Below are 55,821 nucleotides of genomic sequence, written 5' to 3' on the forward strand. Positions count from 1 at the left end.
CGCATCACGTGCGCGTCGAGAACGGCGAGGGATCCTTCCACTCGATCCCCTTCCGGTACGTCTGGCCCGCGGAACTGGATCTCATGGCCCGGCTGGCCGGGATGCGGCTGCGGGACCGCTGGGCGAACTGGGACCGGTCGCCCTTCACGGCCGACAGCGAGTCCCATGTCTCGGTGTGGGAGAAGACCGACGGCTGACCGGGCGACCGCTCAGTCGCCCAGGGCCGCTTTCCCCCGCCCCACCTGCGTGCGGACCGCGCCCATGCTCGCCGCGATCACCAGCGCGATGGCGAGCGCCTGGAGCACGGACAGGGCCTGGCCGAGGATCAGGAAGCCCGCGAGGGCCGCGATGCCGGGCTCCAGGCTCATGAGGATCGCGAAGGTGGAGGCGGGCAGGCGGCGCAGGGCGAGGAGTTCCAGGGTGTAGGGCAGCACGGAGGACATCACGGCGACCGCCGCGCCCAGACCCACGGTCACCGGGTCGAGAAGCCGGGTGCCCGACTCCACGGCGCCGAACGGCAGGAAGGCCAGCGCGCCCACCGCCATCGCCAGGGCGAGCCCGTCGGCCTGCGGGAAACGGCGGCCGGTGCGCGCACTGAAGACGATGTACGCCGCCCACATGGCCCCCGCCGCCAGCGCGAAGGCCACGCCCAGCGGGTCGAGGCCGCCGAAGTTCCCGCCGCCGAGCAGGAAGACACCGGCGAGCGCGAGGCCCGCCCAGACGGCGTTGACCGCGCGGCGGGAGGCGAGCACCGAGAGGGTGAGCGGGCCGAGGACCTCCAGGGTGACCGCGGGGCCGAGGGGGATGCGGTCGACGGCCTGGTAGAAGAGGCCGTTCATCGCGGCCATGGTGAGGCCGAAGACGACGACCGTGCCCCAGTCGGTGCGGGAGTGGCCGCGCAGCCGGGGCCGGCACACCAGGAGCAGCACGATCGCGGCGGCCAGCAGCCGCAGGGTCACCACCCCGAGCGCGCCCGCCCGCGGCATCAGGGTCACGGCCAGCGCCGCCCCGAACTGCACGGACACACCACCGGCGAGGACCAGGCCGACGGGCCCGAGGGAGCCGAGACGACGGGGACCGCCGACGGGCGCCGCGGCGACCGGGGGCGAGGACGGCAGGTCGGTGCTGGGGGTGGTCACGGGCGCTTCCAGGAGGTCGATTCGCGGTTGTCGTTCATCGTGATGCACTACTGAGTCCAGGGTAGTGGACTCAGTCAGGTGCGTAAACCCGCTATACGACTGTCTCGGAGGATGGAATCAGCGCCGCACCATGAACACGTCGACCGGGTCCTCGGACTCCGCCGTGAAGCCGTGCCGTTCGTAGAGGCGGCGGGCCTGGCTGCCCTGGAGGACGTCGAGGCGTACGGTCACGCCGTCCGCGTCGGCGCGGGCGAGCAGGGTGCGCAGGACGGCGGAGCCGAGGCCGCGGCCCTGGAGTGCCGGGTCGACGAAGAAGTGCTCCAGCCAGTGGCCGTCCTCGGCCGGGCGCAGCGCTACACAGCCCGCGAGGCGGCCCTCGACCACGATCACCGACAGATGCTCGGCGACGAAGGCGTCCCGGAACCGCTGCCGCACCCGCTGCTCGTCGAACCGCCCCAGCCGCTCCAGGTCGGGGCGCATCACCACGGCCCGCAGCTCGGCTATCGGCTCGACGTCGTCCGGGGTCGCGGGACGCAGGGTCCAGGTCAGCGTGTCCATGATCGGAGTCTCTCAGGCGGGGCGGTTCCTGCCGTCCCGTGGCCCGAAGGCCGCCAGCGCCTCCGCGTCCGTGGCCCTCGCGCCCAGGTAGTAGTCCGCCCACTCCGCGATCCCGGGCCAGTCGCACTCCGCGACCAGCCGCCGGGCTGCCGCCGGGATGTCGTACGGCGTCACCCGCAGGTCCGTCCCCGGGCCCAGCAGGCACCAGTGGGCGCCGGGGCGGCCGTACGGCATGCCGACGCTGCCGGGGTTGACGACCAGGCGGCCGTGGGCGAGCCGGACGTACGGCATGTGGGTGTGGCCGCAGACGATCGTGCGGACGCTCTCGGGCACGCCCGCGAGGACCTCCGTCCAGCGGTCGGGGCGCGAGTCGACCAGGACGACCTCCTCGTCGTCGCGAGGTGTGGCGTGGCAGAAGAGGACCTCGCCGAGGCCGCGGACGGTGAGGGTGAGTGTGGTGGGGAGCGAGGCGAGGAACTCGACGTCGGCTTCGGCGAGCCGGGCGGCCGCGTAGGGGCCGATCGGGTCGGGGATGTCCGCCCGCTCGCCCCTGCGGTACTCGACGAGTTCGCGGTCCGCGTTGCCGGAGATCCACGCCACGCGCTCGCCCAGCTCCCTCAACAGGGCGAGCACTTGGGTGGGTTGGGGGCCCGCCGTGATGTCCCCGGTGAGCACGATCCGGTCGGCGGCGGCCACGGCCGGTTCGGCGAGGACGGCTTCCAGGGCGGGCAGGACTCCGTGGATGTCGGAGAGGACGGCGACGCGGTCGTAGGCGGGCATGGGGCCGAGTCTGCACCGGGGGCGGCAACACCGGGCCGGTTCAGGGCTGTTGGTCCAGCCCTTCCGCCAGCACCTCCGCCAGGTGCCGGCCCCGCACCCCCGCGAGCTGCTCCAGCTGGGTGCGGCAGGAGAAGCCGTCGGCGAGCACCACCGCGTCCTCGGGCGCCCGGCGCACCGACGGCAGCAGCTGCTCCTCCGCGCAGGCCCGGGACACCTCGAAGTGGCCTTTCTCGAAACCGAAGTTGCCCGCCAGGCCACAGCACCCGCCGGTCAGTTCGCCGGTGAGCCCGGCGGCCTCGCGCAGCCGTCGGTCGGCCGTGTCGCCCAGGACCGCGTGCTGATGGCAGTGGGTCTGGCCGACGACCGGGCGGTTCAGGGCCGGTGGCCGCCAGTCGGGGGCGAGCCGCTCCAGGGCCTCCGCGAAGGTGAGGACACGCGAGGCGAGCCGGGCGGCCCGCGGGTCGTCGTGCAGCAGCTCGGGCAGGTCGGTGCGGAGGGCGGCGGCGCAGCTGGGCTCCAGGACGACGAAGGCGGGCAGCTCCGTCACGTCGTCCCCTTCCGCCGGCAGGAACGGCTCCACCAGGTCCAGCGTGCGGTGCAACACCGCGCGGGCCCGGTCGAGTTGGCCCGTGGAGAGATACGTCAGGCCGCAGCAGGCGCGGACACGGGGGCGGCCCCAGGACGCCGACGCGCCGACGCCCTCGACCTCGCCGCCCTCGGACCGCCGCACCTTCCACGGCCGCCCCGGCAGCTCGACGGCCCCGATCCCGGCCGCCTCCAGGACCCGCACCGCCGCCCGGCCGACGTCCGGCGCAAGGTGCTCGGTGAAGGTGTCCGGCCACAGGAAGACCATGTGCTCCGGCATCCCAGGCACCCCGGTCGTCCATCCCCGCATCCGCTCCCGGTTCCACCTCCGCTGCCACCGGCCGAACGTCTCCGGAGCCAGCCGCGGGATCCGCCGCTCGGCCGCGATCCCGCCGAGCCGTTTCGCGACCGCCGCCAACGGCCGTACGGCGGCGAGGGCGTTGACCACCGGAGCCAGCCGCAGCCGGTCCACCAGACGCAGCCACACCGGCAGCCGGCCCATGCTGTAGTGAGCGGCCGGCCGGCGGCGCCCGGCGTAGTGGTGGTGCAGGAACTCCGCCTTGTACGTGGCCATGTCGACCCCGACCGGGCAGTCGGACCGGCAGCCCTTGCAGGACAGGCACAGGTCGAGGGCGTCCCGCACCTCCGTCGACCGCCAGCCGCCGGTCACCAGGCCGCCCGCCTCGCCGGCCAGCATCTCGTGCAGCAGCCTGGCCCGCCCGCGCGTGGAGTGGGCCTCCTCGCCGGTGGCCCGGAAGGACGGGCACATGACGGCGGGCCCGGACACCGCTGTCGTACGGCATTTCGCGACCCCGACGCAGCGCCGTACGGCCGCCGGGAAGTCACCGCCGTCGGCCGGGTAGCCGAAGGCGACGTCGACCGGCTTCCGGGGCAGGACGGCGAAGCGGAGGTTCGTGTCGAGGGGGGCCGGGCGGACCAGCATGCCGGGGTTGAGGAGGTCGTCCGGATCCCAGACGCCCTTGGTCCGCTCGAAGAGGGCGACCAGCTCGTCGCCGTACATCCTGGGGAGCAGTTCGGCGCGTGCCTGTCCGTCGCCGTGCTCGCCGGACAGCGAGCCGCCGTGGGCGACGACCAGGTCGGCGAGTTCCTCGGAGAAGCGCCGGAAGCGTGCCACCCCGGGCTCGGTCAGCAGGTCGAAGTCGATGCGGACGTGGATGCAGCCGTCGCCGAAGTGGCCGTAGGGGGTGCCGCGCAGGCCGTGCTCGGTGAGCAGCCCCCGGAAGTCCCGCAGATAGGCCCCCAGCCGCCGCGGCGGCACCGCGCAGTCCTCCCAGCCGGGCCAGGCTTCGGAACCGTCGGGCATGCGGGTCGCCGTACCGCTGGCGTCCTCGCGGATGCGCCACAGGGCCCGCTGCCCGGCCGGGTCGGTCACCACCAGCGCGTCCAGGACGTCGGCGGCGCGCACGATCTCCTCCGCACGCGCGCGTGCCCCGGCCGCGCTGTCCGCGCCGGTCTCCACGAACAGCCAGGCACCGCCCCTGGGCAGCGCGGCCGCCGAGGGCACCAGGTCGGCTGCCATGCCCTCCACCGTCAGGGGGCGGTGCGACAGCAGCCCGGCGGCGGCCTCGGCGGCCGCGCCCTCGTCCGCGTACCCGAGCACCGCGAGCGCACGCGCGCGGGGCGTCTCCACCAGCCGTACGACCGCTTCGGTGAGGACGCCGAGCGTGCCCTCGCTGCCGCAGAACGACCGGGCGACGTCGGCCCGGTGCTCCGGCAGCAGGGCGTCCAGCGCGTACCCGGAGATCCGCCGGGGCAGCTCGGGGAACCCGGTCCGCAGCCGCGCGAGGTCGCCGTCGACGAGCTCCCGCAGGCCCGCGGGCGCCCCGGCCCACTCCTGCCCGAGCCGCAGCCGCTGCCCGCGCGCGGTGATCACGTCCAGCTCGCGCACGCTGTCGGCGGTGGTGCCCCAGGCCACCGAGTGCGACCCGCAGGAGTTGTTGCCGATCATTCCGCCGAGCGTGCAGCGGCTGTGGGTGGAGGGGTCCGGTCCGAACCGCAGTCCGTGCGGGGCGGCGGCGTCCTGGAGGCGGTCGAGGACCAGGCCCGGCTGCACGACGGCGGTGCACGCCCCGGGGTCGAGGGACACGAGCTGGTTCATGTGCCGGGTGAAGTCGAGGACGACTCCGGTGCCGGTGGCCTGCCCGGCGATGGACGTGCCGCCGCCGCGGGGCACGACGGGTACTCCGTGCGAGCGACAGACCTCCAGTACGGCGGCCACGTCGTCGGCGTCCCGGGGTGCGACGACCCCGAGCGGGACGCGCCGGTAATTGGAGGCGTCCATCGTGGTCAGCGCCCGGGAGGTGACGTCGAAGCCGACGTCCCCCCGCACGGCTTTGCGCAGCTCCGCTTCCAGACCCGTCATGGGTCCACCCTCCCAGCCCGTGCGGGCATCGACGTCTCAGCCGACGGACGAGGTTTCCACCAGGTTTCCCGCAGCGGCTAACCTCGGTCCGTGGCTGAGATCCAGATTCCCGCTGACATCAAGCCCGCCGACGGACGTTTCGGCGCGGGCCCCTCCAAGGTGCGGGTCGAGGCGCTCGACGCCCTCGCCGCGACCGGTACGTCCCTGCTCGGGACCTCCCACCGCCAGGCCCCGGTGAAGAACCTGGTCGGCCAGGTGCGTGAGGGCATCTCCGAGCTGTTCTCGCTGCCCGAGGGCTACGAGGTCGTCCTCGGCAACGGCGGTTCCACCGCGTTCTGGGACGTGGCGACGCACGGCCTGATCGAGAACAAGTCGCAGCACCTGAACTTCGGCGAGTTCTCGTCGAAGTTCGCGAAGGCGTCCAAGCTCGCGCCCTGGCTGGCCGAGCCCACCGTCATCGCCTCCGACCCCGGCACGCACCCCGAGCCGCGGGCCGAGGCGGGCGTCGACGTGTACGCCTTCACCCACAACGAGACGTCGACGGGTGTCGCCGCCCCGATCCGGCGGGTCGCGGGCGCGGACTCCGGCGCCCTGGTCCTGGTCGACGCGACGAGCGGCGCCGGCGGCCTCCCGGTGGACGTGTCGGAGACGGACGTCTACTACTTCGCCCCGCAGAAGTCCTTCGCCTCCGACGGCGGCCTGTGGATCGGCGTGTTCTCCCCGGCGGCGATCGAGCGCGCCGAGCGGATCCACGCGTCCGGCCGCCACGTCCCGGAGTTCTTCTCGCTGCCCACGGCGATCGACAACTCCCGCAAGAACCAGACGTACAACACCCCGGCCCTCGCGACCCTCTTCCTGCTGAACCAGCAGCTGGAGTGGATCAACGGCCAGGGCGGCCTCGCCTGGTCGACGGCCCGCACGAAGGACTCCTCGACCCGCCTGTACAGCTGGGCGGAGGAGTCCAAGCACGCGACCCCGTTCGTCACCGACCCGGCCAAGCGCTCCCAGGTCATCGGCACGATCGACTTCTCCGACGACATCGACGCCGCCGCCATCGCCAAGGTCCTGCGGGCCAACGGCATCGTCGACACCGAGCCCTACCGCAAGCTCGGCCGCAACCAGCTGCGCGTCGCGATGTTCCCGGCCATCGACCCGGCGGACGTCGAGGCCCTGACGAAGTGCATCGACTACGTCATCGAGAAGCTGTAGCCGTTCCAGGCGTTACGACGACGAGGGGCGCCCGGTGTTCGCCGGGCGCCCCTCGTCGTCTGTCGGCTCGCGGTCAGCCGCGGAAACCGAGCAGCTGGTGCAGCTCGTCGCCGCCCTGGGTCGCCGTGGCCGGCGTGGAGGCGCCGGTCAGGGCCGACGCCGTGGCCGGCTGGGCCGCCGCCGGCTTCGGGTCGGGGAGCTTCTTGCAGACCGCGTCGGCCGTGCCGTGGCCGCGCGGGACCGTACCGTCGGTCAGGTACTTGGCGAGGTACTTGTCGAGGCAGGCGTTGCCGCTCAGGGTGATGCCGTGGTTGCCGCCGCCCTGCTCGACGACCAGGCTGGAGTGCTTGAGCAGACGGTGGACGGTGACGCCGCCCTGGTACGGGGTGGCCGCGTCGTTCGTCGCCTGGAACAGGAGCACCGGCGGGAGCTTGGAGTTGGCGACGTTCACCGGCTTCAGGGTCTTCGTGGGCCAGAACGCGCACGGCGCGTTGTACCAGGCGTTGCTCCAGGCCATGAAGGGAGCCTTCTTGTACACGGCCCAGTTGTCCTTCTGCCACTGCTTCCAGTCGCGCGGCCAGGAGGCGTCACGGCACTGCACGGCGGTGTAGATGCTGTAGCCGTTGTCACCGGAGGCGTCGATCGCGGCGAGGTTCTCGTACGCCTCGACCAGCGGGGCGGCGTTCTTGTCGTTCACGTACGCGGCGAACGCCTTGGCCAGGTCGGGCCAGTAGCCGTTGTAGTAGCCGCCCGGGATGAAGGTGTCCTCCAGCTCGGCTGCGCCCACCTTGCCGCCGGCCGGCGTCTTCGCCAACTGGGCCTGCATGGCGTACCACTTGGCCTCGATCCTGGCCGGGTTCGTGCCGAGCTCGTACGTGGAGTTGTACTTCGCGATCCACGCCATCAGGGCCTTCTGGCGGGCGTCGAAGGCGTAGTCCTGCGAGATGTTGGCGTCGTACCAGACGCCGTCGGGGTCGACGATCGAGTCCAGCACCAGGCGGCGCACGTTGCCCGGGAAGAGCTTCGCGTAGACCTGGCCCAGGTAGGTGCCGTACGAGTAGCCGAAGTAGTTGATCCTCCGTGCGCCGAGGGACTTGCGGATCGAGTCCATATCCTTCACGGCGTTGATCGTGTTGATGTACGGCAGCACGTCGGCGTACTTGCGCCCGCACGCGGCGGCGAAGGACTTGGCGCGCTCCAGGTTGGCCTTCTCGATCGCGGGCGTGCTCGGGACGCTCGGGGGGCGCACCGGGTTGAAGTAGCCAGGCACGCAGTCGAGGGCGGGCTTGCTCCGGCCGACGCCGCGCGGGTCGAAGCCGATGACGTCGTACTGGGCCGCGACCGCCTTGGGCAGGCTCGAGGCGACGAACCCGGCGAGGGTGAGACCGCTGCCGCCGGGCCCGCCCGGGTTGACCAGGAGCGGCCCCTGGTACTTCTTCGCGGTGTGCGGCACCCGGGACAGGGCCAGGGTTATCTGGCGCCCCTTGGGGTGGGCGTAGTCGAGCGGCACCTTCACCGACCCGCACTGGAGCGTCGGGTAGTCGTCGGTACCGCACTTCTTCCAGCTGACCTTCGCCGCGGCCTGGGCGGGCGAGACGGTGCGGGACGTACCGGCCTCGGCGGGAACGGCCGTGACGGCCCCCGCGAGAACGACGGTCGCACCGCACAGCACAACTGCGCTTCTTCTCATGGAGCCGCATCATGTCGAAGAAATCTTCGGATGAGAAACACCTGAACGAAAGATTTGAAACTCCTTTGGTCCGGAGGCGCTTGGGGTTCAGCTACGGCAAGTACCTGATACCTGCGGCATGGGCGGTCGGGGATCCAGGCAAGCACCGTACGAGGAAGGCAGAGCGCCCGAGGGTGGCCGGGCGCCCCTCCGTTCACGCAGCCGTGCAGCTCACGCTCGGCGCGCCCCCGCCTCCCGGCGTGCCCCCGAAGCCGAAGGTCGCCGAACCGCCCGCCGGGAGGGACCCGTTGTGCGAGGCGTTCGTGGCGGTCACGGTCGAGCCGGTCTGGGTGTACGACGCGTTCCACATGGAGCCGACCTTCTGGGCGCCCGGCCAGGTCCAGGTGACCTTCCAGGAACTCAGCGCCGTCGAGCCGGAGTTGGTCACCTTCACCTCGGCGTTGAAGCCGCTCCCCCAGTCGCTGCTGACCGAGTAGGTGGCGGTGCAGGCCGCCGTGCCGCCGCCCGGGTCGCCCGGACCGCCGGGGTCGCCGCCGCCCGAGCCCGGGAAGCCCGGCGCCTTCACGCTCGCCAGGTACCCGTCCTTGACCGTGTCCACGGTCTGCCAGTCGTCCTTCAGGATCCCGCCCGTGTCACCGGAGTTGGGGTTCCACGACCAGAAGGTCCAGTGGAAGGAGTCGGCGCCGTACGTCGAGGTCGGGCGCAGGTACGACACCAGCGCTGCCAGCCACTTCTGGTCCACGGTCGACTGGAGGGTGGTCCCGAACTCGCCCACCCACACCGGCGCGATGTTCTGCTTGAAGAGGTAGCCCCAGTACTTGTCCCAGATCCCCGGCATGTTGGCGGGGAACGACGGATCGCTGAACCAGCTCTGCTGGGCCACGCTCGTCGCGTAGTCGTGGGCCGAGTACACGACCCGGTTCGCCACGCTCAGCTGCACCGGGTACTGCGCGACCCCCATCAGGTTGCCGCCCCACCAGCCCGAGACACCGTTGACGGTCTGCACGCCCTCGACGAAGATCAGCAGGTCCGGGTTGACCCCGAGCACCGCGTTCCCGGCCCGCTGGGCGGCCAGACGCCAGTCCGTGGCGGTGTCCCCGCAGCCCCAACACGCCGGGTCGTGCGGCTCGTTGTGCAGATCGATGCCCACGACCGTGTCCTGGCCCTTGTAACGCGTGGCCAGCGCCTTGAGGTTGGCGATCCACGTCGACTCCGGCACCGCGGCCGTGTACCAGAGCGCCGACTGGCCGCCGGAGTCCGGGCGGTGCCGGTCGAGGATGACCTTGAGGCCGTCCTGACCGGCGTACGACACGATCCTGTCCAGTACGCCGAGGGAGCTGAGTCCCTGGAGGTCGGCGTTCTTGCCGCTGGAGAAGTCGATGCTGTTCGGGACGGTCCCCGCCTTGAAGATGTCGTCGCTGAACGGGATCCGGATCGTGTTGTAGCCCAGCGACTTCATCTGGTCGATCATGGACTTGTAGTCGCGGGACCAGAGGCCGTGGACGACGTGGTTGGAGGTCTCGAAGCCGAACCAGTTGATCCCGGCGACCCGGACCGGCTGCCCGGACGCGTCGAGGATCTGGCGGCCGCTGGTGTGCCAGTAACCGGCCCCGGCGTCGGCCTTCGTCTCGGCCGCGTGTGCCGTCTGCGCTCCGACCAGGAGCGGTAACAGAAGCGCCGCCGCGCACAGCGCTCTTCGCAAGCTGCGGAACATGTTCGCTGCTTCCTCTCGAAGGGGGAGCAGGCCCGGAACCCGATGGGAGCGCTCCCACCATCCTGCTCCTCCCATGGAAGTCAGGTCACATGAACACGTCAAGACGCAGGACGCTACCTACTGAGCTTCTGGAACCTCCGCACCGCCAACGGCAGGAAGATCGCCGTGAGCACCACCGGCCACACCCCGGCCATCAGCAGCGCGTGCTGCTCGACCCAGGAGTCCCCGCCGCCGACCGGCGTCCCGAACAGGTCGCGGGTGGCCGCCGCCGTGGAGGAGATCGGGTTCCACGCGGCCACCGCGCCCAGCCAGTCGGGCATCAGCTGCGGCGCGACGAAGATGCTGGAGATCATCGTGAGGGGGAACGCGACCGCGAACAGCCCGCCAGCCGCCTCCGGGTTGGGGACCATCAGGCCCAGCCACACCCCGATCCAGATCAGCGCGAACCGCAGCCACAGCAGCAGTCCGAAGGCGGCCAGGAAGCCCAGCCCGCCGTCGGGACGCCAGCCCATCGCCACCGCGGTCAGCATCATGATCGCCAACTCGGCGCAGGCGACGAGCAGATCGGTCACCCCGCGCCCCGCGACCACCGCGGAGGAGGCCATCGGCATCGAGCGGAACCGGTCGATCACGCCCTTCGTGGCGTCGTACACCACCAGGGTCGCGGTGTTGATGAAGCCGAAGGCCATCGTCATCACGAACATGCCGGGCATCAGGAAGTCCTTGTAGTCCCCGCCGCCGGGCACCTGCATGGCGCTGCCGAATACATAGCCGTAGAGCAGGACGGAGAGGATCGGGAAGCCCAACTGCCAGGCGATGTTGACGGGTTGGCGCTGGTAGTGGGTGAGGCCGCGGCGGACGATGTTCCAGACGTCGGCGAGGATCCAGTAGGTGCGGCCGCGGGTGGCCTCCATGGTGCTCATGCCGCTGTCTCCTTCTCCGTGCGGTGTCCGGTCAGGCGCAGGAACACGTCGTCGAGGCTCGGCCTGCGCAGTCCGATGTCCTCGACCCGCACGCCCTCGTCCTGGAGGGCGCGGGCGACCTCGGTGAGTGCGGAGACCCGGTCGACGACGGGGGCGTGCACCCGCAACTCCCCTTCCTCCGCCTCTGGTTCGCCGTCGGAGACCCGGGCCACGACCTTCACCACGCGCGGGATGTCGGTCCGCTCGGCGACCACGACCTCGATACGGTCGCCGCCGACCCGGTCCTTGAGTCCGTCCGGGGTGTCGTCGGCGATGGCCCGGCCCTGGTCGATGACGGTGATGCGGGAGGCGAGCTTGTCGGCCTCCTCCAGGTACTGGGTGGTCAGCAGGACCGTGGTGCCGCTCGCCACCAACGCCCGCACGGATTCCCACACTTCGCCCCGGCTACGGGGGTCGAGTCCCGTCGTCGGCTCGTCGAGGAAGAGCACGGCGGGCGCGAGGATCATGGAGGCGGCGAGGTCGAGCCGGCGCCGCATGCCGCCGCTGTACTTGCCGACGCCCTTGTCGGCGGCGTCGGTGAGGTCGAACTGCGCGAGGAGCTCGGCGGCCCGCTGCTTGGCCCGCTTTCCGCCGAGGTGGAACAGCCGGCCGAACATCTCCAGGTTCTGCCGGCCGGTGAGGACCTCGTCGACGGCGGCGTACTGGCCGGTGAGGCCGATCCTCGACCGCACCTCGCGCGCGTGCCGGACCACGTCCAGTCCGGCGACGGTGGCGCGGCCGCCGTCCAGCCGGATCAGCGTGGACAGGATGCGGACCGCCGTGGTCTTGCCCGCGCCGTTGGGGCCGAGCAGGCCGTGCACGGTGCCCTCGCGGACGGCGAGGTCGAAGCCGTCGAGGGCGTGTTTCTCGCCGTAGCGCTTCTCCAGGCCTTCGGCGTGGACGGCGTATCCGTCGTCGGACATGGGTCCCCCTTCTCGCGATTCCGTTAACTGAGTACAGCGTACCCGATTGCGCGTACGGTGTACTCAGTATTTTGGCGGAACTAAGCTGCCCCCATGACGAGCAGCGGCGACACCAGTGGCAGCGGGGACATCGTCCGCACGCTCGAACTGCTGTGGGACGGCACCCCGCGGCCCAGCCGGGGCCCGAAGCCGGGGCTGACACTGGACCGGATCGTGGAAGCGGCCGTCCGGATCGCGGACGAGGAGGGGCTCGACGCGGTCTCGATGCGCCGGATCGCCACCGAGCTCGGCACCGGCGCGATGTCCCTGTACCGGTACGTCCCCGGCAAGGCCGAACTGCTCGACCTGATGCTCGACCGCGTCCAGCGGCCCTCCGAGAACCCGGCCGACCACGGCGACGGCTCCTGGCGCTCCGCCCTGGAGGCCATGGCCCGCGCCACGCTCGCGCTCTACACCCGCCATCCCTGGCTGCTCGGCGTCAACCAGGCCCGCCCGCTGCTCGGTCCGAGCGCGCTGGACGGCATGGAGAAGATGCTGGGCCGGATCCGCCCGATGGGCCTGACCGACCCCGAGCTGGTGTCGGCGGTCATCATGGTCGACGGGTATGTCGTCGGGGCCGCGCGCACGCAGGTCTACCAGCGGGAGGCGGAGCGGACGTCGGGGATGACGACCGCGGACTTCTTCGCGGCGCAGGCCCCCTTCCTCGAGAAGGTCATGGCCGGCGGCCGCTACCCGGTCCTCGCCTCTCTCGCCGAAGACACCTGGAGCCCGGAGTTCGACCACTTCGGGTTCGGGCTCCAGCGCATCCTGGACGGTCTTGAGGTGTTCGTCGCGCGCAGGCGCGAGGAATCAGGTGCGGCGGCGGAACAGCCGTCGGAGTCCGAAGAAGCCGACGACGGCCACCAGGGCGAGGGCGCCGATCTTGACGGTTCCGGTTCCGTCGGACCCTCCGCCGCCGTCGCTCCCGGAGGCCGAGGAACTCCCGCTCCCCGAGGGTGACCCGGACCCGCCGTCACCGGGCGCGTCCTGTGCCTCCACCTCGCTGTCGGCACCCTCCATGCCGAGCAGGAGCCTGGTCCCGTCCGGGGAGTAGGAGATGGACTCGCCCTGTCCGAGGGGCACGCTCAGCCGCCCCTCCTTCTTGATGTCGCCGTCGTTCCAGTCGTACCAGATACCGCCGAAGTACCCGCGTACGGCGAGCTGTTGACCATCCGGAGAGAAGGCGGCGTCGGTGGCCCACAGGTCGACGGGCTGCACCGGCCTGAAGAGGTTCGTGCCGGAGGGGGAGAGCTTCGCCGGGCCGGCGTACAGGTGGCCGCCGTCCTCCTGCTTGTCGATGATGTAGACGCGTCCGGTCTTCGGGTGGACGACCATCGACTCGGCGTCGCGCGAGCCGTCGGAGTACTTCACGACGTACTGCGTGGCCTTGACGGTCTGGTCCTTGAGGTCCTTCGGCTCGGGGAGCTTGTAGATCCAGACGTAGGGCCAGGTGACGCCGTCGTTGTCGCCGATGTCGCCGACCCAGATCTGGTTGTCGGGCCCGACGGAGATGGCCTCGACGTCCCTCGGGGTGCCGACGCCGGTCATGGTGATCCTCGCGACCGTCTTGCCGGTGGCGCTGTCGACGGCGTAGAGGTAGGCGCCGGTGTCCTGGTCGTTGTGGGTCCAGTAGATGCCGGGGTGCAGGTGGGAGGCGGCGAGGCCGCTGGACTCGGTGATCCGGGGGTCGGTGATGGTGAAGCCCTGGTTCCCCTTTCCGTTCCCGTCGTCGGCTGAGGCGGGGAGGCTGAAGGCGCCTACGAGCAGGATCGCGGCTAGGGGGGTGAAGGGTCGACGCATGGGGCCAAGCCTGCCACTCCGCTGCGCCGGGCTGGGGCGGGTGGGGGGTGGCGGGTCGGGGTCGTGGTTGGGTGCGGGGTGGGTGGGGGCGGGCGTTTTGCGCCCACGCGGCGGAGCCGCATATCGACACAGTCCCGCGCCCCTGGAGGCCTGCGGCGGCCTCTTGCTGTCCGGTGGGGGTGGGTGTAGCGCGTTTCGTTCGGTGGTTGGGTCGGTGCCGGGGTGGGGGGTATCCGTCCTCGGTCCGGCGGCTCGGTCCATCGAGCAGCACCCGGTTCCGGACGCCGGCCGCTGCGGGCGGACACCCCCCACCCCGTCCCCTTCACGCCGTACGCGGCGAACGGTGCGTGGGGGCGGACGCGGGCAGCTGACGGTCCCGTCGTGGCGCAGGCCAACTGCAACTCCTCAGGGGCGCGGGGAACTGCGCGACAAGCCACGACGGACCCGCACCCGCCCCACAACCGAACCCGGCACCCCCCTAGGCCCCCGGCCAAAGCCCAGCGCAGCGGGGACGTGGGATCTTTCACAGCACCGGCCGGGCCAAGATCTGTTACTAGTCGGTAAGAATCACCGATGATGGGCGCATGCTGCGATTCATGCCCGTCGGCGATTCCATGACCATCGGCAGCGCGGGCGAGCACACCTGGCGGTACCGGATGTGGCAGCACCTGCGTGACACGTACGGCGGCCCCTTCACGCTCGTGGGCCCCCGCGAGACGCTGTACGACAAGGCGGTGGACGCGCCGACGTCGTACGAGTACGCCGATCCCGACTTTCCGCGGGCCCACCTGGCCGGCTGGGGTGAGGGCTGGCAGCACATGGTGCCGTTGATCGGCGAGGCGGTGCGCGGGCACCGGGCGGATGTGCTGCTGGTGTCGCTGGGTTTGATCGACCTGGGGTTCTACACGAACGCGGAGCAGACGGCGGAGAACGTGCGGGCCTTCGTGGCCGAGGCGCGCTCGGCGAACCCCCGTATCCGCATGGTCGTCCTGCCGGTGATCCCCAACGTCCGGGCGGAGACGGACGCCTTGTTCGCCGGAGAGGTCACCCGCTTCAACGAGCTGCTGGCGAAGACGATCGCGGACCTGGACGAGCCCCGCTCCCCCTTGCTCCCGGCCACCCCTCCCCCGTCGTACGACATCAACCTCGACACGTACGACGGCACGCACCCGAACGCGAGCGGCGAGCACAAGGTCGCGGCGGCCTTCGCGGAGGCGATGTACCAGGCGTGGGACCTGGGCGATCCCTACGAGTCCGCCTGAGCAAGCGCGTCGACGTTCAGCCGGACGACCCGGCCCAGGGGAATACCGCTTCCCGCATAGGCCGTTGAAGGCGGCTGTCTGTCTCCGGTGGGAAGCGTGGTGGGCGTTCGATGAAGGCGGTCCGGTTCCACGAGTACGGCGGGGTCGAGGTGCTGCGGGTCGAGGAGGTGGCGCGGCCCTCGCCCGGTGCCGGGCAGGTGCTGGTCGAGGTGCGTGCGGCCGGGATCCAGCCCGGGGAGGTGATGATCCGCGAGGGTGAGCGGCACGACCGCTGGCCGGCGACCTTCCCCTCCGGGCAGGGCAGCGACCTTGCCGGGGTCGTGGTGGAGACGGGCCCGCACACGCGGGGGTTCGCGGTGGGTGACGAGGTGCTGGGCTTCACCCACCAGCGGGCCAGCCACGCCCAGTTCGTCGTGGCCGACGACGTGAACCTGTTCTCCCGGCCGCCGGGACTGTCCTGGGAGGTGGCCGGGTCCCTGTACGTGGCCGGTACGACCGCCTGGGCGAGCGTGTTCGCCGTGGACCCCGTGCCCGGTGACACGGTCGTGGTGTCCGGCGCCGCGGGCGGGGTGGGGTCGCTGGCCGTGCAGCTCGCGCGGCGGCGCGGGGCCACGGTGATCGGGCTGGCGAGCGAGCGGAACCACGGCTGGCTGAAGGAGCGGGGTGTGGTGCCCGTCGGGTACGGGGAGGGGGTGGCTGAGCGGATCCGCGAGGCGGCGGGCGGACGCGTGGACGCGTTCGTCGACACGTACGGCGAAGGGTATGTGCGGCTGGCCGTGGAACTGGGTGTCCAGCCCTCCCGCATCAACACGATCCGTGACTGGCGTACCGCGGCGGAGGTCGGTGCGCGCACCTACGGCGAGGGGTCGGCGGCCTGTGCGGTCGTCGTCGGTGAACTCGCCCGGCTGGCCGCACGGGGTGAGCTGGAGGTGCCGATCGCCCGGACCTACCCGCTGGAACGGGTACGGGACGCGTACCGCGAACTCGAACTCGGTCACACCCACGGCAAGATCGTGCTCCGGCCATGACCCGGGCGTCGTCCCTCCGTGATCCGGTCACCGTGCGTATCGTTGTACTGCGCGGCTGCACTCGTCCATGGGGCAGCCGGGGAGGAGCGCCACGATGACCGTCCTTGAAGACAGGATCGAGATGGCCGACGCCGACGCCAACACCGAGCGCCTGGACGAGTGGTTCGAGCTGCTTGAGCGTATGCCCGTCCCCGAGGGTTACAGGGTCGAGATCGTCGGGGGCAACGTTTTCATGACGCCGCAGCGGGACACGCACTGGGAGATCATCCGTCGGATCGTCCGGGCGCTGGAGGACAGGTTCGGCATGGACGTAAAGGTGTTCTCCGACGTTCGCATCGACTTTCCGGGTTTCGAGAACGGCTTCTGCCCGGACATCGCTCTGCTCAAGGATTCGGCGAAGAAGGACGACAAGGGTCACTGGCGGTATCAGGACGTCGAGTTCGTCGCGGAGGTCATCTCGAAGGGGACGGCCGCCAATGACTACGGCCCGAAGATGACTGCCTACGCGGAGGCCGAGGTCCCTCTGTACGTCGTCGCCGACCCCTACCAGGGGCGCTGCCACATCTACACCGACCCCAAGGATGGCGACTACGCCGAGCCCACGCGGGTGGATTTCGGCACCGACCTCGAGCTGACCGGCACGGTCGTCGATCTCGTCCTCAAAACCGATGAGTTCCCCCGCGACTGACTGACAGAATCCGCCGCATGGCGATCATCCACAACACCACCCTGAAGCCCACCAAGCTGGAACTGCTCACCACCTGGCTGCCGACCCGCCCCTGGTACGCCGCTTCCGGCGCACCGGAGTTGACCAAGGCCGGCGGGTTCCGGCTCGACGACCCGGAGGGCGAGGTCGGGATCGAGTTCATGGTGGCGCTCGACACCTCAAGCCCCGAGCCCGTCGCCTACCACGTCCCCCTCACCTACCGCGCCGCCCCGCTCCCCGGCGCGGACCACGCCCTCGTCGGCACCATGGAACACGGTGTCCTGGGCCCCCGCTGGGCCTACGACGGCCTCCACGACACCGTCCTGCGCACCGAACTCCTCGCCCTGTTCGAGGGCCGAGCCCAGGCCATGGCCCAGAGCATCAGCGACACCCCCGACCACGAGGTGGCCCACTCCTACGCCGGTCCCGCCCTCCCCACCGGCCCCGCCGAGATCACCGAGGACCGGGACGGCGGCACCGACCTCACCCTCCCGGACGGCACCGTCCTCCGCGTCCACCGGATCCTGTCGGCCGCTGCACCCGAGGGGGCGTCCGGCCAGGTCTCCGCGCCCTGGAACGCCCCGGACGGCACCCGCGTGCGCTCCGTTTTCGCGAGCCTGCGCACTCCCTGAGACGGGCGGACGCCACAGAGCGGCCCCCGTTCCGGACGGCCGCGCGCGGTCGTCCGGAGTCGCTCCCGGAGGTCATCCACAATCGCCCCTGACGAAACGGACACCAGGCACTCACACGCGGACGGTGACCTCCCACAGCAACTCGCCCATGACGTACGGCACTCCGCGCGACGGCACCGACCGCCACCCCAGCGGCCAGGTCACGCCGGTCAGCGCGGGCACCCCGACATAGGCGAGGCTGCGGTCACCGCGGGTCAGGGCCCGCACCCCCGGCGGCCAGCGGAAGTCCGCCGCGGTGCCCGGCGGCAGCAGAAAGTACGTGTTCCGCTCCCCCGTGGCCTCCTGGACGATCGGGCCCGCGTCGAAGTCCGTGCACACCATCAGCTCGGAGGCGACCCGTTCGCCGTGCACACCGCGGATCCGTACGGCGTCGAAGTGCACGCCGGCGTGCCGCAGGGCGTGGCCGGTGGCGGGGACCCATGTCGGGAGCCAGGGGGCGTCGATTCTCTCGTTCATGCAGCAGAGCGTGGCGGGTGCTCACATACTGTGACCAGGGCTGCGGAAGTTCCGTGCAGAGCTGTGCACTTGGGGAGGCGGTTGTGCACTTCGGTGACCGTGGATCGGAGTCCTTCGGCGTACTGCTCCGTTTCTTCCGCGAGCGGGCCGGGCTGACACAGGAGGGCCTGGGCAAGCACGTCGGCTACTCCAAGTCCCAGGTGGCGATGGTGGAGCGGGGGGAGCGGTCGCCGAGGGGACAGTTCGTCGAGATCGCCGACGAGGTGGTCGGTGCACAGGGTGCACTACTGGTATTGGCCGAGAAGGAGTTGGGCAAGGGCGGGCTTCGGCCGTGGACCGAGGACTACCTGGCGGAGGAAGCGAAGGCCGCCGTATTGCACGTGTACCAGACCAACCTGATCCCGGGTTCGCTTCAGACCGAGGCGTACGCACGGGCCGTGTTCACGTCCAACCGCTGCCCGACGCTGGACGACGAGGAGATCGAGCGGCGCGTGTCCGCCAGGCTGGAGCGCCAGCAGCTCTTCACCCGCAGGCCCGCCCCGACCATCAGCTATGTGCTCGAAGAAAGTCTGCTCACGCGGCCGTTGGGTGGTAGCGCCACGCTCAAGGAGCAGCTGCACCACATCCTGGCGATCGGCGAACTCCGCCATGTCGAGGTCCAGGTCATGCCGCACGACCGAGAGGACCACGCCGGGCTCGCCGGCCGCATGAGCCTTCTGGAGACCGCCGACCGACAGCAACTCGCCTACGTGGAAGGTCACAGGGGAGGCTACTTCGTGAGCGAACAACCCGACGTGGGAGACCTGTTCGGCAAATATGGCATTCTGCGGGCGCAGGCTCTCGCACCCGAGGAGTCCGCGAGGCTGATCAAGAAGGTGGCACGGGAGCTATGAGCACGGAACTCCAGTGGTTCAAGAGCAGCTACAGCGACGGTGAGGGCGAGTGCCTCGAAGTCGCCCACACCCCCGCCACCGTCCACGTCCGCGACTCCAAGACCCCCACCCCCACCCTCACCGTCACCCCCACCGCGTGGTCCGCCTTCCTGCGGTCCGACGTCGCCCCGGTCAACGCCGCCGCTGCCCCCCTTGCCTAGAGCGCACTCCACGTCGTTGGCTAGGGGTTCATGAAGTACACGCAGCTCGGACGCACCGGACTCAAGGTCAGCCGACTCGTCCTCGGCACCATGAACTTCGGCCCGCAGACCGACGAGTCCGACTCCCACGCGATCATGGACTCGGCCCTCGACGCGGGCATCAACTACTTCGACACCGCCAACGTGTACGGCTGGGGCGAGAACAAGGGCCGTACCGAGGAGATCATCGGCAGCTGGTTCGCGAAGAGCGCCGCCAACCGCGACCGGACCGTCCTCGCCACCAAGGTCTACGGCAACATGGCCGCGGACGGCGAGGCCTGGCCCAACCACGACAAGCTCTCCGCGCTCAACATCCGGCGCGCGGTCGACGCCTCGCTCAAGCGCCTCCAGACCGACTACATCGACATCTACCAGTTCCACCACGTCGACCGCGCCACCCCCTTCGAGGAGATCTGGCAGGCGATCGACACCCTGGTCCAGCAGGGCAAGATCCTGTACGTCGGGTCGTCCAACTTCCCCGGCTACAAGATCGCCCAGGCCAACGAGATCGCCGCCCGCCGGGGCGGCACCATCGGCCTGGTCAGCGAGCAGTGCCTCTACAACCTGGCCGAGCGGCGCGCCGAGATGGAGGTCATCCCGGCCTCCCAGGAGTACGGCCTCGGCGTGATCCCCTGGTCCCCGCTGCACGGCGGTCTGCTCGGCGGGGTCATCAAGAAGGAGGTCGAGGGCGGTCGCCGCGCCTCGGGCCGCGCCGCCGACACCCTGAAGGACCCGGCCAAGCGTGCCCAGATCCAGTCCTACGAGGACCTTCTGGAGAAGCACGGCCTGGAGCCCGGCGAGGCGGCCCTGGCCTGGCTGCTGACCCGCCCCGGCATCACGGGCCCCATCGTCGGCCCGCGCACGGCGGAGCAGCTGGAGTCGGCGATCAGGGCGGTGGACCTGGAGCTGTCCGAGGAGCTCCTGGCCGGCCTGGACGAGATCTTCCCGGGCCCGGGCCCGTCCCCGGAGGCCTTCGCCTGGTAGGAGCGCCCCCGCAGGGGCGCGGGGCGGAGTCGATTTGGGGCTCCGCCCCGTGGGCGCGACCAGCCACGACGGCGCGGCAGCCGAGAACTGGCCGCAGTTCCCCTTACCTACCAAGGGCCGCAGCAAGAGCAACAACGACGAACATCATCACCAGCACACCGGCCATGATCCGGTTCCGCGTCTTCGGGTCCACGCATCGAGCCTAACCGGCCCCGCCGAGCGCCCAGCGCCCGACCACCTCGTAGCGAGGCTGCTCCCCCGGTACCCCCGACGTCGGCAGGTTGCTGCGGACCAGCGCCAGCTCGTCCACCGTCCAGGTACGACTGGTGAACCCGTCGAGCACCTCCAGATACGGCCGTACATCCACCGCCTCCCGACTCCGCGCCACCGTCAGATGCGCCTTGTAGCGCCGGTGCTCCCCCATCTCCACCCCGGCCTTCCGCCCCGCCGCCTCCGCCCGATCGGCGAGCAACCGCAACACCGGCAGCTCGCCGGAGGCCCCGGCCCACAGCGCCCGCCCGTGCCCGAACTGCCCACCCCCGCGCACGGCCAGCGGGAAGGCGGGCGTTCGCCGGGCCGCCCGCTCCAGCCGCTCCGACAGTTCCGGTACGACGTCGTCGTCGACCTCACCGTAGAACGCCAGCGTGAAGTGCCAGCCCGGGACCCCGGTCCAGCGCAACCCGTCGGATCCCGGAAGCCGCCTCAACTCGGCCACCCGCAGCGCGAGTTCCTCGGCGACATCCTGCGGGGGCAGCACCGCGGCGAAGAGTCTCATGGGGGTCAGCCTGTCACCATGAGGGCATGGAGATCACCATCAGGGACGGCGGACCCGACGACATACCCGTGATCCTCTGCATGCTCGACAGCTGTGTGGAGTGGCTGGTCGGGCAGGGGCGCCCCCGCCAGTGGGGGACGAAGCCGCTGTCGGAGAGCCCGAGGACGGTGGAATCCGTCGCCCGGTACATCGACGAGGGCAGCGCCTTCGTCGCCGAGGCCGACGGGGTACCGGCCGCGACCCTCACCCTCACCGACGCGCCGGGCGCCTACCTCGCGCATCTCCCGCCGCCCGGCGAGCCCGAGCGGTACATCCACTGGCTCGCCTCCGACCGCCGCTTCAAGGGCCACGGCGTCGGCAGCGCCCTGCTCGCGCACGCCGCCGAGCACACCCGGCGCGCGGGTGTCGCCCTGCTGCGGGTGGACTGCTACGCGGGCGACGACCGCGCGCTGGTCGCGTACTACGAGGCCAACGGCTTCACCCCGACGGAGACGTACTCCGCCGGGGCGAACGGCGACTGGCCGGGCCAGGTACTGGCCATGCGCGTCCTGCCGTAGGGCTCGGGCCCCCGGCGTCACAAGCCGTCGTACGGCTCAGGCCGCCGCGGCCAGCTGTTCCTGCGCCTCACGCGGGACGAACCGCACCTGCGGGTGGCCGCGGTTCCAGCCCACCGAGAGCCGCAGGTTGCCGACCCTGGCCAGGACCAGGCCGACCGTCACCGCGGCCGCCGCGGCGATCGCGCCGCCCACCGCGAGGCCGGCCCGGACGCCGTACGCGTCGGTGATCCAGCCGGCGATCGGTGCGCCGATGGGCGAGCCGCCCATGAACACCATCATGTACAGGGACATCACGCGGCCCCGCATGGCCGGGTCCGTGCCCATCTGGACGGAGGTGTTGCCGGTGACGTTGACCGTCATGCCGAACATCCCGATCGGGGCCATGAGCAGCGCGAACAGCCACAGCGAGGGGGCGATCGCGGCCACGATCTCCAGCGTGCCGAAGGCCACCGCGCCCACCACCAGCACCCGCATCTTCGCCGTGCCGCGCCGGGCCGCGAGCAGGGCGCCGGCGAGGGAGCCGACGGCCATCAGGATGTTGAAGAGGCTGTAGGAGCCGGCGCCCGCGTGGAAGACGTCGTCGGCGAAGGCGGAGAGGTAGACGGGGAAGTTGAAGCCGAAGGTGGAGACGAACCCGACCAGGACGATGGTCCAGATCAGCTCGGGGCGTCCGGCCACGTAGTGCAGCCCCTCCCTCAGCTGTCCCTTGCCGCGCGGGGCGCGCTCCACGACGTGCAGCTCACGTGTCCGCATCATCATCAGGCCGATGAGCGGGGCCACGAAGGACAGCCCGTTGGCGAGGAACGCCCAGCCGGTGCCGACGCCGGTGATCATGACGCCCGCGACCGCGGGGCCGACCAGGCGGGCCGACTGGAAGTTCGCGGAGTTCATGCTGACCGCGTTCTGGAGCTGGTCGGGGCCGACCATCTCGGAGACGAAGGTCTGCCGGGCCGGGTTGTCGACGACGGTCGCGAGGCCCACGGCGAACGCGGCGAGGTAGACGTGCCAGACCTCGACGTGACCGGTCAGGGTGAGGACGGCCAGCGCGATGCCGGTGGCGCCCATCGCGGACTGCGTGAACAGCAGCGCGCGGCGCTTGGGCAGCCGGTCGACGAGGACACCGCCGTAGAGGCCGAAGAGCAGCATCGGCAGGAACTGGAGTGCTGTCGTCACGCCGACGGCGGTGGCGGAGCCGGTGAGGCTGAGCACCAGCCAGTCCTGGGCGATGCGCTGCATCCAGGTGCCGATGTTGGAGACGACCTGGCCGAGGAAGAACAGGCGGTAGTTCCTGACCTTCAGGGAGCTGAACATCGAGGACTTGCGGGTTCTGGGGGCGGGCGGGGTGTCGAGGGTGGTCGGTGCGGGTGCGGAGTCTGCTCCGGGTCCCGAACTCAAAAGTGTTCGCCTCCTCTTTGCGGCTTACAGATGTGCGAGCTTCTCCAGCACGGGGGCGGCTTCGCGCAGTTTCGCCCACTCGTCCTCGTCGAGGCCGTCGACCAGGGTGGCCAGGAAGGCGTTCCGCTTGGCGCGGGACTCCGCGAGCATGGCCTCGGCCTGCTCGGTCTTGGTGACGACCTTCTGGCGCCGGTCCTCGGGGTGCGGCTCCAGCCGGACGAGTCCCTTGGCCTCGAGGAGGGCCACGATGCGGGTCATCGACGGCGGCTGGACGTGCTCCTTGCGGGCGAGTTCGCCCGGGGTGGCCTTGCCGCAGATCGAGAGGGTGCCCAGCACCGACATCTCGGTGGGGCTCAGCGACTCGTCGACACGCTGGTGCTTGAGCCGACGGGACAGTCGCATCACGGCGGAGCGAAGGGCGTTCACGGCGGCAGCGTCGTCGCCATGGGTGAGGTCCGGCATCTCTTTAGCGTAACTCATTACTCTCGCTAAACAAGCTGGCGTGCGCGAGGATTCCCGTGACTCCGGCCACGGAAACCCGATCTTCACCCATACGAGTGAGTCGACAGCGGAAAGTGAACGCCGCTCCCCGTCGGCGGCGACCCTCGTGTCCATGGGGACCAGCGTGCTCAGCCTGCGGATAGACGGGGAGCTGCTCGAACGGCTCCGGGACCATGCGGCCAAAAGGGGAATGAGCGTCCAGGACTATGTGATCCGGACGCTCATTCGAGACGACTTCGACGAGCGGTTCCAGACCGCCGTCGACGAGACGGAGAAGTTCTACGGGGTGACGTGAGGGCGGGGCATGTGAGACCCGGTCACGTCAGGCCCAGCGCCGGCATCAGGTAGTAGAAGGCGAAGACGACGGAGACGACGTACATCGCGACCGGGACCTCCTTGGCCCGTCCCGCCGCCAGCCGCAGCACCACGAAGGTGATGAAGCCCATGCCGATGCCGTTGGTGATCGAGTAGGTGAACGGCATCATCACCATCGTCACGAACGCCGGGACGGCGATGGTCCAGTCGGCCCAGTCGATGTCCCGGACGGAGTTGGCCAGGATCATGAAGCCCACCGCGAGCAGCGCGGGGGTCGCCGCCTGGGACGGGACCATCGTGGCGACCGGGGTCAGGAAGAGGGCCACGGCGAAGAGGCCGCCGGTGACCACGTTCGCGAAGCCGGTGCGGGCGCCCTCGCCGACGCCGGCGGTGGACTCCACGAAGGCCGTGGTGGCCGAGGAGGAGCTGGCACCGCCCGCCGCCACCGCGAGGCCGTCCACGAACAGGACCTTGTTGATGCCGGGCATCTGACCCTGGGCGTCGGTGAGCTTGGCCTCGTCGGAGACGCCCATGATCGTGCCCATCGCGTCGAAGAAGCACGACAGCAGGACCGTGAAGACGAAGAGGACGCCGGTCAGCACGCCCACGTGGGAGAAGCCGCCGAAGAGGCTGACCTTGCCGAGCAGGCCGAAGTCGGGGGTGGCGACCGGGTTGCCGGGCCACTTCGGGGTGGTGAGGCCCCAGCTCGGTACGTTGGCGACGGCCTCGATGATCACCGCGAGGACCGTCATGGTGACGATCGAGATGAGGATCGCGCCGGAGACCTTGCGGACGATCAGGGCCAGGGTGAGCAGGGCGCCCAGGATGAAGACGAGCACCGGCCAGCCGTTGAGGTGACCGTCGGCACCGAGCTGGAGCGGGACGGTGGTCTGGGCTGCGTCCGGGATGCGGGAGACGAAACCGGAGTCCACCAGGCCGATCAGCATGATGAACAGGCCGATACCGATGGAGATCGCCTTGCGCAGGCCGAAGGGCACCGCGTTCATCACGCGCTCCCGCAGACCGGTGGCGACCAGCAGCATCACGATGAAGCCCGCGAGCACCACCATGCCCATCGCGTCCGGCCAGGACATCCGGGGCGCGAGCTGGAGCGCGACGACCGAGTTCACACCGAGGCCGGCGGCCAGCGCGATCGGGACGTTGCCGACCACGCCCATGAGGAGCGTGGTGAAGGCGGCGGTCACGGCGGTCGCGGTGACCAGCTGGCCGTTGTCCAGCTGGTGGCCGTACATGTCCTTGGCGCTGCCGAGGATGATCGGGTTGAGCACGATGATGTAGGCCATCGCGAAGAACGTGGCGAACCCGCCCCGGATCTCCCGGGGCAGGGTGCTGCCCCGCTCGGAGATCTTGAAGTAGCGGTCGAGGGCGGTCGGCATTGGATGTTCCTACGAGTGGAATGAGACAAGGTCGGACGCAAACCGTTTCAGTATGAACGTATGAGGCCGGTGGGACCATCTCCGCGCGTAGATGTGATCGCCTCGTAAGCTGTCCCCATGGCCAAATGGACACCCACGCACGAGGCACCGGAGCCCCTGGAGGGCCCGGTGGTCGCCACCATCACCGGCGGCACGATCCTGTGGTTCGTCCTCTTCCTCGTGCAGCTCCCCTTCTACGGCTGGTTCGCCGACCACGGCCACACCTGGTGGCTGTGGACCTGCCTGGCCGGGGGCGGGCTCGGGCTCTACGGGATCTACTTCGTGCGCAGGAGGGACGCCGCGATCAAGCGGGCGGCCGCCGCCGACCCTGCTGCCGAGTGACGAGCGTCCCCTAGTACCAGGGCATCATCGGCCCGGCCCGGTCTCCTCCCCAGGTCGGAACTTCCGGGCACTCGCCGGGTGAAGCCGCAAAACCGCACGTACCGTCGAATGCATGACGCACATCGACGCGGGCGCCGAACTCGCCCCCAGGACGGCCCTGTCCCCGTCGGTCACCGGGCTGACCGCGGCCGAGGTGGCCGAGCGGGTGGCGCGGGGGCAGGTCAACGACGTGCCGGTGCGCAGCAGCCGGTCCCTGGCGGAGATCGTCCGGGCGAACGTCTTCACCCGGTTCAACGCGATCATCGGTGTGCTCTGGCTGGTCATGATGTTCGTGGCGCCCTTCCAGGACAGCCTGTTCGGGTACGTCATCCTCGCCAACACCGGGATCGGCATCATCCAGGAGTGGCGGGCCAAGAAGACCCTCGACTCGCTCGCGGTGATCGGGGAGGCACGGCCGACGGTACGGCGGGACGGGACCGCGACCGAGGTCAGCACCTCGGACATCGTCCTGGACGACCTCATCGAGATCGGGCCCGGCGACAAGGCCGTGGTCGACGGGACGGTCGTGGAGGCCGACGGGCTGGAGATCGACGAGTCCCTGCTGACCGGTGAGGCCGACCCGGTGGTCAAGCGGCCCGGCGACCAGGTGATGTCCGGGAGCTTCGTGGTCGCCGGCGGCGGCGCCTTCCAGGCCACCAAGGTGGGCCGCGAGGCGTACGCCGCCCAGCTCGCCGAGGAGGCCTCGCGGTTCACGCTGGTCCACTCCGAGCTGCGCTCGGGCATCTCCACGATCCTCAAGTACGTGACGTGGATGATGGTTCCGACCGCGATCGGCCTGGTCGTCAGCCAGCTGTTCGTGAAGGACAACGACCTCAAGGACTCCATCGCCCGCACGGTCGGCGGGATCGTGCCGATGGTCCCCGAGGGCCTGGTGCTGCTGACCTCGGTCGCCTTCGCGATCGGCGTGATCCGGCTTGGCCGGAAACAGGTCCTGGTGCAGGAACTCCCGGCCATCGAGGGCCTCGCCCGCGTCGACACGGTCTGCCTCGACAAGACCGGCACCCTCACCGAGGGCGGCATGGACGTCACCGAGGTCCGGCCGCTCCAGGGCGCCGACGCGTCGTACGTACGGAAAGTGCTGGGCGCCCTGGGCGAGTCGGACCCGCGGCCCAACGCCTCGCTCCAGGCGATCATCGACGTCTACCCGGACGTCGAGGAGTGGCGGTGCACCGAGTCCCTGCCCTTCTCCTCCGCCCGCAAGTACAGCGGGGCCACCTTCAGCGAGGGCGACGGCGAGTCCAGTTCGTGGCTGCTGGGCGCGCCGGACGTGCTGCTGGCCGCGGACGACCCGGCCCTGCGGGAGACCGAGCGCCTCAACGAGCAGGGGCTCAGGGTGCTGTTGCTGGCGCGGGCCGCCCGGGACCTCGACGATCCCGAGGTCGCCCGGGGAGCACGGCCCACCGCGCTCGTCGTACTGGAGCAGCGGTTGCGGCCCGACGCGGCCGACACCTTGCGGTACTTCGCCGAGCAGGACGTCCGCGCCAAGGTCATCTCGGGGGACAACGCGGTGTCGGTCGGGGCGGTGGCGGCCAAGCTGGGCCTGGACGGCAGCACGGTGGACGCGCGGCGGCTGCCGGCCGACCCGGACGGGATGGCGGACGCGCTCGACGAGGGCACGGTGTTCGGGCGGGTCACCCCGCAGCAGAAGCGGGACATGGTGGGGGCGCTCCAGTCCCACGGGCACACCGTCGCGATGACCGGCGACGGGGTCAACGACGTGCTCGCCCTCAAGGACGCCGACATCGGGGTGTCCATGGGCTCCGGGTCCGAGGCCACGCGGGCGGTCGCGCAGATCGTGCTGCTGGACAACAGCTTCGCGACGCTGCCGTCGGTGGTGGCGGAGGGCCGGCGGGTGATCGGCAACATCACCCGGGTCGCGACGCTGTTCCTCGTCAAGACCGTCTACTCGGTGCTGCTGGCCGTCCTCGTGGTGTGCTGGCAGGTCGAGTACCCCTTCCTGCCCAGGCACTTGACCCTGCTGTCCACGCTGACGATCGGCGTCCCGGCCTTCTTCCTGGCCCTCGCGCCCAACAAGGAGCGCGCGCAACCGCACTTCGTGCGGCGGGTGATGCGGTACTCGATCCCGGGCGGGGTGGTGGCGGCGATCGCGACCTTCACGACGTATCTGATCGCCCGTCACCACTACACCGGCACGGGCGCGTTGGACGCGGAGACCAGCGCGGCCACCCTGACGCTGTTCCTGATCTCGATGTGGGTCCTCGCGATCATCGCGCGCCCGTACACGTGGTGGCGCATCGCGCTGGTCGCGGCGATGGGCCTCGGCTTCGTGCTGGTCCTGGCCGTGCCGTGGCTCCAGCACTTCTTCGCGCTGAAGCTGGTCGGGGTGACGATGCCGTGGATCGCGGTGGGCATCTCGGTGGTCGCGGCGGCCGTCCTGGAGGTGCTGTGGAGAGTGGTCGACCGCCGCGGTTCCGCTTAGCGCTGGGCTTCAGCCGGGACGGGTGCGTTGTGTGTTGTCCGCCGCGCCGTCGTGGCTTGTCGCGCAGTTCCCCGCGCCCCTATGGGGCGCGGTTTCACCGGACGTCGATGTAGTCCGCCGCCGAGTTGACCGGGGAGGTCGTCGTCGTGCCGGCGAAGGTGTAGCGGAAGTAGCCGTCCGCCGTGGCCTTGACCGTGGTCTTCAGGGCGCCCGTGGTGGAGGACTTGATGGTCTTCACGGTGCTCCAGGTGGTCGCGCCCTTCTTCTTGAACTGGAGCTTCACCGGCTGGGTGGAGTAGCCCGCGTTCTTGTTGGTGTCCCAGTTGGCGCGGGACAGCTTGCCCGTGACGGTGATCGTCTTGCCCTTCTTCACCGGCTCCGGGGAGGCGTCGGTGGTGAGGGTGGCCTTGCGCTGGAGGTGGGTGCTGCCGAGGCCGCCCTGCCAGGTGATCCCGTCACTGGCGTTGACCGCGAGGGCGCCCAGCTTCCAGGTGCCCGCCTCGCTGCTGAACAGGTCGATGCTCGCGTCCGAGGACTTGGGACGGAACTGGATCTTCGCCGAGCACTTGAGGACGGTCTGGGAGGACACCGTGCAGGTGCCAGGACCGTCACCGGCGAGCAGGTCGTCGGAGTTCTCGCCGAGAGTGGCGCCGCGGTAGAGGACGGGCCCGGTCTGGAAGGAGTTCGGGTCCAGGTTCGCGGGCTTGGTCACGGTGTACGTCGCGGAGACGGTGACCTGAGCCGTGGGGCCGACCACGATGTTCTTGCCGCTGTTGACCTTCAGCTGGGAGAAGGTGACGGCGGGCCCGGCCGGTGCGGCCTGCGCGGCCGGCACGGCGAGGGCGGAGAGTGCCACGGCGCCGGAGGCGGCGAGGACGAGGGCGCGTATGCGCATGTGCGTTCCCCATGAGGAGAGAAGTGATCTCGGAGTCTGATGACTCATGGGTGAGATCACTGACTCATGGGGCTGGTTGTACGTGTGAAGCGTGATTTTGTTCGCACATGCGCAACGCTTTACCTCCGGCCGACCTGTGCCGGCCTGTGCCGACTTACTTCACGTCGACGAAGTCACCCGCGGCGTTGACGGCCGGGGTGGTGGAGGTGCCCGCGTAGCTCCAGCGGAAGTAGCCGTCGACCGTGGCCTTGACCGTGGTCTTCAGGTCGCCCTTGGAGTTGGTCTTGACGGTCTTCACCGTGGTGTAGGTGTTGGAGTTCTTCTTGCGGAACTGCAGCTTCACCGGCTGGGTCGAGTACCCGGCGTACTTCCTGGTCTCCCAGTTGGCACGCGTCAGCTTGCCGGTGACGGTGATGGTCTTGCCCTTCTTCACCGGCTCCGGGGCGGCGTTGGCGGTCAGCTTGGAGAGGCGCTGGACCCGGTGCGTGCCGTAGTAGTCGTTCCAGTAGACGGAGCCGACCTCGTCGTTGGCGAGCACGGCCGCCGTGACGTGCCAGGTGCCGGCCAGCGAGTTCATGTACAGGTCACTGCCCGGGACGGCCGTGATGGTGAGCTTGCAGGTCGAGGTCGTGGCGTTGACCGCGGTGCAGGTGGCGACCTCCTCGTTGGGCGGGAGGTAGCCGTCGATGTTGTCGACGTCCTTGCCGTGCCACAGGTCGATGTAGGCGTCCTGGATGCCGGCGGAGTGGCTGGCCGTCAGGGAGACGGTGAACTTCTTGGCGGCGGTGGTGCCGAGGACGATGTCCTTGCCACCGTTGATCGTCACCTTGGAGACGACCGGCAGCTCGTCCGCGGCGGCGGCGGTGCTCATCGCCGACCGGGAGACGCCGAAGCGCTCGGCGGCGGTGGTCTTGTCGATGCCTCCGTCGGCGGCCTGCACGGCCGGCACGGCGAGGGCGGAGAGGGCCAGGGCGCCGGTGACGGCGGCCACGGTGGCACGAATACGCATGTGTTCCCCACGTGAGGTCGGTGAGTCTGAGTGACTCACCGGGTCAGATAAACGAGTGGGGCGAAAGGTTGCACGACTGGTAAGAGTTTTGTGTGAGCCTTTGCCTCTGGCGGAGAGCACGCCGAGCGTGTCCGGGCGTTGACCGGAATCACGCTCGACCTGGAGAACTACGCGTACTTCCTGGAACCCAGCGCCGGTTGAGCCGCTCAGTCGAACCAGCGGTCCCTCGCCAGTTCCTCCGTGCGGGTCGGGTCCTCCAGGAGGGCTGCCACCTCGAAGCGACGGGGCCACTGGCGGGACGCCCAGGCGAGGCCCGCTGCCACGCCCTCCAGGGTCGCGGCGTGCAGGACGCCGTCGCTGGTGAGGCGCCAGTCGATCTCCACGCCGTCGACGACGAGTTCCTCGTGCTCGACGTACGAGGAGGGGGTGCTCGCGCCCAGCAGGACCCGTACCGACTCCGGGACGTCGTGTTCCGTGCCCTCGGAGTCCACCGAACCCGTCACCGACTCGCTCAGGCGGCGCACCTGGAAGAGTTCGGCCAACTCGGCTGCCCGGGACGGGCGGACGGGCAGCAGCGGGACGCCCTCCGTGAAGGGGAGCAGGTCCGGGGAGTCGACGACCACCGCGTCCGCCGCGTCCACGACCTCGACCCGGCCGTCGGTCACGGCCCGCAGCTCGTCGGGGAGGGTGACCTGTTCGGGGTCCAGGTCGGCCAACGCGCCGTAGAGCGCGTGCAGTTGGGCTGCGGTGACCGGCCGGGACGGATCGGCCAGGCGGTCGAGGAGTTCCGCCGCGCCACCCGGCTCCTCCAGCAGCGCGGCCACCGACGTCCGCACCCCGAGCGCCCGCAGCACCTGCTCGTCGTCGAACCCGGTCGCGTCGGCCTCGTCGTACAGGCCGCGCAGCAGCGGGTCACCGCCCGCGGCCAGCAGTCCGGCGGGGCGGCGGCCGTCGAGCACCGGGTTTCCGCGCAGCCACCAGGCGGTGTACGGCCGTACGACCTCGTGCGTGCCGTCCGGCAGCAGGATGCGGACCTGCTGGGTGAGCGCGTCCCGCAGCGGGGGCTGGGCCAGCAGGGCGAGGGCCTGCGGCCACTTGTCCTCGTCGACGAGGTCGAGATCGCGTACGGCGATCAGCTCGGTGGCGACCGGCGGCACCGGGGTGTCCGGGAACCGGTCGAGGATGTCCTCGCACCACACGTCCACGGCGTCCAGCAGCCCGGCGTCGTCCGGTTCGGCGAAGTCGCCCTCGCGGGGCTCCAGTTCGTCGGGGTCGAGGACCACGTCGGTGGCGCGGACCAGCGCGAAGTCGGCGAGCACCCCGCAGGCGGCCAGGGGCTGTTCGCCCCACTTCTCGGCCAGCTCGGCGTCCACGAAGGCGAGTTCGTCCTCACGCATGACCTGGGCGAACGGGCTGCCCGGGAGCACGAGTTCACCGGCCGGGACCAGTTCCCCCTCCTCGTCGGGCAGGGCGAGCGCGCCGAGCCACGGCTCGTCGCCGGGTTCGAGCCCCGCGTCCCGCACCAACGCCAGGACGGCGTCGGCGAGTTCCTCCGCGTCCGGGGTGTCCTCCTCCCAGTTCACGCCCCCGTCGTCGTCCAGGGAGGCGGCCACCGCGGTTCGCACCTGGGGCGTGGTGAGCACCGCGCGCGGTGTCGCGGGCAGCGCGCCCAGCTTCTCCAGGAGCGGGTGCGCGGCGCTCGGGTGGGCGACCTTGAGGCCGAGCCGGGCGAGGATCTCCGGGTCGATCCGGGGCCCGTCCGAGGTGGGCAGCAGCACCTGCCGGGGCCCGATGGTCGTACGGCCGTCGGCGAGCGGCACGGGGAGGCCGGAGAGCCGGTCGGGGTCGACGCCCGCGAGGCTGTCGTAGAGCCGCTGCCACCACTCCGGGTCCTTCTCCAGGCCCGCCAGCCGGTCCACGGCGTCGGTGAGCGGGATCCGCGCCACGCCCAAGGTCCGCAGTTCCACGCGCCGTTCGAGGCCGGCGGGCAGCAGGGTGGGCAGTACCTCGGCGAGCACCCGCACGGTGTCGGCGCCGGCGCCCTCGACGACCTCGGCCTCGCGCGGGCGCAGTGTCTCCGGGAGGTCGTCGGTGGGTTCGAGCGCGGGCGGCAGGAAGGAGGTCCGCGGCAGCCGCTCCAGGACCGCCTGGCGCAGGGCGCCGTCCAGTTCGCCCTTGCCGAGCGGTCCGGGCACGAGCCCGATGATGCCCTCGCCCACCGGCCGCCAGTCCGCGAGGAGTCCGGCGTAGGTGTCGGCCGCGCGCTGCACGAGGAAGTCGGTGAGCGCTCCGGGTGCCGTGTGCCGGCGGGTGGTGTCCAGCGGGAACGACGCGATGAGCAGCGCGGGGACACCGAGCGGTTCGTCGCTGGGGGTCGGGGCGTGCACGACGGGGCTGGTGCGGGGGTGCGCGGGGGTGCCGTCGGTGTCGACGGGCACGGCCCAGGTGAGCGCCCAGTGCGGCCGCAGCCGCTCCTCGACGGGCCGGTCGGCGAGCAGTTCGGGGGTGAGCGGCCCGTGCGCGGACGCCGTACGCCACCGGGTCGTGCCGTCGCGGGAATCCTCTACGACGGTGAGGACGCCGTCGGTGCGGCGGCTGATCGTGCGGGTGGTGTCCGTCTCGATCACGACCTCCTCGAGCCCGGGCAGGGCGAGGAGGAGGGCGTCGTCGACGGCGTGCAGGAGGCGCTCGGCGAGGTCGGCGGCGGCGGGGTCGCGCAGCGGGAGGATGACGACGGTGTCGTAGGGGTCGGGCGCGGTGCCCTCGGCGGCGAACGGCAGCCGCAGCAGCGGGACATGGCCGTCGCGGCGGCGGATCTCGTCGCCGAGGCCGGGGCTGTGGCGGGCGGTGTCGGCGGCGTGGTCGCGGGCCTCGGCCAGCGACCAGCGGACCCCGCCGTGCCGACCGACGACGGCGGGCTCGTCGGTGACGGCGAGCACGGCGGCGAAGCCGACGCCGAAGCGGCCGACGGCGCCGACCGCCCCGTCCGTCGAGTCCGTCGCGTCCGGTCCGGTCTGCGGCTCGCGCTTGGCGGAGGCGCGCAGGGTGGAGAGGGACTCGACGCCGGCCGCGTCCAGCGGGGCGCCGGTGTTGGCGGCGAAGAGCACGCCCTCGCGGAGGGTGAGCCGGAGCCTGCCGGGCACCCCGGCGCGGGCCGCCGCGTCGGCCGCGTTCTGCGCGAGCTCGACGACCAGCCGGTCCCGGTACCCGCCGAGGACGAGGTCCTCCTCGGCGTTGGCGTCCTCCCTGAACCGGGCGGGACTGGTGGCCCAGGCGTCCAGCACACCTCGCCTGAGCCGGGCGGTCCCGAACGGGTCGGCACCCTCGGCGGCGGGCCGCACGAACTTGCTCACGTTGACTCTCCTCATCGGCGTGACGTTGAAGGTACCGCGAGGAGGAGAGTGCTTGACCCTGGGTGGGTTCGGGCGGTGAGGCGGGGCCCCGGTGACGGAAGACGGGCGGTGAGGTGGACCACCTCACCGCCCGTCCGCGGGTTCACGCCGACACGGCCTGCCGGATCACGGCTGCCGTGCCGCGCGACTCACCGTGCCGCCGCACGACTGGGTCGCGCCCGGCTCACCGTGCCGCGCGGCCGAAGGCGACGCCCGCTGCCGGGAGACCGCCCGTGCCGGGCTGGTACGTCGTCACCGCGGCGACCGTGCCGCCGGCGGTGACGTTGGACAGGGGCAGCGCGTACAGGGTGCCGTACGAAGACGGACCGTCGGGCAGACCGACGTACAGGCTCGTGCCCGTGTAGTGGAGGCTGCTGCCCAGCCGCTGGCCGGCGCCCGGGGTGCCGGGGATGCCGTCGCCGTCGCCGGCCTCGATCCAGCGGTCGTTGGCGCCGGGGGTGCCCAGCAGGGAGAACGTGCTGATGCCGCCCGCGCTCGCGGTGGTGCCGATGGCCTCGTCCGGGATGCCGACGGCGAGCTTCATCGTCGCGGTGCTGCTGACCGCGCCCGGCGTGGTGTTGACGGCCGCCAGGGCCGCGCCGAAGTGGTCACCGGTCTCGGAGGTGCCGGAGACGTCGTCGTCGCCGGTGCCCGAGGAGTAGTTGTTGAGCTGGGTGTACGTGCCCGCCGCCGTGATCCTGAAGGTCAGCACCAGGCCCGCTCCGGCCTTGGACACGCCGTCGACGTCGAGCGCCTCGCCGGGCGCGCCGACCGCGAGGATCGACTCCGTCGCCGCCGCGGCCCCCGAGGGACGGTAGGGCACCAGGGCGAGGGACTGGCCGAACAGGTCACCGGCCTCGGCGCCGCCGGAGACGGTGTCGAGGTCCTGGTCCAGGCCGAAGCGCGGGGTCGGGCGGTTCTCCGAGTTCAGCGTGTGCGAGAAGACGGCCAGGTTGCCGGCGTCCGCGTCGGAGCCGATGGCGTCGCCGGGCGCCCCGATGGCGATGTGGTTGGAGTCGGCGGCGACACTGGTGCCGAACTCGTCGTTCGCCTCGGCCGCGCCGGTCACCCCGGTGGCTTCCTGGTTGACGGCGATGTTGGTGGTGCCGTGCAGGTAGATCGCGCTGCCGGCCTTGGCGATGGAGCCGAGTGCCTCGCCGGGCACGCCCATCACCACGAACGGCTCGCCCGCCGCGGTGTTCCCGGCGGCCAGCGCGTGGCCCAGGCGGTCGCCGCTCTCGCTGCTGGAGGCGGCCAGCGAGCCGGTGCCCGCGCCCTGCTCGAAGTGGGTGTCCTTCTTGGCGCCGGTGCCGAGACCGCCGGTCGCGCCGTGCAGGATGTCCACCATGCCGGCGTCGGTGGCCGAGTCGACGTCCTCGCCCGGGGTGCCGACGACCAGGTCGGTGCAGCCGTCCTCGTCGTAGTCGACGGTGGCGATGGCCGTGGCGAACGCGTCACCGGCCTCGGCGCCGCCGGAGACCCAGTCGAGGTCCTGGTTGACCTCCAGGACACCCTTGCCGCCGCCGTACACGATCCGCACGAGACCCGCCTTGGCGTCTCCGCCGACCGCGGCCTCGGGGTCGGCGATCGCGATGTCCTGGACGCCGTCGCAGTTGAAGTCGGTGACGCGGGCGGCGGCAGTCCTGGCGCTCACCCAGGAGGCCAGGTCGTCGACGCGGGTGACGATTCCGCCGGTGCGGGTCTCGGCGGAGTCGATGCCGAAGCAACCGCCCTGGTAGGACCGGCTGGTGAGGCCGGCCAGCTGGTGCGTCCCGTTGACCACGCGGGTCACGGGGCCGCCTGCGTCACCGGCACACGCGGCCACCCCGTCCTTGCCGGTGACCGTGGCCGTGGCGGTGGCAGCCGCGTCCACGGAGAGGGCGCCGGTGTGCAGCTTCAGCGGCGCCCACTCGTCCTTCGTGCGGCCGTAGCCGGCGAAGCGCAGTTCCTCGCCCGCGGTGGGAGCGGTGGTGGCGAGGGTGACGGAAGCGACATTGGTGACCGGCCGGTTCAGGCGGGCCAGGACCAGGTCGCGGTCGGTGCGCGGCACCAGCTCCACGACCTGGCGCACCGCGCCGCCGGTGCCGGTGAGGTCGGTGCGACCGATGGTCGCGGTCGTCTTCAGCGCGGGCTTGCCGGCTGGCACCGCCAGGCCGGCGGCCGGGTCGGCGACGAAGCAACTGGCCGCCGTCAGCAGCCAGTCGGTGGCCACGAGGACACCGGAGCAGCCGCGGGTGTTGCCGCCGACGTCGAGCTGCGCGGTGTAGGCGAAGCTGGTGTCGGTCGCGGCGGGACCGGTGCCGGCGGACGCGGGCGCGGCACACAGCGCGAGGGGCCCGGCGATCAGGGCGACAGCCGTCGCGGAGTGTCGAAGGGGCCTGCTGAGTCGCATCACTTGGTGCTCCTGATCTCCACGAGCATGAACTCGCGGCCCTGCTCGTCCGCGCTCTCGCCCACCGCGGTCCAGGCGTTCTTGTCGATGTCGTACGACGTCTGCTCCTCGGCGACGGTCATGTCGACCTCGGTCGAGTAGGCGTTGCCCTTGATGCCGTAGACCGACGGGATCTCCAGGGTCAGCCAGCCCGAGTTGCCGGTGACGCGGAAGCAGATCCTGTCCTGGCTGCGGGCCCAGACCTCCAGCAAGCCGGTCTGGCTCGCGCAGTCGGCGAGGACGATGTGGCCGTCGCCCCGCTTGAGGGTGATGCCCTGCTCCGCCAGGACCTTGTCGGCCCCCGGGTAGTCGTAGTCCTCCACGGCATAGCCGGGGGCCTCGTCGGCCACGGCGGTGGAGGCGTCGCCGGTGGGGGCCGGGGTGCCTGCCATCACGAGCCATGCCAGGGCACCCGCGCCCACGGCGGTGCCCACAATGCGCGCAATCGCGCTACGTGCCTTCATCAAAGTCCTAGTCGTCGGTTCCGTTTGTCGTCCGGAACAAAGAGGCCACGACGGGAGTGAAGGCTGCGCGTAGAACCGGCCCCCCGATACCCCCGTCGAAAAACAAATCAGAGCCCGGCCTTTGGCCGACCTATGCAAACTCATTACTTGACCTTTGTCCAGCTCGTAAATCCACCAAAAGCCCCACAAACGCCTGGCACGCCGTGTGAACTGGGCCACCTCCCGGTGAACATCGTGTGCAAACAGTGCAAACAACTCGATGACATCGATCCCGTCGAAGTGATGGACAAAGCAGGCGGGTTTGCCACCCCGAATTAATTCGGCGACATATCTGTGTGATCCTGCATTCGCGAATTTCAACGGGAGAGGAAAAGCAGACGGAATGCTGACCATCAGAAGGCCGTACAGACGGTCCGGGTCCCCCGGACGCGGTATGGCGGTCGCCGCACTCGTCATGGCCGCCACCCTCTTCGGGACGACGGCGGCCGAGGCCGCCACGTCGACCGAGAGCGCCGGCACCGAGACCGGGACCACCCTCACCGAGCGGGCCGAGGTCCTCGCCGCCTGGCGCGTCGGCGGCCGGTCGACCCGGGACGCCGCGGAGCAGGCGCTCACCGGTTCCGACGCCCAGGTGAAGGCGTTCCTGGATACAGGGCTGCGGATCGCGTCCGAAGAGGACGACCGCTTCCAGGTCCTGACCCTGATGAACCAGAGCGGCCCCGGGGTCCGTGCCGCCGCGCAGCAGGCCCTGTCCGGCACCGCCGAGGACATCAGCGCCTTCCTCGCGAGCGGCTGGAAGGCACCGAACGACGACGACCTGCGGGTCGCTGTGCTGCGCGAGGTGAACACCGGCGGACGTGCCGTCCAGAAGGCCGGGCAGGCGGCGCTGAACGCCGGGACCACTGACGCCCTGGAGACGTTCCTCACCGGGGGTCTCGCGAAGGCCGTCGCCGAGGACGAGCGGGTCGAGGCCCTGGCCGTCATGAACGTCGGCGGACCGCTGGTCAAGCAGGCCGCCATGGAGGCGCTGGAGGGTGGCGCCGCCGACATCCACGAGTTCCTGGACAGCGGACAGCACACCGCGCGGGCCCGGGACCAGGAGATGCTGACGGTCTCCGAGCTCGCCGTAGTGGCCCAGCAGGCCGGCAGCAGGGCGAAGAAGGAGACCGCGGCCGCCAAGGAGGCCTCGGAGCGAGCCGTCCAGGCCGCCGAGGAGGCCAAGAAGGCCGCACAGCGTGCCGCCGCCGAGGCCGCGGCCGCGCAGGACTCCGCCCAGGCCGCCTCCAGCGCCGCGGGCCGTGCCGCGGACGCGGCGACCGCCGCGGCGACCGCCGCCCGCACCGCGATCCAGGCCGCGAACCGTGCGACGTCCGCCTCCCGCACCGCCGCGAGCGCTGCGGCCGCGGCCGCGTCGGCTGCCGCCGCGGCCGGAGACGCCGCGGCCCGGGCCTACAGCTCCGCGACCGCCGCCTCCAAGGACGCCGGCCGGGCCGAGGAGGCCAGGGTGGCGGCGAGCGCCGCCAAGAGCGCCGCGTCCAAGGCCCGTACCGCCGCGACCGCTTCGCTCAAGGCCGCGGAGGCGGTGGCGGAGTCCATAGAGGCGGGCAAGGCCGCCGTACGCGCCGGTGACCACGCCGCCGCGGCTGCCACCGCCGCCGCCGAGGCGGCCGCCCACTCCAACGTGTCCGAGGCTCAGGCCCGCCGTGCGGCGGCTGCCGCCGCCGAGGCCCGGGAGGCCGCGGCCACCGCGCGTCGGGCCGCCGCCACCGCCGAGACGATGGCTGCCAAGGCCGCCACCGCGGCCCGGGAGGCGAACGCCGCGGCCAACGCGGCCGCCGCCCACGCCGACGCCGCCGCGAAGGCCGCCGAGGAGGCGGCCGCGAACGCGGGCAAGGCCATCGACTACGCCAACAAGTCCACCGCCCATGCCAACGCCGCCCTGGCCGCCGCCGAACTGGCCTCCTCGTCCGTCGCCAAGGCGCAGGCGGTCTACGACGCCGCCCGCACCGCCGAGCAGGAGCAGCTCGCACACGACCGGGACGAAGGCGTGCTGTCCGCCGAGGCCGAGAAGAAGCGGGACGACGCCGAGCAGGTCCAGCTGCACTGGGAGCAGGTCGAGGCGCAGCAGCGGGACGCGGAGACCAAGCAGCTGATCGCGGATGCCACGGCGGCCGGGGTGGACGGCGCTGTCGCCGTGGCCAAGGGCCGCAAGGCCGCGTTGAACCTGCTCACGACCGGTGGTCCGTGGACCGTGCAGGCCGCCTCGGACGCGCTGTCCGGCAGTCCGGAGGACGTCCTCGCGTGGCTGAGCTCCAACCGGGCCGTCGCGGAGGAGCAGGACGACTCGGCCCGCGTCGCCAACCTCGCGGACAGCGGCATCGCGGGCCTGCAAGCACCCGCCGAGACCGCGCTGGCCGGCACGCACAGCGACAAGGTCGCGTTCCTGCAGACCGGCCAGCACGAGGTGCAGGCCGACAGCTACCGGATCCAGGTGCTGCAGATCTCCGAGGCCGGCGGGCCCGCGGTGAAGGCCGCCGCCTCCGCGGCCGTCGACGCCGGTACCACCGCGGCGCTGCGGGACTTCCTGGCGGCCGGGCAGTACAAGGCCCGCGAGGAGGACGACAGGGCCGACACGTTGCGGCTGCTGGACACCGGGGGCCCGGTCCAGAAGGCCACCGCCGAGGTGGCGCTGGCCGGCCCCACCTGGATGCTCCGCGACTACGTCAGCACCGTCCGGTACCGGTCGGCGAAGCTCGACCACGAGACCGACGCCCACGTGGCCGGCGTGCAGCGCGTGATCGCCCGCGCCGCGCAGATCGCGGCCGACGCCCACAAGAACGCGGCCGACGCCTCGGAAGCCGCGGCACTGGCGCGCAACGCCGCCGCCGAGGCGGTCGGCTGGGCGGACAAGGCCGACAAGTCGGCCGCCGAGGCCAAGGGGTACGCCGACGACGCGGCGGAGTCGGCGCGCAGGGCGGACGCGTCCGCCGCCGAGGCGGCCAAGTCGGCGGAGCAGGCCAGGGCTGCCGCGGACCGGGCGAGCAGCGCCGCGGCCTCGGCGACGAAGTCCGCCCGGCAGGCGGCCTCCTCGGCGGCGCAGGCCCGCACCTACGCGAACCTCGCCTACGGCTACGCCGAGCAGGCCCGGCTCAGCGCCCTGGAGGCGCTCCAGGACGCCGCGGCGGCGGCGAAGGCCGCCTCCGAGGCACTGGAGATCGCCGCGAAGAAGCAGCTGGAGGAGGATCTCGCCCGCCGCGAGGCCGACACCGCTCCCGGCGGCTCCGGGGCCGGCACGGTGGACGGCCTCAAGGAGTACGAGAACGGCTCGGTACTGCTGGAGTTCGACGGCGTCTGCTACCTCAACGGCGTGGCACTGCCCGCCGAGCAGGGCTACGGCAAGTGCGTGGACCTGGCCTGGGAGTTCGACCAGTGGCTGGGCGACTGGGCGGGCTCCATCCAGTGGGGCGGCGTCGAGGACAGCGACCAGGCGGGCCTGATGCTGCTGGCCGCCTTCTGCCACTGGGAGGACAACCGCCCCTTCGTCGACGACAACAACCGCGCCGCCTGCGGCACGCAGCTGCTGTCGATGCTCGAGGGCTCCCCGGAAGCCATGATCCTGTACGAGAACGGGATCGGCTCCGGCCTGGCCAAGCTCTTCCGCAACCTGGGCAAGAAGGTGGGCATCAAGGTCAAGCCCCCGATGTGGAACGTGGCCCAGAGCTCGGCACTGCACGAGGCGTACAAGAACATCCTCCGCAAGGAGATGGCCAAGCCGTACGTCCAGGACTCGACGCTCGCCAAGTTCGTCGACACGCTGTACCGTCCGGGAGCTCAGATCGGCAGCGGCAGCACGGCCGCGGCGGTCCGCCTGGAGCTCGCCAACAGTGTGACGGTGGGTGGCCGGACGCATTCGCAGAAGGCCAAGGACGCCATCACGTACCTGCAGAATTGGCTGTCGAAGAATCCGACGGCGGCGGCGGGCGACCGGGCCGCGGCGGAAAACCTGATTCGCGACATGCTCAACGCCCTGAACGGACTGTGATGACGACCCCAGCGTGGTACCAGGAACTGCTGGCCGTCGGCGAGGTGCTGGCGGCGGCGGACGCGTCGGAACTCGCCGCCTGGCGCGGCCCCGGTGCCGATGCCGACGGGGCGGACCCGGACGACGTCCCGCCGCTCACCGTCCGGCTCGGCACGCTCGGCCGCGCATTCGCCGAGCACGCGGCCGAGTTGAGCCCGACGCAGCGCCGTGAGGTGCTGCGCGTACTGGAGGAGGTACAGGTCTCGGGCACGGAGTCCGACGCCACGGCCGTGACGACGGGCTTCTTCGAGGCCGTGCTGTCCGCCGGGGACCGGGGCACCGACCTGCGACCGCTCTGGCCGGACCTCGGCCCCGAGTCCCGGGCCTACTGCCTGGCGTGGAACAGGTTCACCGGTGCCGAGTCACCGGACTGGATGAACTGACCTCACCGCGCGCCACCCACTCTGAGCCCCGCCGTCCCCCGACGGCGGGGCTCACTCGTGCGCCACGGAGGGGACGCGCTCCGCGAGGGAACCGGATCCCCGTGAGCGGCGAAGTACCGGTGAAAGCCCGAGCTTCAGCGCCACAGCGACGAAAGGAGCCCCGATGACCGTCCAACCAGGCGTCAGCGTGGGGCAGGACAGTGACGCCTCGGTGATCGAACGGTCGTGGGACGAGCCCGAGGCGTTCGCCGTGCTCTTCGACCGCCACGCCGACTCGGTGCACCGGTACGCGGCCCGCCGCCTCGGTGCGGAAGCCGCCGAGGACGTGATGGCGGAGACCTTCACCACCGCGTTCCAGCAGCGCTTCCGGTACCGCACGGAGTCCACCGACGCCCGCCCGTGGCTGTTCGGCATCGCGACCAACCTCATCGGCCGGCACCGGCGTGCCGAGGCCCGGCGGCTGAAGGCGCTGAGCCGGCTGCCCTCCCCCGCCCCCGGCGGGGCGCCCGGGGAGGCGGTCGCGGACCGGGTGGCGGAACGGGTCAGCGCACAGGCCCTCCGACGCGAACTCGCCGGTGCCCTCGCCCGGTTGCCCGCCCGGCACCGGGACGTGCTGCTGCTGGTGGCGTGGGCCGACCTCGGCTACGAGGAGGTCGCGGCCGCCCTGGGGGTGCCGGTGGGGACGGTCCGGTCACGGCTGCACAGGGCCCGCAGAAAAGTCCGTGAGGCATTGGGCGGATCCGATCCGACCGCACTTCGAGAGGAATCCGACGATGAATGAGCTCAAGCTCCTGAGGGAGTGGGACGCGGACGAGCCCCCGCTCACGGACGCCGCCCGCTCCCGCGCCCGCGCCCGCCTCCTCCAGGCGATGCAGGCTCCCGCCGCCGTACACACCGCCCCCACCGCACCCGCCGTCGGCCGCCGTCCGCTGCTGCGGATCGCCGTGGCCGGTGTCGCCGCGGCGGCGGTCACCGCGACCGTGGTGGTCGCCCAGGACACCGGGGAGAAGGAGCCCCGGACCCGGACGGTCAGCGCGGCCACCGTGCTGCGGGGCGCGGCGGCCGAGGCCCTGCGCACCGAGAAGCCCGTCGCCCCGCGCGACGACCAGTTCATCTACACCAAGGAGGTCGTCGAGCGCAGGCCGGTCTCCGGCGGCCCCGTGAAGAAGTGGGTCGACGAGAGCTGGAGCTCGGTCGACGGGTCGAAAAAGGGCTACGTCAGCGAGCTGGGCTACAAGCAGTGGGTGCCGAAGTTCAAGCCGGGGCAGGGCACCTGGCCGCCGTCCAAGTGGTCCGAGCTGAAGGAACTGCCGACCGACCCGCGGAAACTGACGGCCACCCTGCGCGACATGGGCGGCAAGCCGGACTACGGCCGGCCGACCACGGCCGACGAGTGGCCGATGGTCCAGATCTTCCTCTCCGGACTGCTCCGCCACTCCGTCCTGCCCAAGGGACTGCGCTCCGCGGCGTTCGAGGCGCTCGCCACCGCCCCCGGGGTCAAGGTGCTGCCGGGCCGGACCGAGTTCAACGGCCACACGGCCATCGGCGTCCGGTACGTCGTCGGCCCGCCCGGCACCTCCTGGAAGGACGGCGGGCGAACGCTGCTCTTCGACGCGAAGACGTACCAGTACCTGGGGCTGCGTGAGCGGGCCACGGCGAAGCAGGGGACCAAGGTCTACGACCAGTCGCAGTACGTCGTCGCCGGCGGCGTCGTGGACCGCGTGTTCCAGCGCCCCTGAGCCGAGGGCCCTACGAGTGGCCCAGTTCCGCCGCCGCCTCGTCCGCGGTCTCCGGCACCGAGCCGGAGTCCCGGGCGGGGCGCAGCGGGAAGGGGTCCACCCGGGTCTCGTCGATCACCGGCGGGGCCGGCTGGGGCGGCTTCGGCATGACCGCGGCCTCCGAGTGGCCGCCGCAGCCGTACGACAGGGAGACCACGCGGCCGTCCGCCGGGGCGAACTCGTTGGCGCACAGACCGAAGGCCTGCCCCAGGGAGCCGCCCAGCGGGACCAGGAAGCCGCAGCTGACGCAGGGCGCCGGGGCCGCCTGGGCCATCGGGGTCTTCGCGCCGAAGGAGTCCTCCCAGCGGTCGGCGGCGACATGCAGGCCGTAGCGGGACAGCACCCGGGCCCGGCGCATGCCGAGCTCCTCGGCGACCGAGGCGATCGAACCGCGGGACGGCACGACCGGGAGGTGGGAGGGCGTGCCCGCGGTGAGCTCCGCGTCCTCGGCCTCGACCAGTTCGGCCATCTCCTCGGAGACCGGCGCGTTCGGCAGCGGTTCGTCCTCGCCGGTGTAGCCGGGCTCCAGGCGCAGGTCCTCGGCGTCGGTGGGCAGCAGGTCGCCGGGGCCCATGTCGCCGGGGCGCAGGCGCTCGCTCCAGGGCACCCACTCGGGGGCGAGGAGCGCGTCCGGGCCGGGCAGGAGGACGACCTCGTCCAGGGTGACGGTCTTGGCCCGGGAGGCGCGCGCCACCGTCACGGCCCAGCGCCAGCCGCGGTAGCCGAGCTCCTTGCACTCGAAGAAGTGCGTGACGACACGATCGCCCTCGGAGACCAGGCCCGCGTGCTCACCCACCACCCCGGGCGCGGCGGCCTCCTCGGCGGCGGCGCGGGCGAGGTCGACGGCCTCGGCGCACTGGCGGTCGGGGGTGCGGCTTCGCGTTGTCGCTGCGCTCACAGGTATCGCTTCTCTCCTACGCCGTCACTCGGGTGCGCCGGCCTGAAGGCGGTGGGTGCGGACGGAGCGGACCGAAGGACCGCGTCGACGTCCGCGCCCGATCGCGCTCGGGCGCACCTGCTGGAATCCATTCTGCGGGATGTCCGAGAGGCGCGCGGCCGAGAACGTTCGCCACGGCGCGCTACGCACGCTACCTGTTCGCCGCCGCTCGGCCTACACCGACGTGATGGTTCGTTGCTCCCGGAGGGGCCCAGGAGGCGCTTCATATGCGTTCATACGCGCGGTAACCGCACTACTCACAGCTTTCTCGGGGCACTATGACGGGGTGGCAGCCACGAGGACACCCCAGGGAGCCACCGGGATCGGTGGCGGGTCGGGCCGGATGACAGGGTCCGTCCGTGCCGTGGGCCGTGCCCTGCACTTCCCGTTCACCGGTACGGCCCGCGGGATCCGCAAGGCGACCCACGCGCACGGCGCGGGCGAGTCCGGCCTCGGCAAGCTGATCGAACTGCACGCCGTCAACGGCGCCGGGGACGTGATGATCACCGTCGCGCTCGCCTCGACGGTGTTCTTCTCGGTGCCGACCGACGAGGCCCGCGGGCGCGTCGCGCTCTACCTCGCCATCACCATGGCGCCCTTCACGGTCCTCGCGCCGGTGATCGGCCCGCTCCTGGACCGCCTGCCGCACGGCCGCCGCGCGGCCATGGCGGGCGCGATGCTGGCCCGCGCGATGCTCGCGCTGATCATCTCCGGGGCGGTCGCCACCGGCAGTCTGGAGCTGTATCCGGCGGCCCTCGGCGTACTGGTGGCCTCGAAGGCGTACGGCGTCGTCAGAAGCGCGGTCGTGCCCCGTCTGCTCCCACCCCGCTTCTCCCTCGTCAAGGCCAACTCGCGCGTCACCCTCGGCGGCCTCCTCGCGACCGGCATCGCGGCACCCGTCGGCGCGGGGCTCCAGGCCATCGGACCGCGCTGGCCGCTCTACGGCGCCTTCGTGATCTTCATCGCCGGTACGTTCCTGTCGTTCTCGCTGCCCCCGAAGGTCGACTCGGCCAAGGGCGAGGACGTGGCGCTGCTCGCCGCCGACGAGGCACATCTGCACGGCCCGCACCTCAAGCCGGTCAAGCGCCCCGGGCTGCGCACGGTCGGCACCGCCGTCACCCACGCCCTCGGCGCGAACGCCGCCCTGCGCTGGCTCTCCGGCTTCCTCACCTTCTTCCTCGCCTTCCTGCTGCGCGAGCACCCCCTGACCGGCGAGAGCGCGGCGGTGTCCCTGGGCCTGGTGGCGGTGTCGGCGGGCGCGGGCAACGCGCTCGGTACGGCGGTCGGGGCGTGGCTGAAGTCGAAGGCGCCGGAGATCATCATCGTGACGGTGGTGGCCATCGTGCTGGGCGCGGCGATCACCGCGGCGATCTTCTTCGGGGCGTTCCTGGTGGCGTGTCTGGCGGCCGTCGCCGGTTTCGCGCAGGCCCTGTCCAAGCTGTCCCTGGACGCGCTGATCCAGCGGGACGTGCCGGAACTGGTCCGCACCTCCGCCTTCGCCCGCTCCGAGACCCTGCTCCAGGTGTCCTGGGTGTTCGGCGGCGCGGTCGGCATCGTGATGCCCCTGAACGGCTACCTCGGTCTCTCGGTGGCCGCCGCCGTGGTCGCCGCGGGCTGGCTGGCCACCGCCAAGGGGCTGATCGCCTCGGCCCGGCACGGCAGCGGGCCCCGGGCGCGAGTGGCGTAACGAACAGGGCTCGCCGCACCCCGCATAGAGGGACCGCTGTACCCGCCCGATAGCCTTCCGCCATGACCACGCTGCAATCCGTAGTGCGACGCCGCCGCGCCGTCGCCGCCGCCGGCCTCGTTTCCGCCGGACTGCTCGTCCTGTCGGCCTGCGACAAGCCGACGCCGCGCGTCACCGTCACGGTCGGTTCGACCTCGGTGAGCTCCGAGGCCACCTGCTACGACGACGGCAAGGACCTCGGCCAGGCGAAGGCCACCAAGTGCGCCCTGGAGAAGTCCGACGTCAAGACGATCAAGGTCCCGCAGAGCGAGACCCTGCGCGTCGGCGTCGACCCCGAGATCGCGGACACCGGCTGGGCGCTGTGGATCAACGGCCAGCAGATGACGTACGCGTACAAGAAGACGTACTACGCCTTCGACGGGGTGGACCTCTTCGCCCAGCAGCAGGGCCAGGCCCCGCAGAAGACGCTGTACATCAGCATCGTCGAGCAGGACAAGACGACCTCGGGCCAGAGCAAGGAACACAAGGGCGTCTGGAACTTCAAGCTGGAGAACGCCGACTACTGATCCGTCGGAGCCGTACCTGATGCGCATCCTCGTGGCCACCGCCGTCCCCGCCGAACGGGACGCGGTGGCCCGCGCGTTGCCGGGGGCACCCATCGACTGCCTCGCCGTGGGCGTCGGGCCCGCACGGGCCGCCGCCCGTACCGCAGCCGCCCTCGCCGCCGCCCCCTACGGCCTCGTCGTCTCGGCCGGCATCGGCGGTGGCTTCGCACCGCACGCCCCGGTCGGCTCCCTCGTCGTCGCCGACGAGATCACCGCGGCGGACCTGGGCGCCGAGACCGCGGACGGGTTCGTGCCGGTGACCGAGCTGGGCTTCGGGGCCGTCAGTCACCGTCCGCCGGAAGCACTCGTACGGGAGGCGGCGGCCGCCACCGGAGCCCGGGTCGGGGCCGTCCTGACCGTCTCCACGGTCACCGGCACGGCCGCCCGGGCCGCCGCCCTCCGCGAGCGCCACCCCACCGCCCTCGCCGAGGCCATGGAGGGCTTCGGGGTCGCCGAGGCGGCCGTCGCCCGGGATCTGCCGGTGCTGGAGATCCGCGCCGTGTCCAACCCGGTCGGGCCCCGCGACCGGGCCGCCTGGCGCATCGGCGACGCGCTCACGGCCCTGACGGAGGGCTTCGGGAAGCTGGCGCCCGTACTGGAGAGTTGGAAGCAGCATGACTGAGTCCTCGCAGCCTTCGCAGCCTTTGCAGATCGCGTACTCGCCCTGCCCGAACGACACCTTCGTCTTCGACGCGCTGGCCCACGGCCGCGTCCCCGGGGCGCCCGCGCTGGACGTGACCTTCGCCGACATCGACATCACCAACGGCATGGCGGAGCGCGGTGAGTTCGACGTGCTGAAGGTGTCGTACGCCGTGCTGCCGTACGTCCTCGACGAGTACGCGCTGCTGCCGTGCGGGGGCGCGCTGGGCCGGGGCTGCGGGCCGCTGGTGCTCACCCGGGAGGCCGGGGTGGAGCTGACCGGCCGCAGGGTCGCGGTGCCGTCCGAGCGGTCCACGGCGTATCTGCTGTTCCGGCTGTGGGCGGCGGACGTGCTGGAGGGCAAGGTCGGGGAGATCGTGGTGATGCCGTTCCACGAGATCATGCCGGCCGTGCGGGACGGGCAGGTCGACGCGGGACTGGTGATCCACGAGGCCCGGTTCACGTACCAGAACTACGGGCTGCACAAGCTCGCCGACATGGGCGAGCACTGGGAGTCCACCACCGGGCTGCCGATCCCGCTGGGCGCGATCATCGCCAAACGGTCGCTGGGAACGGAGAGGCTGTCCTCGCTCGCCGACTCCATCCGCGCTTCCGTACGGGCCGCCTGGGACGCGCCCGAGGTCTCGCGGCCCTACGTCATGGCGCACGCGCAGGAGATGGACCCCGCCGTCGCCGACCAGCACATCGGCCTGTACGTCAACGAGTTCACCGCCGACCTGGGCGAGGACGGCTACGCGGCGGTCCGGGGGCTGCTCACCCGCGCGGCGGCGGAGGGGCTGGTGCCGGCCCTGGGGCCGGACGCGCTGTCGTTCACCTGACGGGCTGCTGCGGCCACTGGGCCAGTTTCAGCATGCCCAGCACCCGGTGGATCAGGAAGCCCGCCAGCGGCAGCTCCACGCACACCGCCAGGGCCACCGACCACCACACGTCCGGGGTGCCCAGGGCCAGCGACACGTCGAACCACGCGTCGCACAGCAGCAGGGCCCCGGTCGCGACGGCCGCCACCACGACCGCCCGGTGGCGGCGCCAGCCGAGGACGGCCGTGGCGGCCATGGCGAGCAGGAGCAGGACGTCGAAGCCGACCCAGGTGGTGCGCCACTGACGGACCGTGTAGCCGCTCGGCAGCGTGAAGGCCAGCAGGACCGTCCACGGGACGAGGCCCACGGCGCACACGGTGAGCAGCTCCAGGGTGTGCCGGCGCTGCCGCCGGATGCGCTCCAGCAGCTGGGCGGACGGCTCCTCGGCCCGAACCTCGCTCACTACACGTCGAGTTGGTCGGCGACCGCGCGCAGCAGGCCGGCGATCTTCTTGCCCGCCGCCTTGTCGGGGTAGCGGCCGCGCTCCAGCATCGGCGTGATGTTCTCCAGGAGGGTCGTCAGGTCCTGGACGATGGAGGCCAGTTCGTCGGGCTTCTTGCGGGTGGCCGCCGCGACCGAGGGCGTGGGGTCGAGGATGGCGACCGAGAGGGCCTGGTCGCCACGCTGCCCGGCGACCACTCCGAACTCCACCCGCTGTCCGGGCTTCAGTGTCTCGACTCCGGCGGGGAGGACCGAGGAATGGACGAAGACGTCACCGCCGTCGTCACGGGAGAGAAAGCCGAAGCCCTTCTCACTGTTGAACCACTTGACCTTGCCGGTAGGCACGTCTGTCCTCGTCCTCGTACTCGTCGGAAAACTGCTTCTGAAACGGCTCTTGATAGCACTGGGGCGGGTCGTCGGGACCCGCCGGTACCAAGGCTAATGGTCTTCAGGCCGGTGACAAGACGTCGCCCGGTTGTTCCTTCGCGCAGGGAACTACCCTGGTCCGGTGCGTGACAAAACCCAAACGAATTCCGCCGCTCCCGGTGACCGATTGATCCGTACCGGAGCTGTCGTCTTCTTCATCGGTGCGGTGGCCACTCTGGTCACCGTGGCCCCGTTCCTGCTCGGAACGACGCCTTTTCCGACGTACATGTTCGGATTGAGCATGCTCATGGCCGTCGGTTTCGTGGTGGCCGGGGCGGGCGTGCTGCAATCGGTCGCGGCCGGAAGGCGTCAGGCGCGGGCCGGAAGGCAGTCCGCACGGTAGTCCGAAAACCAACCCGGGAACTCCGTGAGATCACCGAGGACGACTTCCGCGCCCGCCTCGGTCAGTTCCTCGGCGCTGCACGGCCCGGTGGCCACCGCGACCGACAGCGCCTTCGCGATCCGCGCCCCGCGCACATCGCCGGTGTGGTCGCCGACGTACACGCTCGCGCCGTGCTCGCGCAGCGCCTCGCCCTTCTGCTCGGCCCACAGGTTGCCGATCACCGCGTCCGGCGCGAGGCCCAGGTGCTCCATGTGCAGCTCGGCGTTGGGCTGCCACTTGGCGGTCACGACGATCGCCCGCCCGCCGGCCGCCTGTACGGCGTCGACGGCCTCGCGGGCGCCGGGCATCGCCAGGGTGCCGGTGATCGCGTACGCCGGGTACAGCTCGCGGTAGAGGTCCGCCATCTCCGGGATCTGCTCGGCCGGGAACCAGTACGCCATCTCCTCGGCCAGCGGCGGCCCGAGCCGCGTGACCACCAGGTCGGCGTCGACGTACGTCCCCGTCCGCTCGGACAGCTCCACCCAGCAGGCGTGGATGCCGGGGCGGGAGTCTATGAGCGTCATGTCGAGATCGAAGCCGACGGTGGGACCGGGGGCGGGGATGCTTGTAGAGGCCATATGGGCCATTGTGCCCGGGCGACAGAACGGCCGGACAGCGATTTCCGACGCCCTGGGCCGGCCGCCACGGCGATACGACCGTGGGGCAGCGCCTTCCGGCGGCCCGGCGGGGCCGCTGCCGCGGTAGGGCTCCCGGCAGCGGACTCCTGGGCCCTCACGCGGGCTGCGGCAGTACCCCCGCGGAGCGGCGAACTCCTGCGGCCCGACGCGGCCGCTGCCGCGGTAGGGCTCCCGGCAGCGGCCTTCCGGAACCTCACGCGGGCTGCGGCAGTACCCCCGCGGGGCGGCCGATCTCCTGCGGCCTGACGCGGCCGCTGCCGCGGCAGGACTCCCGGCAGCGGCCTTCCGGAACCTCACGCGGGCTGCAGCAGTACCCCCGCGGGGCGGCCGATCTCCTGCGGTCCGACGTGGCCGCTGCCGCGGTGGTGACCCGGCGACAGCCTTCCGGACCCTCACGCGGGCTGCGGCGGTACGACCGTGGGGCAGCGCCTTCCGGCGGCCTGACGCCGCCGCTGCCGCGGTAGGGGCCTCGGTAGCGGTCCTGCGTGGGTCAGCGTGGTGGCGTCGCGGCTACCGGTGCCGCTGGGAGCGCCACACCAGGAACAGGGCCGAGGCCACGGCCGCGCCTCGCACCACCCAGGGCCAGGTCTCGGCGATCGCGTCGTTCATGTGGCCCTGGGCGATGGGCTCGCCCCAGCGGCCCTCGTTGCGGCCCCACAGCCAGACCACGCCCGCGGTGAGGGAGAGGCCGGGCAGGATCACGACCGCCCACTTCGTCTCCTCGTCGGTGAGGCGGCGGGAGGCCCAGGCGATGAGCCAGCCCACGATCAGGACGAGCAGGTTGCCGAGCACAGCACCGGCGACGAGGAGGGCGGCGGCGAGCAGGAGCAGGGGGTTGCTCCAGCTTCCCGCTCCCGAGGCGCCGAACAGGCGGCGCCGGACCGGGACGGCCTCGACCACCGGCTCCACGGCCTTCGTGCGGGGCCGCCACCAGGCCGTGCGGGTCTTCGGGGCGGGCACCTGCGCCGCGGGCTGCTCGACAACCGGCTCGGGCTTCTTCTCCTCCTTCGGCGGCGGAGGCTTCAGCAGCTCCGGGATCTCCACCCCGCCCACGAAGCCCGGCACGCTGTCGCCGACACCGAAGGGGCTGTCGTCCACCCGCCACCAGTCGGGCTGCGTCGCGGGGTCACCGAGTTCGTCCAGGCCGGCCGAGTGGGGACCGTGGGAGACGGCCGGGTCGGGGGGCGGCGAGTCGGCGGGACGCGGACGGGGCACCATCTTGCGCAGCCCCGTCCGCCGCTCCCCGTCGTCCTCCTGCGCATCCCGGTCCCGCTGCACGGGCATGGAGACGACCGGCGCCTGCGGGGCGCCGGCCGCGGATCCGCCCGCGGCGGTCACCACCTCGTCGGGGCTGCCCAGTCGGGCGATGATCCGGCGGACGGCGGCGGGCGAGTCCACCGGTGCCTTGGCGCGCCGCCGGTCGATCTCGTTGCGCAGCTCGGAGACCAGCCGCATACGGGTCGACGACGGCAACTGCCGCTGCTGGGCCACGTCGCCGACGCGGCTCAGATACTCGTAGACGACCTGGTCGCTCTCGATACCCACGAAGTCCCCTCCGGGGCGGGTGCGTTGGATACCCCGTGGGACGAAACTAGCGCAGGTCGGGTGCGACAGGCCCGTGCGGGGGACCGCAGGTCAGCGATATCCGGTCCGCCCCGGCGGGCGCCCCTGCCCGGCCCGGGCACCCGCTACCGTTGGTCGGATGAGCAACCCGGCCGTACCGCCGCGCTCCCTCGCGGAAGCGCTCCGGGCCAGGGACGACGACTCCCTGGCCGCGCTTCTGCGTGCCCGCCCCGACCTCATCACCCCCGTGCCGACCGACCTCACCCAGCTCGCCACCCGGGCCGGGACACGGGCGTCGGTGGTGCGGGCGCTGGAGCGGCTGGACCTGTTCGCGCTGCGGACGGCGGAGGCGCTGGCGGTGGCGGCGGACCCGGCGCCGTACGGCGAACTGGAGCGGCTGCTGACCGGTGACGCGGGCGACCCGGCCGTCTCGGCGGCGCTGCCCCGCGCGCTCGGCACCCTGCGGGAGCAGGCCCTGGTCTGGGGCGACGACGACCGGCTCCGGCTGGTCCGCACCGCCCGTGAGCTGCTCGCGCCGTCGCCGCAGCATCCCTCGCCGACCGGGCTCGGGCCGACCGTGCAGGAGGCCACGGCCGGGATGTCGCCGGGCCGCATCCAGGACATCGTGACGGCGGCGGGGCTCGGCTCGACGCACGACGCGGTGTCGGCGGTGGCGTCGCTGACGGCCCTGTTCACGGACCGGAAGCGGATGTCGGCGCTGCTCGCCGGGCTCCCGGAGGAGTCACGGGAGGTGCTGTCCCGGCTGGTCTGGGGGCCGCCGTACGGCCAGGTCACCGCCGACCCGGCGTCCCATCTGCGCCGCCTGCTGGACCTGGGGCTGCTGGTGCCGACGGCGCCCGGGACGGTCGTACTGCCGCGGGAGGTTGCCCTGCACCTGCGGGGCGGGCGGGCCCACCGCGCGGTGGAGCCGCTGCCGCCGGCCGTGGAGCCCGCGACCACGCACCGTCCACAGGTTGTGGACGCGACGGCGGCCGGGCAGGCGTACACCGCGCTCGCGACCGTCGAGGAGCTGCTGAAGGACTGGGACGAGGGCGGGCCCGCGGTCCTGCGGGCGGGCGGTCTGAGCGTGCGCGACCTCAAGCGCACGGCGGTCGCGCTGGACGTCTCGGAGCCGGTCGCGGCCTTCTGGGTCGAGCTGGCGTACGCGGCGGGCCTGGTGGCCTCCGACGGCGAGGCCGACGAGCGGTACGCGGCGACCCCGGCCCACGACGAGTGGCTGGAGCAGCCGCCCGCCCAGCGCTGGGCGCGGCTGGCGGAGGCCTGGCTGACGGCCACCCGGACCCCGGGGCTGGTGGGCGGGCGGGACGCGAAGGACCGCACCCTGTCGGCGCTGGGCCCGGGACTGGACCGCGGCGCGGCCCCGGAGGTACGGCACCGGGTGCTGACGCTGCTGGCGGGACTGCCGGAGGGGGCCTCGCCGTCGGCCGAGTCCGTGCTCGCCCGGCTGCGCTGGGAGCGGCCGCAGCGCCGGGAGGAGGACCTGCGCTCGCGGCTCGCCGAGTGGACGCTGAAGGAGGCGGAGCTGCTGGGGGTGACCGGGCGGGGGGCGCTGTCGGGGCACGGGCGGGCGCTGCTGGGCGCGGCCGCGCCGCGGACGCCGGACACCGACGCGAGGACCCCGGAGCCGCGGGGTCCCGGGGACAAGCTCCCCGTGCATCACCGCCCCGCCGCCGTCCCCGAGCCCCTCTCCGCCGCCGAGCTGGCCACCGCCTCCGCCACGGCGGCCCGGCTGCTCGCCCCGCTGCTGCCCGAGCCCCTCGACCACGTCCTGCTCCAGGCCGACCTGACGGCGGTGGCCCCCGGTCCGCTGCGGCGGCCGCTGGCCGACGTGCTGGACGTCCTGGCGGACGTGGAGTCGAAGGGCGGGGCGACGGTGTACCGCTTCACGCCGGGGTCGGTGCGCCGCGCCCTGGACGCCGGGCAGTCCGCCTCCGACCTGCACGCCTTCCTCGCCGCGCACTCCCGGACACCGGTCCCGCAGCCGCTGACGTATCTGATCGACGACGTGGCCCGACGGCACGGCCACCTGCGGGTCGGCGCGGCCTCGGCGTACGTCCGCTGCGACGACGACGCCCTGCTCAACGAGATCCTCGCCGACAAACGCGCCGCCGGGCTGCGCCTGCGCCGTCTCGCCCCGACGGTGCTGGCCGCCCAGGCCGACCCGGCCTCGCTCCTCGAGGGCCTGCGCGCGATGGGCTTCGCCCCGGCCGCCGAGTCCGCCGAGGGCGACGTCCTGATCACCCGCGCGCACGCCCACCGCACCCCGCCGCGCACTGCCCCCGAGCCGGTCCCGGACGGTCCCCCGGTCCCCGACGCGACGCTCCTCGCCGCCGCGATCCGGGCGGTCCGGGCGGGCGACCTCGCCTCCACCGCCCCCCGCAAACCGACCGACCAGCCCCCGCTCGCCGCCGGCGAACTCCCCCGCACCAGCTCCGCCGAGACCCTCGCCACCATGCAGGCCGCCGTCCTCACCGGCGAGGCCCTCTGGATCGGCTATGTCAACGCCGAGGGCTCGGCCAGCCAGCGGGTCATCGCCCCCATCCGGGTGGAGGGCGGCTTCGTGACGGCCTACGACCACACGGCGGACGAGGTCCGGACGTATCCGCTGCACCGGGTGACGGGGGTGGCGGAGTTGGCGGAGGAGTGAGGGGGCGTATCAGCGGCGGCTGCGCCTGAGCTCAGCAGGAGCCGACCGCCTGAGCCGGCCTCCTGAGCCGGCCGCCGACGGGATCAGCACGTGCCGACCGGAGCGTCGGCCGGCAGGCCGAAGTGGGTGCGGGCGGCTGCTTCCAGGGTGGTGGTCGGGACGGTGTCGTCCAGGGAGGCCGCGGTGGCTCGGCCGAAGCGGGACGTCAGCCACTGCGCGTTGCCCTCGCCGTCGGGCGGCACCTCCTGGGACACGACCCGGTAGTCGCCGTCGGCCTCCCGCCGCAGCCGCATCACCTGCGGCACCTCGGCCCCGGCGCACTCCACCAGGCCCCCCGAGCGCACCCCGTACTCCGCGCACACCGTGCTGACCCCGGCCCGCACGAGACCGTCCCGCTCGACGAGGTCCACGGCCCGCGCCCGGCAGAACCACCGCGCGCCCTCCGGCTCCCCGGCCCCGCTCCCGCGCACCTGCTCCACGAGCCGCGCCTCGATCGCGGGGCGCACCTCGTCCCACAGCCGCCCTTCGACCTCGACCGGCCGCATGGCCCAGACACCGCTCGCCACGAGGACCGCCACCGCCCCGACACCAGGTCCCCAGACTCGTACGGAAGTCACCCGGAGCTCCTCACCGCCGACGCGCACCACGCCGGCTCCGCCTGTTCAGACAGGTGGAAGGTGCTCTTGGTTGCCCCGCCGCTCCCCCGGCGAGGTGAGAGCCCGGCGCATCTCCTCGGTGAAGCGGCGTCCCACCGGGAGGAGTTCGCCGCTGCCGAGGAGGGTGTCGACGGCGCCGCGGGTGTACCCGTACCAGATGGCGTACTCCCGTTCGGACCGGGGATCGGCCGGTGCGGTGGTGCGCTCGGTGTGCCAGAAGTCGCACACGCCCAGGTGGGCGTAGGTGCCCTGGAGGAGGGCGTCCAGCGGGCGGGGGTCGGGGCGCCAGGGCGCGTGGTAGCGGGCCGATGACACCGGGCCGTGCAGCGGGACCAGGTCGAGCAGGGCGCCGAGCTGGATGTGCAGGAACTCGTGGACCAGGGTGAGTGCGAGGAGCACCGGGTCGCCGGGCGGGGACAGGGCGACGGCGCCGTAGGCCCGGCGGGCCGCGGAGCTCACCGACGTGCCGCCGGGCGCGGGACGCAGCGGCACCAGGGTGGTCAGACAGGCGGCGACGGCCTCGGCGTGCCAGGGATGGCGGCGGACCAGGACCCGCCAGGCGCCGTCCAGCAGCCGCTGCCAGTGGTCCACCTCCTCGCCGGTCTGCGGGTCGGCGGGCCGGTGACCGTGCACGCTCCGGTGGGGGCCGCGGTCGGCCAGCCGCAGACGCAGTACGGCGCCGTCGCACGCGCTGGTCAGCAGTCGCGGTCCGGAGAGCGCGGCCGGGCCGCCGTGGACCAGTTCGTCGAACCAGGCGAGGTCGGGACGGCCGCCACGAGCCTGTTCGGCCAGCGCACGGGCCAGTCCCTCGTCCAGGTAGGGGTGGAGGATCGTCTCCTGCCAGCGGCCGGGGTTCTCGCGGCGCATCTGGTCGAGCCGCCGTGCGGACGCGGCGAAGCCGGTGTCCTCGGGCAGGGACCGGCGTACGGCCACCGTCAGCAGCAGGCGTTTGCTGAGCTGGCCGCGCCGCAGCTCGGCGACGGCCGCGGCGCCGCCCCGGGCCCGGGCGACGGCGTCGAAGGTGTCCGGGGCGACGGAGTGCGTGGGGAGGGTGTCGGGGGGCGGGGCGGGCACGGAGGGCTTGCTCCTCACGGGTCGGGGCGGCCGTGGGACGCCGGTGTCAGCGCGGGGCCGGCTGCGCGGCGGTGCGCAGTGCCGTCATGTCGTCGCGCACGCGGCCGGCGATGTGGTCGACGAGCACGGCGAGGTCCGGGCAGTAGACGGACGGGGCGGCGAAGGGGGTCGGCATGGCCCCGGGGTGGTAGCGGTGGGCGTACAGGCCGCCTCCGCACACCGTCGAGCGGGGGCAGGCCGCGCAGACGGGACCGAGCCCGGCCCGCCCGCGCTGACGCACCTGGAAGGCCTCCTGGCGGGCGGCGTCGGCGAAGGTGTGGCGGTAGACGTCCAGACCGGTGGAGGGTGCTCCGGGATAGGCCACCTTGAGGGAGTCGGCCTGCTCGATGGTGCCGTCGGTCTCGACGACCACGAGGTCGACGGGGGTCAGTCCGACGGTCTCGCTGCTGGCGGTGCCGCCGAGCAGCAGCACCAGGATCTCCTCGAAGAGCCGGATCCCGGTCTCCCGGCGCGGGGCGTCGTACCAGCGGTCGAACACCGCGCACAGCCATCGCGCGTACGGCACCCGCTCCGCGGGGAGTGCTCCCGGTGCCGTCCGGGGCGGGGTGGTGCGGTCGGCCAGTCCGGGCGGCGGGGTCTGCCAGGTGGCGTGCGGCAGGAGCAGGTCCAGCCGGGGCGGCGCGAACTCCAGCAGCGCCTCGTAGGTCTCCACCGGGTCGGCGTCCAGGTCGATGGTGCACAGCACACCGGCGTACAGGGCGCGGTGGGGCCCGTCCAGGAGGCGGAGCGCCCGGGCGACATCGGCGTGGCTGCCGCGGCCGTCGGGTCGCCGGCGATGCCGGTCGTGGGTGGTGGGGGTGCCGTCGAGGCTGACCCCCACGCGCACCCCGTGACGGGCCAGAACCGGCAGCAGCGCCGGGTCCTCGACGAG

The 55,821-nt window shown here is 72.1% G+C and carries 50 protein-coding genes (2 of these 50 cut by a window edge); 24 read left to right on the forward strand and 26 right to left on the reverse strand.

The window, feature by feature from the left end; translation table 11 throughout:
- A protein-coding gene (locus AC2XR2_RS20240) for a class I SAM-dependent DNA methyltransferase (protein WP_491515911.1) crosses the window boundary here: on the forward strand, positions 1 to 197 show its end. 544 nt of this gene lie to the left of the window's left edge; the window shows 197 of its 741 coding nt (coding positions 545-741); the start codon falls outside the window, past its left edge; its stop codon occupies positions 195 to 197.
- 12 nt (positions 198 to 209) lie between these two features.
- Here AC2XR2_RS20240 and AC2XR2_RS20245 read toward each other — a convergent pair whose 3' ends face one another.
- From AC2XR2_RS20245 to AC2XR2_RS20260, 4 genes are all read right to left on the reverse strand, one after another.
- Entirely contained in the window at positions 210 to 1,139 is a 930-nt protein-coding gene (locus AC2XR2_RS20245; RefSeq protein ID WP_449353570.1) for an EamA family transporter, read from the reverse strand.
- Between the two features lie 117 nt (positions 1,140 to 1,256).
- Entirely contained in the window at positions 1,257 to 1,697 is a 441-nt protein-coding gene (locus tag AC2XR2_RS20250) for a GNAT family N-acetyltransferase (protein ID WP_491515912.1), read from the reverse strand.
- 12 nt (positions 1,698 to 1,709) lie between these two features.
- Complete coding sequence (locus AC2XR2_RS20255; RefSeq protein WP_491515913.1) at positions 1,710 to 2,477, reverse strand: metallophosphoesterase family protein; 768 nt, start codon at positions 2,475 to 2,477, stop codon at positions 1,710 to 1,712.
- Positions 2,478 to 2,517: 40 nt separating this feature from the next.
- On the reverse strand, positions 2,518 to 5,445 hold the full coding sequence (locus tag AC2XR2_RS20260) for an FAD-binding and (Fe-S)-binding domain-containing protein (RefSeq protein WP_491515914.1): 2,928 nt from the start codon (positions 5,443 to 5,445) through the stop codon (positions 2,518 to 2,520).
- A 90-nt stretch (positions 5,446 to 5,535) separates the two neighbouring features.
- Here AC2XR2_RS20260 and serC point away from each other — a divergent pair, with 90 nt between their 5' ends.
- The gene (gene serC / locus AC2XR2_RS20265; protein WP_356461913.1) at positions 5,536 to 6,654 is read left to right on the forward strand and encodes a phosphoserine transaminase; all 1,119 of its coding nucleotides are present in this window, start codon (positions 5,536 to 5,538) and stop codon (positions 6,652 to 6,654) included.
- Positions 6,655 to 6,727: 73 nt separating this feature from the next.
- Here serC and AC2XR2_RS20270 read toward each other — a convergent pair whose 3' ends face one another.
- The 4 genes from AC2XR2_RS20270 to AC2XR2_RS20285 all read right to left on the reverse strand — a co-directional run bounded on the left by AC2XR2_RS20270 (position 6,728) and on the right by AC2XR2_RS20285 (position 11,943).
- A complete protein-coding gene (locus AC2XR2_RS20270; RefSeq protein WP_491515915.1) occupies positions 6,728 to 8,344 on the reverse strand; it encodes an alpha/beta hydrolase in 1,617 nt (538 codons plus the stop codon).
- Between the two features lie 193 nt (positions 8,345 to 8,537).
- A complete protein-coding gene (locus AC2XR2_RS20275; protein ID WP_491515916.1) occupies positions 8,538 to 10,058 on the reverse strand; it encodes a cellulase family glycosylhydrolase in 1,521 nt (506 codons plus the stop codon).
- A 113-nt stretch (positions 10,059 to 10,171) separates the two neighbouring features.
- Positions 10,172 to 10,981 (reverse strand): ABC transporter permease, encoded by an 810-nt coding sequence (locus AC2XR2_RS20280; RefSeq protein WP_449353564.1) that lies wholly within the window; start codon positions 10,979 to 10,981, stop codon positions 10,172 to 10,174.
- Positions 10,978 to 11,943, reverse strand: a complete 966-nt coding sequence (locus tag AC2XR2_RS20285) for an ATP-binding cassette domain-containing protein (protein ID WP_491515917.1) — start codon at positions 11,941 to 11,943, stop codon at positions 10,978 to 10,980. The genes AC2XR2_RS20280 and AC2XR2_RS20285 overlap by 4 nt, the downstream gene beginning before the upstream one ends.
- 93 nt (positions 11,944 to 12,036) lie before the next feature.
- Here AC2XR2_RS20285 and AC2XR2_RS20290 point away from each other — a divergent pair, with 93 nt between their 5' ends.
- From AC2XR2_RS20290 to AC2XR2_RS20310, 5 genes are all read left to right on the forward strand, one after another.
- Positions 12,037 to 12,942 carry a TetR/AcrR family transcriptional regulator gene (locus AC2XR2_RS20290; protein ID WP_491515918.1) on the forward strand — a complete coding sequence of 302 codons (906 nt, stop codon included), beginning with the start codon at positions 12,037 to 12,039 and terminating at the stop codon, positions 12,940 to 12,942.
- 1,424 nt (positions 12,943 to 14,366) lie between these two features.
- A complete protein-coding gene (locus AC2XR2_RS20295) occupies positions 14,367 to 15,044 on the forward strand; it encodes a GDSL-type esterase/lipase family protein (protein ID WP_381299647.1) in 678 nt (225 codons plus the stop codon).
- A 110-nt stretch (positions 15,045 to 15,154) separates the two neighbouring features.
- Positions 15,155 to 16,072: an NADP-dependent oxidoreductase gene (locus AC2XR2_RS20300; RefSeq protein WP_491515919.1), complete on the forward strand. Its 918-nt coding sequence runs from the start codon at positions 15,155 to 15,157 to the stop codon at positions 16,070 to 16,072.
- A 94-nt stretch (positions 16,073 to 16,166) separates the two neighbouring features.
- Complete coding sequence (locus tag AC2XR2_RS20305) at positions 16,167 to 16,760, forward strand: Uma2 family endonuclease (protein ID WP_381299650.1); 594 nt, start codon at positions 16,167 to 16,169, stop codon at positions 16,758 to 16,760.
- 17 nt (positions 16,761 to 16,777) lie between these two features.
- The gene (locus AC2XR2_RS20310) at positions 16,778 to 17,410 is read left to right on the forward strand and encodes a maltokinase N-terminal cap-like domain-containing protein (RefSeq protein WP_491515920.1); all 633 of its coding nucleotides are present in this window, start codon (positions 16,778 to 16,780) and stop codon (positions 17,408 to 17,410) included.
- Positions 17,411 to 17,521: 111 nt separating this feature from the next.
- On the opposite strand, the gene AC2XR2_RS20315 is transcribed toward AC2XR2_RS20310, so the two are convergent.
- Positions 17,522 to 17,926, reverse strand: coding sequence for a hypothetical protein (locus AC2XR2_RS20315; protein WP_491515921.1), 405 nt, complete (start codon positions 17,924 to 17,926; stop codon positions 17,522 to 17,524).
- 83 nt (positions 17,927 to 18,009) lie between these two features.
- On the opposite strand from AC2XR2_RS20315, the gene AC2XR2_RS20320 reads away from it, so the two are divergent.
- Genes AC2XR2_RS20320 through AC2XR2_RS20330 form a run of 3 tightly spaced genes read left to right on the forward strand, consistent with a single transcriptional unit; the run spans position 18,010 to position 20,042 of the window.
- Positions 18,010 to 18,819 carry a helix-turn-helix domain-containing protein gene (locus AC2XR2_RS20320; protein WP_449353557.1) on the forward strand — a complete coding sequence of 270 codons (810 nt, stop codon included), beginning with the start codon at positions 18,010 to 18,012 and terminating at the stop codon, positions 18,817 to 18,819.
- On the forward strand, positions 18,816 to 19,019 hold the full coding sequence (locus AC2XR2_RS20325) for a DUF397 domain-containing protein (RefSeq protein WP_491515922.1): 204 nt from the start codon (positions 18,816 to 18,818) through the stop codon (positions 19,017 to 19,019). The genes AC2XR2_RS20320 and AC2XR2_RS20325 overlap by 4 nt, the downstream gene beginning before the upstream one ends.
- 30 nt (positions 19,020 to 19,049) lie before the next feature.
- Complete coding sequence (locus tag AC2XR2_RS20330; RefSeq protein WP_381299654.1) at positions 19,050 to 20,042, forward strand: aldo/keto reductase; 993 nt, start codon at positions 19,050 to 19,052, stop codon at positions 20,040 to 20,042.
- A gap of 202 nt (positions 20,043 to 20,244) precedes the next feature.
- Here the strand turns inward: AC2XR2_RS20330 and thpR are convergent, their stop codons facing one another.
- Positions 20,245 to 20,817 carry an RNA 2',3'-cyclic phosphodiesterase gene (gene thpR, locus AC2XR2_RS20335; RefSeq protein WP_491515923.1) on the reverse strand — a complete coding sequence of 191 codons (573 nt, stop codon included), beginning with the start codon at positions 20,815 to 20,817 and terminating at the stop codon, positions 20,245 to 20,247.
- Positions 20,818 to 20,843: 26 nt separating this feature from the next.
- Between thpR and AC2XR2_RS20340 the strand changes: the two genes are divergently transcribed.
- On the forward strand, positions 20,844 to 21,374 hold the full coding sequence (locus tag AC2XR2_RS20340) for a GNAT family N-acetyltransferase (protein ID WP_491515924.1): 531 nt from the start codon (positions 20,844 to 20,846) through the stop codon (positions 21,372 to 21,374).
- Positions 21,375 to 21,410: 36 nt separating this feature from the next.
- Here the strand turns inward: AC2XR2_RS20340 and AC2XR2_RS20345 are convergent, their stop codons facing one another.
- Positions 21,411 to 22,769, reverse strand: a complete 1,359-nt coding sequence (locus tag AC2XR2_RS20345) for an MFS transporter (RefSeq protein ID WP_381299657.1) — start codon at positions 22,767 to 22,769, stop codon at positions 21,411 to 21,413.
- A gap of 24 nt (positions 22,770 to 22,793) precedes the next feature.
- The gene (locus AC2XR2_RS20350; protein WP_330266122.1) at positions 22,794 to 23,231 is read right to left on the reverse strand and encodes a MarR family winged helix-turn-helix transcriptional regulator; all 438 of its coding nucleotides are present in this window, start codon (positions 23,229 to 23,231) and stop codon (positions 22,794 to 22,796) included.
- A 145-nt stretch (positions 23,232 to 23,376) separates the two neighbouring features.
- Between AC2XR2_RS20350 and AC2XR2_RS20355 the strand changes: the two genes are divergently transcribed.
- Complete coding sequence (locus tag AC2XR2_RS20355; RefSeq protein ID WP_356464371.1) at positions 23,377 to 23,565, forward strand: ribbon-helix-helix protein, CopG family; 189 nt, start codon at positions 23,377 to 23,379, stop codon at positions 23,563 to 23,565.
- A 22-nt stretch (positions 23,566 to 23,587) separates the two neighbouring features.
- Here AC2XR2_RS20355 and AC2XR2_RS20360 read toward each other — a convergent pair whose 3' ends face one another.
- Positions 23,588 to 24,982 (reverse strand): NCS2 family permease, encoded by a 1,395-nt coding sequence (locus tag AC2XR2_RS20360; protein ID WP_491515925.1) that lies wholly within the window; start codon positions 24,980 to 24,982, stop codon positions 23,588 to 23,590.
- Positions 24,983 to 25,099: 117 nt separating this feature from the next.
- Between AC2XR2_RS20360 and AC2XR2_RS20365 the strand changes: the two genes are divergently transcribed.
- Together AC2XR2_RS20365 and AC2XR2_RS20370 are read left to right on the forward strand one after the other, a co-directional pair.
- A complete protein-coding gene (locus tag AC2XR2_RS20365; RefSeq protein ID WP_330266120.1) occupies positions 25,100 to 25,363 on the forward strand; it encodes a DUF2530 domain-containing protein in 264 nt (87 codons plus the stop codon).
- A 112-nt stretch (positions 25,364 to 25,475) separates the two neighbouring features.
- Entirely contained in the window at positions 25,476 to 27,863 is a 2,388-nt protein-coding gene (locus AC2XR2_RS20370) for a cation-translocating P-type ATPase (protein WP_491515926.1), read from the forward strand.
- A 94-nt stretch (positions 27,864 to 27,957) separates the two neighbouring features.
- Here the strand turns inward: AC2XR2_RS20370 and AC2XR2_RS20375 are convergent, their stop codons facing one another.
- From AC2XR2_RS20375 to AC2XR2_RS20395, 5 genes are all read right to left on the reverse strand, one after another.
- Positions 27,958 to 28,758: a hypothetical protein gene (locus AC2XR2_RS20375; protein WP_491515927.1), complete on the reverse strand. Its 801-nt coding sequence runs from the start codon at positions 28,756 to 28,758 to the stop codon at positions 27,958 to 27,960.
- Between the two features lie 154 nt (positions 28,759 to 28,912).
- Positions 28,913 to 29,767 (reverse strand): DUF5707 domain-containing protein, encoded by an 855-nt coding sequence (locus AC2XR2_RS20380; RefSeq protein WP_381299662.1) that lies wholly within the window; start codon positions 29,765 to 29,767, stop codon positions 28,913 to 28,915.
- Positions 29,768 to 29,973: 206 nt separating this feature from the next.
- Positions 29,974 to 33,120: a sacsin N-terminal ATP-binding-like domain-containing protein gene (locus AC2XR2_RS20385; RefSeq protein WP_491515928.1), complete on the reverse strand. Its 3,147-nt coding sequence runs from the start codon at positions 33,118 to 33,120 to the stop codon at positions 29,974 to 29,976.
- Positions 33,121 to 33,343: 223 nt separating this feature from the next.
- On the reverse strand, positions 33,344 to 35,551 hold the full coding sequence (locus AC2XR2_RS20390; protein ID WP_491515929.1) for a trypsin-like serine protease: 2,208 nt from the start codon (positions 35,549 to 35,551) through the stop codon (positions 33,344 to 33,346).
- Complete coding sequence (locus AC2XR2_RS20395) at positions 35,551 to 36,054, reverse strand: hypothetical protein (RefSeq protein ID WP_449349135.1); 504 nt, start codon at positions 36,052 to 36,054, stop codon at positions 35,551 to 35,553. Before AC2XR2_RS20395 ends, AC2XR2_RS20390 begins: the two co-directional genes overlap by 1 nt.
- 433 nt (positions 36,055 to 36,487) lie before the next feature.
- On the opposite strand from AC2XR2_RS20395, the gene AC2XR2_RS20400 reads away from it, so the two are divergent.
- The 4 genes from AC2XR2_RS20400 (at position 36,488) to AC2XR2_RS20415 (ending at position 42,257) form a co-directional block, all read left to right on the forward strand.
- Positions 36,488 to 40,096: an ALF repeat-containing protein gene (locus AC2XR2_RS20400; protein WP_449349134.1), complete on the forward strand. Its 3,609-nt coding sequence runs from the start codon at positions 36,488 to 36,490 to the stop codon at positions 40,094 to 40,096.
- On the forward strand, positions 40,096 to 40,518 hold the full coding sequence (locus AC2XR2_RS20405; RefSeq protein WP_449353641.1) for a hypothetical protein: 423 nt from the start codon (positions 40,096 to 40,098) through the stop codon (positions 40,516 to 40,518). The genes AC2XR2_RS20400 and AC2XR2_RS20405 overlap by 1 nt, the downstream gene beginning before the upstream one ends.
- 163 nt (positions 40,519 to 40,681) lie before the next feature.
- On the forward strand, positions 40,682 to 41,299 hold the full coding sequence (locus tag AC2XR2_RS20410) for an RNA polymerase sigma factor (protein ID WP_381299669.1): 618 nt from the start codon (positions 40,682 to 40,684) through the stop codon (positions 41,297 to 41,299).
- Positions 41,292 to 42,257, forward strand: coding sequence for a CU044_5270 family protein (locus tag AC2XR2_RS20415; RefSeq protein ID WP_381299670.1), 966 nt, complete (start codon positions 41,292 to 41,294; stop codon positions 42,255 to 42,257). Before AC2XR2_RS20410 ends, AC2XR2_RS20415 begins: the two co-directional genes overlap by 8 nt.
- A 10-nt stretch (positions 42,258 to 42,267) precedes the next feature.
- Here AC2XR2_RS20415 and AC2XR2_RS20420 read toward each other — a convergent pair whose 3' ends face one another.
- The gene (locus AC2XR2_RS20420) at positions 42,268 to 43,194 is read right to left on the reverse strand and encodes a DUF3027 domain-containing protein (RefSeq protein WP_381299671.1); all 927 of its coding nucleotides are present in this window, start codon (positions 43,192 to 43,194) and stop codon (positions 42,268 to 42,270) included.
- 382 nt (positions 43,195 to 43,576) lie between these two features.
- Here AC2XR2_RS20420 and AC2XR2_RS20425 point away from each other — a divergent pair, with 382 nt between their 5' ends.
- The 4 genes from AC2XR2_RS20425 (at position 43,577) to AC2XR2_RS20440 (ending at position 47,003) form a co-directional block, all read left to right on the forward strand.
- Entirely contained in the window at positions 43,577 to 44,920 is a 1,344-nt protein-coding gene (locus AC2XR2_RS20425; protein WP_381299672.1) for an MFS transporter, read from the forward strand.
- A 62-nt stretch (positions 44,921 to 44,982) separates the two neighbouring features.
- Positions 44,983 to 45,486 (forward strand): hypothetical protein, encoded by a 504-nt coding sequence (locus AC2XR2_RS20430; protein WP_330266106.1) that lies wholly within the window; start codon positions 44,983 to 44,985, stop codon positions 45,484 to 45,486.
- A 19-nt stretch (positions 45,487 to 45,505) separates the two neighbouring features.
- On the forward strand, positions 45,506 to 46,147 hold the full coding sequence (locus AC2XR2_RS20435) for a futalosine hydrolase (RefSeq protein WP_491515930.1): 642 nt from the start codon (positions 45,506 to 45,508) through the stop codon (positions 46,145 to 46,147).
- Complete coding sequence (locus tag AC2XR2_RS20440) at positions 46,140 to 47,003, forward strand: 1,4-dihydroxy-6-naphtoate synthase (RefSeq protein WP_449352757.1); 864 nt, start codon at positions 46,140 to 46,142, stop codon at positions 47,001 to 47,003. Before AC2XR2_RS20435 ends, AC2XR2_RS20440 begins: the two co-directional genes overlap by 8 nt.
- Here AC2XR2_RS20440 and AC2XR2_RS20445 read toward each other — a convergent pair.
- Both AC2XR2_RS20445 and AC2XR2_RS20450 read right to left on the reverse strand, forming a co-directional pair.
- The gene (locus AC2XR2_RS20445) at positions 46,996 to 47,445 is read right to left on the reverse strand and encodes a hypothetical protein (protein ID WP_449352756.1); all 450 of its coding nucleotides are present in this window, start codon (positions 47,443 to 47,445) and stop codon (positions 46,996 to 46,998) included. The genes AC2XR2_RS20440 and AC2XR2_RS20445 overlap by 8 nt on opposite strands.
- A complete protein-coding gene (locus tag AC2XR2_RS20450) occupies positions 47,445 to 47,828 on the reverse strand; it encodes a cold-shock protein (protein WP_020140317.1) in 384 nt (127 codons plus the stop codon). The genes AC2XR2_RS20445 and AC2XR2_RS20450 overlap by 1 nt, the downstream gene beginning before the upstream one ends.
- 163 nt (positions 47,829 to 47,991) lie before the next feature.
- Here AC2XR2_RS20450 and AC2XR2_RS20455 point away from each other — a divergent pair, with 163 nt between their 5' ends.
- Positions 47,992 to 48,252 carry a hypothetical protein gene (locus AC2XR2_RS20455; protein ID WP_123761537.1) on the forward strand — a complete coding sequence of 87 codons (261 nt, stop codon included), beginning with the start codon at positions 47,992 to 47,994 and terminating at the stop codon, positions 48,250 to 48,252.
- Here the strand turns inward: AC2XR2_RS20455 and AC2XR2_RS20460 are convergent.
- Positions 48,219 to 48,869: an HAD family hydrolase gene (locus AC2XR2_RS20460; protein WP_330266096.1), complete on the reverse strand. Its 651-nt coding sequence runs from the start codon at positions 48,867 to 48,869 to the stop codon at positions 48,219 to 48,221. The genes AC2XR2_RS20455 and AC2XR2_RS20460 overlap by 34 nt on opposite strands.
- A gap of 570 nt (positions 48,870 to 49,439) precedes the next feature.
- Complete coding sequence (locus tag AC2XR2_RS20465; protein ID WP_491515931.1) at positions 49,440 to 50,474, reverse strand: hypothetical protein; 1,035 nt, start codon at positions 50,472 to 50,474, stop codon at positions 49,440 to 49,442.
- Positions 50,475 to 50,631: 157 nt separating this feature from the next.
- On the opposite strand from AC2XR2_RS20465, the gene AC2XR2_RS20470 reads away from it, so the two are divergent.
- Positions 50,632 to 53,160, forward strand: a complete 2,529-nt coding sequence (locus tag AC2XR2_RS20470; RefSeq protein WP_491515932.1) for a helicase-associated domain-containing protein — start codon at positions 50,632 to 50,634, stop codon at positions 53,158 to 53,160.
- 83 nt (positions 53,161 to 53,243) lie between these two features.
- Here AC2XR2_RS20470 and AC2XR2_RS20475 read toward each other — a convergent pair whose 3' ends face one another.
- The 3 genes in view from AC2XR2_RS20475 to AC2XR2_RS20485 are tightly spaced (at most 46 nt apart) and all read right to left on the reverse strand, a layout consistent with a single transcriptional unit that may run on beyond the window.
- Positions 53,244 to 53,777 carry a hypothetical protein gene (locus AC2XR2_RS20475; protein WP_491515933.1) on the reverse strand — a complete coding sequence of 178 codons (534 nt, stop codon included), beginning with the start codon at positions 53,775 to 53,777 and terminating at the stop codon, positions 53,244 to 53,246.
- 45 nt (positions 53,778 to 53,822) lie between these two features.
- Complete coding sequence (locus tag AC2XR2_RS20480; RefSeq protein WP_491515934.1) at positions 53,823 to 54,890, reverse strand: aKG-HExxH-type peptide beta-hydroxylase; 1,068 nt, start codon at positions 54,888 to 54,890, stop codon at positions 53,823 to 53,825.
- A gap of 46 nt (positions 54,891 to 54,936) precedes the next feature.
- Positions 54,937 to 55,821 carry the 3' portion of an FxsB family cyclophane-forming radical SAM/SPASM peptide maturase gene (locus tag AC2XR2_RS20485; protein ID WP_491515935.1) on the reverse strand. The gene runs 321 nt beyond the window's last position, so 885 of the gene's 1,206 nt are visible here — the last part of the coding sequence; its start codon lies beyond the right edge, outside the window; it ends in the stop codon at positions 54,937 to 54,939.

Source organism: Streptomyces sp. LS-MS-L19, assembly GCF_058382285.1.

What these genes read in the sequence shown, in the direction of transcription:
- AC2XR2_RS20365 (WP_330266120.1), top strand. Translation starts at nt 25,100, where the DNA reads ATGGCCAAATGGACACCCACGCACGAGGCACCGGAGCCCCTGGAGGGC.
- AC2XR2_RS20280 (WP_449353564.1), bottom strand. Translation starts at nt 10,981, where the DNA reads ATGAGCACCATGGAGGCCACCCGCGGCCGCACCTACTGGATCCTCGCC.
- AC2XR2_RS20390 (WP_491515929.1), bottom strand. Translation starts at nt 35,551, where the DNA reads ATGCGACTCAGCAGGCCCCTTCGACACTCCGCGACGGCTGTCGCCCTG.
- AC2XR2_RS20440 (WP_449352757.1), top strand. Translation starts at nt 46,140, where the DNA reads ATGACTGAGTCCTCGCAGCCTTCGCAGCCTTTGCAGATCGCGTACTCG.
- AC2XR2_RS20350 (WP_330266122.1), bottom strand. Translation starts at nt 23,231, where the DNA reads ATGCCGGACCTCACCCATGGCGACGACGCTGCCGCCGTGAACGCCCTT.
- AC2XR2_RS20470 (WP_491515932.1), top strand. Translation starts at nt 50,632, where the DNA reads ATGAGCAACCCGGCCGTACCGCCGCGCTCCCTCGCGGAAGCGCTCCGG.
- AC2XR2_RS20395 (WP_449349135.1), bottom strand. Translation starts at nt 36,054, where the DNA reads ATGAAGGCACGTAGCGCGATTGCGCGCATTGTGGGCACCGCCGTGGGC.
- AC2XR2_RS20330 (WP_381299654.1), top strand. Translation starts at nt 19,050, where the DNA reads ATGAAGTACACGCAGCTCGGACGCACCGGACTCAAGGTCAGCCGACTC.
- AC2XR2_RS20375 (WP_491515927.1), bottom strand. Translation starts at nt 28,758, where the DNA reads ATGCGCATACGCGCCCTCGTCCTCGCCGCCTCCGGCGCCGTGGCACTC.
- AC2XR2_RS20400 (WP_449349134.1), top strand. Translation starts at nt 36,488, where the DNA reads ATGGCGGTCGCCGCACTCGTCATGGCCGCCACCCTCTTCGGGACGACG.
- AC2XR2_RS20340 (WP_491515924.1), top strand. Translation starts at nt 20,844, where the DNA reads ATGGAGATCACCATCAGGGACGGCGGACCCGACGACATACCCGTGATC.
- AC2XR2_RS20370 (WP_491515926.1), top strand. Translation starts at nt 25,476, where the DNA reads ATGACGCACATCGACGCGGGCGCCGAACTCGCCCCCAGGACGGCCCTG.
- AC2XR2_RS20295 (WP_381299647.1), top strand. Translation starts at nt 14,367, where the DNA reads ATGCTGCGATTCATGCCCGTCGGCGATTCCATGACCATCGGCAGCGCG.
- AC2XR2_RS20430 (WP_330266106.1), top strand. Translation starts at nt 44,983, where the DNA reads ATGACCACGCTGCAATCCGTAGTGCGACGCCGCCGCGCCGTCGCCGCC.
- AC2XR2_RS20305 (WP_381299650.1), top strand. Translation starts at nt 16,167, where the DNA reads ATGACCGTCCTTGAAGACAGGATCGAGATGGCCGACGCCGACGCCAAC.
- AC2XR2_RS20275 (WP_491515916.1), bottom strand. Translation starts at nt 10,058, where the DNA reads ATGTTCCGCAGCTTGCGAAGAGCGCTGTGCGCGGCGGCGCTTCTGTTA.
- AC2XR2_RS20360 (WP_491515925.1), bottom strand. Translation starts at nt 24,982, where the DNA reads ATGCCGACCGCCCTCGACCGCTACTTCAAGATCTCCGAGCGGGGCAGC.
- AC2XR2_RS20290 (WP_491515918.1), top strand. Translation starts at nt 12,037, where the DNA reads ATGACGAGCAGCGGCGACACCAGTGGCAGCGGGGACATCGTCCGCACG.
- AC2XR2_RS20380 (WP_381299662.1), bottom strand. Translation starts at nt 29,767, where the DNA reads ATGCGTATTCGTGCCACCGTGGCCGCCGTCACCGGCGCCCTGGCCCTC.
- AC2XR2_RS20310 (WP_491515920.1), top strand. Translation starts at nt 16,778, where the DNA reads ATGGCGATCATCCACAACACCACCCTGAAGCCCACCAAGCTGGAACTG.
- thpR (WP_491515923.1), bottom strand. Translation starts at nt 20,817, where the DNA reads ATGAGACTCTTCGCCGCGGTGCTGCCCCCGCAGGATGTCGCCGAGGAA.
- AC2XR2_RS20255 (WP_491515913.1), bottom strand. Translation starts at nt 2,477, where the DNA reads ATGCCCGCCTACGACCGCGTCGCCGTCCTCTCCGACATCCACGGAGTC.
- AC2XR2_RS20300 (WP_491515919.1), top strand. Translation starts at nt 15,155, where the DNA reads ATGAAGGCGGTCCGGTTCCACGAGTACGGCGGGGTCGAGGTGCTGCGG.
- AC2XR2_RS20315 (WP_491515921.1), bottom strand. Translation starts at nt 17,926, where the DNA reads ATGAACGAGAGAATCGACGCCCCCTGGCTCCCGACATGGGTCCCCGCC.
- AC2XR2_RS20285 (WP_491515917.1), bottom strand. Translation starts at nt 11,943, where the DNA reads ATGTCCGACGACGGATACGCCGTCCACGCCGAAGGCCTGGAGAAGCGC.
- AC2XR2_RS20405 (WP_449353641.1), top strand. Translation starts at nt 40,096, where the DNA reads ATGACGACCCCAGCGTGGTACCAGGAACTGCTGGCCGTCGGCGAGGTG.
- AC2XR2_RS20325 (WP_491515922.1), top strand. Translation starts at nt 18,816, where the DNA reads ATGAGCACGGAACTCCAGTGGTTCAAGAGCAGCTACAGCGACGGTGAG.
- AC2XR2_RS20270 (WP_491515915.1), bottom strand. Translation starts at nt 8,344, where the DNA reads ATGAGAAGAAGCGCAGTTGTGCTGTGCGGTGCGACCGTCGTTCTCGCG.
- AC2XR2_RS20410 (WP_381299669.1), top strand. Translation starts at nt 40,682, where the DNA reads ATGACCGTCCAACCAGGCGTCAGCGTGGGGCAGGACAGTGACGCCTCG.
- AC2XR2_RS20435 (WP_491515930.1), top strand. Translation starts at nt 45,506, where the DNA reads ATGCGCATCCTCGTGGCCACCGCCGTCCCCGCCGAACGGGACGCGGTG.
- AC2XR2_RS20250 (WP_491515912.1), bottom strand. Translation starts at nt 1,697, where the DNA reads ATGGACACGCTGACCTGGACCCTGCGTCCCGCGACCCCGGACGACGTC.
- AC2XR2_RS20415 (WP_381299670.1), top strand. Translation starts at nt 41,292, where the DNA reads ATGAATGAGCTCAAGCTCCTGAGGGAGTGGGACGCGGACGAGCCCCCG.
- AC2XR2_RS20425 (WP_381299672.1), top strand. Translation starts at nt 43,577, where the DNA reads ATGACAGGGTCCGTCCGTGCCGTGGGCCGTGCCCTGCACTTCCCGTTC.
- AC2XR2_RS20260 (WP_491515914.1), bottom strand. Translation starts at nt 5,445, where the DNA reads ATGACGGGTCTGGAAGCGGAGCTGCGCAAAGCCGTGCGGGGGGACGTC.
- AC2XR2_RS20460 (WP_330266096.1), bottom strand. Translation starts at nt 48,869, where the DNA reads ATGGCCTCTACAAGCATCCCCGCCCCCGGTCCCACCGTCGGCTTCGAT.